The organism is Amycolatopsis decaplanina DSM 44594, assembly GCF_000342005.1.
GTDB classification, from domain to species: domain Bacteria; phylum Actinomycetota; class Actinomycetes; order Mycobacteriales; family Pseudonocardiaceae; genus Amycolatopsis; species Amycolatopsis decaplanina.
Genome location: NZ_AOHO01000080.1, coordinates 1 through 57,267, shown reverse-complemented (window position 1 = coordinate 57,267; position 57,267 = coordinate 1). Strand labels below are relative to the sequence as shown.

The window sequence follows — 57,267 nt, the reverse complement described above, 5'->3', positions numbered from 1 at the left end:
TCTCGCCGATCCGAGCCAACCTGGCCGATCTGCCCAAATGACATGCCTTCCGTACCCCAAGCGGCAACATCTCAGAACCCTCGACTTACCGCGCCAGGTTCGGTCGGATCGACACCTTGAACGGAGGTTTCAGAAAGCCGTGCTGCACCGGCTGCCCCAGTCGAGCCGTCACCTCTTCATAGCTTCGAGCGCACGCACGAAGGCATCTTAGGTAACGACAGGAACTCCTAGGGCCCCTGCGTCCTTTGCTTTGCCGGATAGCGAATCCGGGTCCGCGGCGGCAACGACTCGGGTCTCCTGCTCACTGACCTGATCACCTGAAGGCCTAGGGCTAGCGCTTCTGCTGTAGGGTCGCTGCGCTGACGACGCATGGCGCCTGTCAGAACGATCCGGTCACCGGGGCGCAGCACGAGCCCTCCGATACTGACCTCCGCGAACTGGTCTGAGGTCGCTCCGCATGCGTGGGATGCCATGCATCCATAGAACTCACTGATCATCGCAACCCTTGAGTCGAACTTCCTTCTCTCGCAGGAGCGAATCATCGACCAAGGGCCGCACTCATGATCAACTGAGATCGACACTCACCGACCCGTGGTTAAACGACAAGCTGAACTCGTAATCAAAGCGCGACCGCCCTACCAGTGAGGCTTCGCTTCGAACCGCCGATGTAGCCCCTGTTCCTTCATGCGGGTGTGCGGCACTCCACCGCAAAGGTGGTAGACAGATAGCGCTGGTAGCAGACGTTCGCCCGCGTGCGATACAACAGGGGTATGTCGAGATCACCCGTCGAGTCCGGGGTGGACTTCACACCGAACTGGCCTACCTGCCAAGAAGATGTCAATCCGAGTTGCGTCGGTGTTCAGGTCAGCGGCTTTGACCGTTGCCTGACGCACCTGCGCCACGATGATCTGGAACAAGTGCTGTCAGGCCTCGGGCCGGGCGCTGATCTGGACGCGCGCGGTACCACGTTCGATGCGGAACTACTCGGGAGGGTGCTCCAGGCTATCGGCACAGGCGATACCGGTTCCGTTCGCCCTCAGTTCGGGGAAGTCAGATTCGAGCATGCCCGTTTCGCCGCCGATGCGAGTTTCGCCCGCGTGCACTTTGCGCGAACCGCCAAGTTTGACAAAGCCCAGTTCAGCGAGAGCGCCGAGTTCAGAAGTGCCCGGTTCAGCGAGCAGGCCGGCTTCCTTGGTGCCCAGTTCAGCGGGAACGCATGGTTCACCAATGTCCAGTTCAGCGGCGCCGAGTTCCGCGACGCCCGGTTCACGAACGCCAAGTTCACCGATGCGCGGTTCAGCGGAAGCGCCAAGTTCACTGATGCGCGGTTCAGCGGGAACGCCGAGTTCGGCGGTGCCCGGTTCAGCGGGCACGCCCTGTTCACCAGTGCCCGGTTCAACGGGAATGCATGGTTCACCAATGCCAAGTTCAACCAGAACGCCGAGTTCCGCGAAGCCCGGTTCAGAGGGGAAGTCAGGTTCCGCAATGCCCAATTCAGTGCGCACGCATGGTTCCTGAGTGCCCATTTCACTGAAAACGCGGAATTCGATGGTGCCCGATTCAGCGCGCACGCCAGGTTCGCTGATGCACGGTTCAGCGCGAACGTTCGGTTCGACTTTGCCCAGTTCGAGGCTGCCACCGGCCTAGGGCCGCTGGTTGCGGCCGAACTATTTCTCGACGACGCGGTGTTCTCGCGGTCGGTCGTGATAGAAGCCGAGACTGGCTTGTTGTCTTGTCGCCGGACTCGGTTTGAGGAGGGAGTGGCGCTGCGTATGCGATACGCGAGTGTCAACCTCGAGAGGGCTTCCTTCGGCAGGCCGTCATCTTTGGAAGGCAGCCACCAGGCTTTTCGCATCAATACCACTCAACGCAACGTCGTGGCTTCTGTGGAACAGGTGCAGGGGTGGGATCAGCGCGCCGCACGGAGCCGTGATCATGCCGAAGTCGGGACGCGTGGCGGGCAGATCGAGACGTGGGTACCCGGTCTGACAAGCCTGGAGGGCACCGATGTCAGCGAGCTGCTCCTGACAGATGTGGACATGCGGTGGTGCAGGTTCGCCGGCGCCCACCATCTGGACATGCTGCGGATCGAGGGGCGCTGCCCTTTCCACGAGCCGCCTACGGGATGGAGCGCGGGGTGGGCGTGGCCGCCGCTGTGGCGGTGGACCCGCCGCCAGGTCCTGGCCGAGGAGCACGCGTGGCGTCGCAGAAGGCCAGGACGCAAGAGCGCGGACTGGCAGTCATATCCGCTGGGAGGTAATCCCGTCGAAGTTGAACCTGAGCGCCTGGCGGTACTGTACCGGTCCCTGCGCAAGGCATTGGAGGACGGCAAAGACGAAGCCGGCGCCGGCGACTTCTACTACGGCGAAATGGAAGCCCGCCGACACACCGGACCCCGGCGGGATCGGGTCGTGCTCACCGCCTACTGGCTCATCTCAGGGTACGGCCAACGGGCCCTACGTGCCCTTGCGGGCCTCGCTCTGCTCGTCGTCGCGATCACCGTCCTCCTAGTGGGCACCGGGCTGCCCTCCAGCAGCCCTGCACAACTGGTCGCCGGCACACTGCAGCCCGCACCCACCAGCGCCCCCCAGGTAGTCGCCCTGCAGATTAGCGACCCCCCGACCACCATGCCCCCGGTCGCGCAACGGTGGACCTGGAATCGGACGGGCAAAGCACTCCAGCTCGCGATGGGCTCAGTGGTCTTTCGCGACGGCGCCCAAAAGCTGACTCCCGCTGGGACGTGGACGGTTATGGCAGGCCGATTCCTCGGCCCCGTATTCCTCGCGCTGGCAGTTCTCGCCATCCGCGCCCGGGTCAAACGATGACAACGAGACGACATCCACGTTATCTACCTCGGTAGACACTGACCAACTGCGCACAGAAGCCAGCGCTGGCCAACGCCGAAGTTGGCCAACCACCGCCCACGAGGAACAAACACCGGCTTCGTCGGCCTGCCCACGCCTGCCGCAACGCCGCGACTACTGACCGTCGCCGGCTCGGCGGGAACGACGAACTTTTCCTGCGTTCAGGCGCCGAGGCGGCTGTAGAGGCGTGCCGCGAGGGTGGCGGCGAGCTGGTTGAGATGTCCGGTGGGGTTGTGGAGGGCGTACTGGCCCAGCAGTTCCGCCATGACATGGGCTTCGGTCTCCGACAGCAGCGCGACGCAGCGTTCCCGGCGGCCCTGCTCGGCCAATCGTTTGAGGGCGTCGACGTATTCCTGGTGGTCGCGCACCCCGGTCAGGCCGAACGGGTCCTGCTGTGCGGTCGAGTCGGTCATTCCGGCCCTTTCGAGTGATGTCGTCCCTCGCCGCCCCCGCATTGACCTGCGGATCTGCAGCGTCAGCGGTCTTCCACGCCGAGACAGGAGCAAATCTATGGCCACGAGGGTAGACATTCAACCTCGGGTGCATGTAGTGTCCTTCTCGTACCGAGAGAGACAACGTCAAGCAAGCGCGGGAGATGACGGAACTACCCGCGAAGTGAGACAAGACGGTCAGGCAGGACGAAGCCAATCGGTGAACAGGTTTCGGCTGGTGACCGGAGAAGTACCGGGATCAAGGAGTGAAGACGCAAGCAGCAAGGCCGATCCCGGCGAAGTAATGCAATATCAGTAAACGCAAGTTGCAAGAGTATTTGGCAGTGGCAAGTCAGTAGGTGCAGGACTGGTCAGGCGCCCGGAGCCGATCTTTGACGGGCTCCGGGCGGTGACCAGCGGCATGGCGCGTGCTGGGGCCGATCAGTGGAAGGGTTCCAGCCGGTCATGTCCTCGCAAATCGCAGCACAGGCAGTACCCAGTAAGAGAGAAAAACAAGAAAGAAGGGAAAGGGAGCATCATTGGATCGCCCGCGGCGGCTGGGCAAATGTGCCGCGCGGGTACCGCAGGCCCATCGGATTGGATGGTGGTTCTCGGTTACGAACAAGCGATCTCCGCATCGTCCGCCTGTCGGACGGACACCGCGGATGCACGGCACCGGCTTCACGGCCAGTAGACAATGGTGAAACCCAACCCCTGGGACCCCGGGCGCCACACGTGGCGCCCGGGGTCCCTTGTGATGTGGAGGTGGAATGATTCCTGACCAACGCGAGACCCCTGCTGCCCTTTCAGGTGGGGCCGATAAGTTCGACGATGACCATTACCCCGCGTACACGATGGGCCGCGCCGCGGACATGCTGGGTGCCACCCAGAACTTCCTGCGCAGCCTCGACGAAGCCGGCTTGATCACACCGCAGCGCTCGGCAGGCGGACACCGCCGCTACTCCCGGCAACAGCTGCGCATCGCCGCCCGCGTGCGGGAACTGGTCGACCAGGGCACGGCTGTCGAGGCCGCCTGCCGCATCGTCTCCCTCGAAGACCAGCTCCACGAAGCCCAGCTCCAGAACAACGAACTCCGCACCGCCGAATAAGCCATCAGGTCGGGGTTTGCCGCCATATCTCGCGGCACACCCTGATCCGTTCTCGACTTCCGTGGCCGCTTCCCTCGAGAGTGGCGGAGCTCATCACACAATCAGCGGCCAGCAGAACAGCGCACCGTGCCTGAGTTACTCCGCTTCACTGTTTCGTAGCCTACGTGCTGTGGTCGTCCAGTCGCAGGCGACGAGTGAGGACGTCGCGGGCAAGGTCGGTCACGGAGCGGTCGTCACGGAAGGCGTAGGCGCGCAGCCGGGCGAGCGCCTGATCGGGCGGGATGGCGAGGGTGACGGCGAGCAGGCCGGCGGCTTGCTGAACTTCCTCTCGGTAGCAGCCGAGGCCGTCGCCGCGACCGGAGTCGCTGGTGACCAAGCACGCCGCGCTCCGCAGCACCAAGGGCAGCAGCCCGTCCCGGACGCGATGGAAATCGCGTGATTGCGATGCGGTCAAGGCGCCAGGCGTGGCCCGGTAACCGGTAAGGGCTCCGAACGTGCCGCCGTGGACTCGCAGCGGGGTGGCGATGACGGCTCGGGCCGGCGACCGCATCGCGGCAGGCAGGAACAACGGCCAGCGGGCCTGATCGGTGGCGGCCAGATCGGGTTCGGACACCGTATAGCCCTGCCGGGCGGCTTCCAGGGTGGGACCGTCACCGAGGGTGTATTGCAGACTGTCCAGCTCGTGCCCTGGCCCGTCGACAGGGTCGCACCACACCAGTTCCAGGTTTCCGGCACCGGTGATCAGGTCGATGGTGAGGGCATCCAGGCCGAGAAGCACAGCGATGCGCAGGGAGGCGACAGTGCCGAGGTGCTGCCCCTCGGAGGCCGCGCGGCGCAGGCGAGCCAGAACGGTCTCGAGGTCATCGGGCGGTGTCACACCTCCACCTCAAGCATCGCCTCGGCGACAGCAAAGTAACGTTCAGAGTTGCGCAATCGAAGTCACCCGTCGAGTAGGTTCCCCAAGCCGCGGTGACGAAGATCCAGCCACCAGCGAGCCAAGGAACAGATACCCCGTGGAGGGGTACGTCATGCCCGCTGGCAGGTGCTCGGCTCGCCTCATTCTCGGTGGCCCGCCCAAGGCCACAATCCGACCGGTTCCACACAGTCTGAACGACCTCACGATACGTAGCTCATTGTAGCGCTGCCGCCGGAAGGAGTGAATGCGACCGGGAGCCTCGGACATCCAAGGCCTACGCAAGCCAGCCTCGCGATGTCGGGGTGGCAGATCGCGACAAGCGTGCCGATCATCCTCGGCATTCCGCTGGGGCCGGATACCTGGCCCGCCGCCTCGGCAACGAGCGAAGGGCCGCACGTGGTTCGCGCTACGGTTCCTGCCGAAGATCGGATCAGCCTGACACCCGAAACCGCTTCGCAGCAAAGCTGCGCAGGCGGGAACGAATGTGCATCCTGCGAGTGCCCCCGGCGCGACTCGAACAAGTACCCCACGCCAAAAAAGGCCTGTTGAGCTGCGGATCTCCGCGACGACCGTGATCGAGCGGCACCGCCGCAAGGCCCGGTGACCGCCGTGAGCCATCCGAACGGAGCAACGGCACGCGGAGCTTGGCGTGAGCCCGCGCTAGCCGTGCAGTGCGGCTGCACAGCCCCGTCGCCCTCGGCGCTGCCTACGCCTCCTACCGCCACAGGCGGGACTTCGCTCTACAGTTCGGCGCCGACCGCACCACGGCCGCCATCTGGCCACTCATCGTCGACGGTCTTCTCATGATCGCCACCGTCGAACTCTGGAAACCGACGGGCGGTGAACGAACCGGAGGGCGTTGGACCGCCTGGCTTGCCTTTATCTTCGACATTTCGCTGTCCCTCTGTGCCAACATCGGCTCAACTCCTGACCTCAGTGTCCTCGGAGTCACCGTCGCCGCTTGCCCCCGCTGGCTGTTGAATTACTCAACCGTGCTCTCAGGCGGCGCAGGTTCGCAGCGGTTGAGCAGATGAGCGAACCAGCGGCGGCTTGCTCCGCCGGCAGCGACGACGCAATCCAGGTTGACTCCGCAACGTGCCCGGAGCCCGCTGTTGAGCTGAACGCAGAAGTACTCATGTGGGCGCACTACCTGGCTGGGCAGGGCAAGGGGCGTACACCGACTGGTGCTGACCTCGACCGGATTGCCGGGACCCACAACTACGGCCGCCGCGTTCTGAGGAAATGGCGCAACGAAGGACTTCTCCGAAACACGGTTCAACCAGGTCTCGGCTCGGGTGAATCCGACGTAGACGGCCATCCTTTCCGAACTCCGTGTCGAGCCACACAGACAGATTTCGCACCTGCGTCGAGTGCTCGCTGACTGTCCGGCGCAGGCCTACTTCGCCATCTCCCAAGACGACCTGGTCCGTGCTGCAGGGCATTTCTCGCCCACCGCCGCGCGATCCGACCGGCCGAGGAATACCGTGAACCGACGATGAGGAATGGACCGAATTTCAGCAGCAGTTCCACGCACGCAAGCTGGAACCCGGGCTTCCGGGTGACCCTATGGCTCTGCCAAAGCCCACCTCGGTCCGGAGACGAAGGATGTGCTGCTGGCGTCCGTGTTCCGGCTCCGCCCACGGCCATTCCTGGCCGACGTTCGGATTCGCAGGCAGTATCTGGGTACCAGTCCCGGGTCCGGACAGGGTCATCGTCAAGTCCGAGAGAACAGCCATCCGCATGTCCAGGCGTTGGCGATACCGGCCGATCAGGCCGTCGATGCGGCTCTGCGTGCTGGCTGAGGCTAGCCCGAACAAGCTGGGCTGGAGCCATCCAGTCGCGGGTGGCGCGGTTAGTTGACGGGGCTGCGGCGTTCGAGGAAGACGGTGTCGTGCCAGATGCCGTCGCGTTCGGCGATGCGTTCGCGGATGCCGACGGTGCGGTAGCCGGCGCTGTGGTGCAGGGCGATGCTGGCGCGGTTGTCGGTGAAGATCGAGGTCTGGAGGGTCCAGATTCCGGCGGTGTCGGCTTCGGTGACCTGTTTGTGGATGAGGGCTTTGCCGACACCGCGGCCGCGGTGGCTTTCGGCGACGTAGATGGAGGTTTCGGCGACTCCTTGGTAACAGTCGCGCGCCGAGGTCGGTGTCGCAGCGGTCCAGCCGACGACGTCGCCGTCGATGTCGGCGATCCAGCGGTGGCCGGGTAGCCATTTCGCGTCGAGAGCCGCACGTGAGGGGACGTCGGTCTCAAAGGTGGCCAGGCCGGTGGCGATGCCTTCGGCGTAGATCCGGCGCACCGCTTTCCAGTCACCGTCGGCCATCGGCCGGAGAGAGACGTCCTCGGGCAGGTTGTCCGGGCAGCAGGGCCGCGGCGCGAGCACGCCCATGACGGCGTCGGCCGCGTGCGGGAGCCCGCTGCAGCAGGCCTGGTTGATCGTCACGACCGTGGCCGTGCCCTCTTTCCGCAGGTGAACGAACCCCACATCGGCCAGCTTCCGCACGTGATGGGAGCACGTGGACTGACTGGTCCCGAGGATCTCCGTCAACGCGCCCACGGTCAGGCCTCGGGGCGAGGTCGCGACCGCGTGCAGCAGTTTCACCCGCATCGGCTCGGCGAGGCAGGCGAACCAGCCGGCGTAGGTCGCGGCTTCGGTTTCGGGCAGGACGCCGGCGAGCGGAGCAGGTACCACGGTGGTCATACCGCACAGTATCGACCAGAATCGATGGTTGCGTCAATCGATGGCCGTCGATACAGTCCCCCGCATCGACTCAATCGAGATGGATCGATGAAAGGGTGCGTGGGGATGAACGAGCTGCCTGTCGTGGTGATCGGGTCCGGGCCGGTGGGGCTGGCGGCGGCCGCCGAGCTGGTGGAGCGCGGTTTCGAGCCGTTGGTGCTGGAGCGCGGTGCGCACGCGGGCGCCGATGTGGCGGCGTGGAATCACGTGCGGTTGTTTTCGTCGTGGTCCGAGCTCGTCGCTCCGGCGGCCGGGCGGCTGCTGGCGGCGACCGGCTGGACACGGCCTGACGGCGAGGCATATCCGACGGGTTCGGACTGGGCCGAGCTGTATCTGCGACCGCTGGCGGCGGCGCTCGGTGACCGGGTCCGCTTCGACGCCGAGGTGATCGGCGTCGCTCGCCGGGGACGGGACCGGGTCGTGGACAGCGGCCGCGACGACGAGCCGTTCACCGTGCACGTCCGCGCCGCCGACGGGGCGGAGGAACGGATCGCGGCGCGGGCGGTGATCGACGCGTCCGGGACGTGGTCGACGCCCAACCCGCTTGGTGGCGAAGGGCTTCCCGCCGTCGGTGAGCGTGCGGCGGTGAACCGGATCGCGTACCGGGTCCCGGATCTGGGCTCCCCGGAGGCGCGGGCGCGGTACGCGGGCAAGCATGTGGTGGTCGCGGGCAGCGGGCATTCGGCACTGACCGCACTGGTCGCGTTGTCCGGTCTGGCGAAGGATTCCGCGGACACCCGGATCAGCTGGGTGCTGCGCCGCGGGGTGGTCGGCAACACCTTCGGCGGCGGCGAGGCCGACCAGCTTCCCGCTCGGGGCGCTCTCGGGCTACGCGCCCAGGAAGCAGTGGCCGCCGGACTGATCACGGTGGTGACCGGGTTCCGCACCGAGACGGTCGAACGCAACACCGGCGGACGGCTAACCCTCATCTCCTCCAGCGGACAGCGGATCGAGCAGGTCGACGAGGTCGTGACCCTGTCCGGTTTCCGTCCCGACCTCAGCTGGCTGTCGGAGATCCGGCTCGAGCTGGACGCGACGCTGCAGGCACCGGTCGCGCTCGCGCCGCTGATCGACCCGAACGTGCACTCGTGCGGGACGGTGTATCCGCACGGCGCGAAGGAACTCGCGCATCCGGAGAAGAACTTCTTCCTGGCCGGGATGAAGAGCTACGGTCGGGCGCCGACGTTCCTGGCCATGACCGGTTACGAGCAGGTGCGCAGCATCGCCGCCCAGCTCGCCGGTGACCACGAAGCCGCCGCGCGGGTCGAGCTGCGGATGGCCGAGACCGGCGTCTGCGGCGGCGCCGGTGTGTTCGACGAACCGGATTCCGCGCCGGCTGCTGGCGGCTGCTGCGCGGCACCGGAGCCGGAAGTCCTGACACTGTCCGCGCCGTCGGCCGCGGCGAACTAGCCCCGATGCCGGCGGTTCTCTGCGTCACCGAGATCACCAGCTGGGGCATCCTGTTCTACGCCTTTCCTGTGCTGGCAACGGAAATCAGCAGCACGAAGGGCTCGCCGACCACGTGGGTGATCGCGGCGTTCTCGGCTGGTCAGGTCGTCGCCGCGCTGACGGGGATCCCGGTCGGGCGGTGGCTCGACGCCCGGGGTCGCCGCTCGGTGATGACGGCCGGATCGGTGCCGGCGGTGCCCGCGGTCGTGGCTGTCGCGCCGGCGCAGAACCTGTTGTGGTTCACCGTGGCGTGGCTGCTGGGCCGCCTTCGCCGCCCTGCCCCGCTGGTACGGCCAGCGGCGCGTGTTCGCCCTGACCGTGCTGCTCACCGTCCACCTGCACTGGCGGGACACCTAACTGATCCTCGCCGCCGTGCTGCCGCTCGTCACCATCCCGGCGCACCTGTGGGGCCTGCGCGGACCTTAGCCGCCCGCCGATCCGCCACTCAGCGCCCGTCCGGAGCACAGCGACCCCGGCTCGTCGTGGCGACCGTGCTTCGGCTGGCGATCCACTCACGCGGGTTAACCGCGTTGCCTCACAAGGACGAATTACAACGCGAGGGGTGAGATTCCCGTCGCCTGCCGGACCGGAACAGCCGAGTGACCAGCGGCGATCACGTTCCTAGCGTGGAGGAGGTGGCAGGCCACCGAAGACTTCCCCGCAACCAATACGCGTGCCCGTCGTGCGGGAAGGCACACGTGTACGGATCCCAGCGCGGCGAAGAATGCAGGCGATCAGCGCACAGTTCGTCGTCGTCCCGCTCTACCTCGAGACGGGCCCCGGTCCACCGGCCAAGCTGGACATCGCCGCCCTCGGCGGTCCGGCACACGCCACCGAGAACCCCGCCGCGGCCCGCACGAGCACCTCAGCCGCCACGAGTCGTCGCGCCGAAGCCCGCCCCGAAAGTCGAGCGCCGCCAGCGCGCCAGGGCGGAGCTGGGCCGTTTCCGGGCGCAGGTCGCTGATGACGTCGTGACCTACGTGTTCGATCAGGACGGTTTCTATGTCCGGGTCGCCGATCGCACGCTCGACAACCTCCCGTGGCTGTACAAGACCCGCCGCAAAGGCCACTTCCTCTGCCTCCGCCTCACCGAGCTGGCGACAGGTCTCGACCCGGGCACCTACGCCAAACTCACCCAGACCCCGATCCGTGACGGACTGCTCCGGCTGCGGTTTCCGAGATTCCTCGCCGACGTGCTGAGCTCAACGGCGGTGTTCGGGGTCAAGCAGATCCTCGGCGCCCTCCCGTATGGCCACCTGTCCACGACGCTGAAAGTGATGATTCCTTTGGTGTGCCCCGATCTGGCTGTCTGCCCGGCCCGCGCGGAGGTGCTCAAGACCTACGGCTCCCCCGCACTGGCCGACAAGCTGAAGACGATCGCCACAGGCACGGGTTGACAAGTCACCCGACGTCGGTGTCCAGCGCGGCCCGGATCTCGGCGACCGCGGCCCGGACGGTCATGCCGACGCCGATGAGCGTGGCCGACGCCGGTCCGGTCCAGTCGCCGTAGCCGGGTAGATGCAGCCGGGGCTCGGCCACGGCACGAGTGCCCTCGGTCGGAATTCGGCCGCGGGTGGTGCGCAGCCGCAACGGGGCGAGATGGCTCAGCGCGGGGCGGAAGCCAGTGCATCAGATGACCGCGTCGGCACGTTGCCTGGCGCCGTCTGTCCACACAGGACCATCAACGTCGAGTCGGGAGAACATCGGGCGCGGTCGTAGGAGCCCGGCGTCACGGGCCTCGCGGACCGGCGGGACGGCGACGATGTCACCCAGCCCGGTGACTCCGGCGGTGTCGGGCTGTCCGGTCTCCAGTGCGCGCCGGAGTTTCCACCACCGACCACCACGACATCCTGACCCGCGAACTCCTCCGGACCCCGGTAATCCACCGTGCGCAACTGACGACCGGTGAACCCGACGGGGACCAGTGGAAGAAATGGGCGCCACCAGGTCCCCGTCGCACTGACGACCGCCTCGGCGCTCCAGTCCCCGGTATCGGTGCTCACCTGGAAGCGCTCGCCGTCGCGGGACACGGCGGTCACCGCCTCTCCTCGGCGGATCGGGAGCTCGTAGCGTTTCTCGTACGCGACGAGGGTAGTCGACGACATGTTCGGCGGTCGGGTAGCCGGGTCCCGGATAAGGCGGCATCGGCCACCCCGGCAAGGAACTGTGCCGCGCCGAGGAGAACAGGCGCAGCGAGTCCCAGCCGTGGCCCCAGGCGCCGCCCGGCTGGGCCTGGGCGTCGAGGATGACGAAGTCGAGGCCGGCGCGGCGCAGGTAGTAGCCCGCGGCGAGACCGGCCTGGCCCCCGCCGATGACGGCGACCTGCGCGGCTCCGGTCATTCCGCGGGGGCTTTCGCGGTCCAGCGTTTACGCAGCCAGAGGCTGACGTAGACCAGCGCGACCAGAACGGGGACTTCGATCAGCGGCCCGACGACTCCGGCGAGCGCTTGCCCGGAGGTGACGCCGAAGACGCCGATGGCGACGGCGATCGCGAGCTCGAAGTTGTTGCCCGCGGCGGTGAACGCCAGCGTCGTGGTGCGCTCGTACGAGAGACCGGATGCCTTGCCCAGCAGGTAGCCGCCGATCCACATGACCGCGAAGTACACCAGCAGCGGCAACGCGATCCGCGCGACGTCGAGCGGGCGGGAGGTGATGGTGTCGCCCTGCAGGGCGAACAACACGACGATGGTGAACAGCAGTCCGTACAACGCGATCGGGCCGATCTTCGGCAGGAACGTGCCTTCGTACCAGTCGCGTCCCTTGCCGCGTTCCCCGATTCGGCGTGAGAGGTAGCCGGCGGCGAGCGGGATGCCGAGGAAGATGACGACGCTGAGCGCGATCTCCCACGGCGAGAAGTCGATGCTGGTGGTGTCGAGACCGAGCCATCCGGGCAGCAGGTCGAGGTAGAACCAGCCGAGCACCCCGAACATGATCACCTGGAAGACCGAGTTCAGCGCGACCAGCACAGCCGCGGCCTCGCGGTCGCCGCAGGCCAGGTCGTTCCAGATGATCACCATCGCGATACAGCGGGCGAGACCGACGATGATCAGCCCGGTCCGGTACTCGGGAAGCTCCGGCAGCATCAGCCAGGCCAGGGCGAACATCAGCGCAGGTCCGAGGATCCAGTTGAGCACCAGGGAAAGCACCATCGTGCGCTTGTCCTTGGTCACCGTGTCGAGCCGGTCGTAGCGGACCTTCGCCAGCACCGGGTACATCATCAGCAGCAGACCCAGCGCGATCGGCAGCGACACCTGCCCGATCTTCACCGCGTCCAGCATCCCCTGCAGACCGGGGATCACGCTGCCCAGCAGCAGCCCGGCACCCATCGCGACGATGATCCAGACGGGGAGGAACCGGTCCAGAAAGGACAGTTTGCGCAGGACGTCGGCCTCGGCCGGGCCACCGGCCTTGTCGGCGGTTCGGGTCACGGTGCTGATCTCCTGGGATCGAAAGCGGAAAGCCGGGATCACGTGTCGAGAAGTTCGGCGACCAGACCGCGGACGCGGCGGTCGATCTCGTCCCGGATCGGGCGCACGGCGTCCACGCCCTGACCGGCCGGATCCTCCAGTGGCCAATCGAGATACCGCTTGCCAGGGAACACGGGACAGGTGTCGCCGCAGCCCATGGTGATGACCACATCGGAGGCGGCGACGTCCTCAGTGGACAGTTTGCCCGGCACCTCGGCCGTGATGTCCAGCCCCCATTCCGCCAAGGCGGCCGCGGCGGCCGGATTCACCGTCTCCGCGGGCTCGGAACCCGCGGACCGCACAGCGATCCTGCCGAGCGAGTAGTGCTGCAGCAGCGCGGCGGCCATCTGGGAGCGGCCGGCGTTGTGCACACAGACGAACAACACCTCAGGCGTGCGGGTCATGCCTGGTTCCTTCCTTTGGGGTCAGTCGATGAGTTCGTCGAGCAGGTGCCGGACGCGGCGGCCGATATCGTCCCGGATCCCGCGGACCACGGTCAGGGGTTGGCCCATCGGATCGGGCACGTCCCAGTTCAGGTACCGCTTGCCCGGGTAGACCGGGCAGGCGTCTCCGCAGCCCATCGTGACCACGACGTCGGCAGCGCGGACGACCTCGTCGGTCAGCGGGATCGGGAAGGCACCCGCGAGCTGGATGTCCAACTCGCCCAGCGCCTCGGCGATCACTGGCGGGATCTCACCCTGGGGCTGCGATCCCGCGGAGCGGACCATCACATGCCCGAACGCGTGGTGATTGAGCAGCCCCGCGGCCAGCTGGGAACGACCGACGTTGTGCACGCACACGAACAGCACCTGCGGCGCGGTCACCATCGTGAGCCCGTCGACCTTGGCGAGGTCGACCAGCTCGTCGGTGATCCGGTCGAACTGGTCCAGCACCTTACGGCCAGGCAGCCCCTCGGCCGCAGGGGTCATGGCGTCTCCTCACGAGCCACTGGATCGACTTCTGTCAATGCAATTGAAGAGCTTGAATCGAGCTTTGTCAATCCAGTGGGTATGGTGGACTTCGACAGGGAATCCGGCGCGAAGGAGGGCATGTGGCGAGCGAGAACAGTCGCACCCGGAAGCCGGTCGCGGTCACTCTGCTCATGGCCGAACCTGCCGCGGTCGTCGACCCTGACGAAGCCGATATCGCCGCGAAGCTGTTCAAGGCGCTGTCAGACCCGGTTCGGATCCGTCTGTTGTCGCTGGTGCGGTACTCCCCCGGTGGCGAGGCATGCTTCTGCGACCTCGCCGAAGAGTTCGACATGCCCCAGCCCTCGCTCAGCCATCACCTGCGCGTGCTGGTCTCCGCCGGCATCCTCGAACGGGAACGACGCGGCACCTGGAGCTGGTACACCGTCGTCCCCGAACCACTCGCAACACTAGGAACCCTGCTCCGCTCCGGCGGCCCGCTCGCTGACCGACCCGCCCGCCTCACCGACCCGGAACGCGACGCCAGGTGCTGACCCCGCGCCGGACAGCCATCCGATTGATCCGTCCGACCCGAGCAACTTCGTAGTTCCGACCTGCATCGCACGGCCTTCGAGTTCCGTTTGTTGCGCCTTCCTCCGAAGAGCACCAGGAACGGGAGCGTGCGCAGCAAGGAGCCGAGCACCGCGACAGGCCCCGTTGCAGCCACCAGGTCAGACCGGGGAACCGGCCTTCGGAAACGCCGTCTCCGAAGACGAAGTAGACGCAGGCCTTGGCCAGCGCCATCCCGGTTGCGTGGAATTAGGAACAGCGGCAGCGCGTAGTGGTCGAGCAGACCGATGAACCGGCGCCGGCGTGGCCTCGCGAGTCGTCGTTCGAAGTACGGCCGGGTCACCTCGGCGAATCCGACCTGGAACGTCAGCAGCGCGACGATCACGAACGTCGGCGACCCCCTGTTCGAGGAACCACAACGGGCTGATGATCAACAAGCACCGCACCGCAAATCCAGATCCATGAGTGCCCGGCCAGCCTGGGCCAGCGGGTACGGCGCCGTGCTCACCTCGAGGTGATGGGCGCCCGCGAACGCCAGGAACTCCCGCGCCTCGCCACGTGTGTTCGCCGTGACGCTGCGCACCTGACCTTCCTGGAAGAGGTGCCGCTGATAGTTCAGGGACGGGATGTCGGAGAGATGGATTCCGGCGAGCGGCAGAGTCCCGCCTCGGTCGAGAGCATCGAGGGCGGGCGGAACCAGTCTCCGGCGGGCGCGAACAAGATCGCCGAGTCCAGGGGCTCCGGCGGCGGCTCGGCGGCCGATGATGCCGAGCCCGCTCCGAGAGACAATGCCGGCTTCCTTGCTTCTTCGCTGCGCGTCAGTAGGTGCACGACGGCGCCGCAGCCAATCGCCACCCGGGCAGCGCCGACCGCGAGCGTCGTCACCGCCGTTGTGTGGTCACACGCTCCACGGCCAGGCGCGGGCTGCGAGATTTCGGGTCGCCAAGCCGAGTTTGGTCTTCGGCACGAGCATGGCCGCGGTGAACTTGGCGGCACGCCGCGCGGGCATGACCCGGGCGCGGTGCTCGGCCTCGTACCGGCCGAAACCGGCTGACGGTGCCGCCGCCAGCGCGGTGGCGAGCGTGTGCGCGCCGGCGATCGCGAGGCTGGAGCCTTCACCGAGCAGGGAAACACAGGAGGCCGCGTCACCCACCAAGGCGATCCGGCCGCGTGACCACGACGGGAGGTCGACCACACTGACCGCGTCGAAGAAGACGTCCTCCGCATCTCGCAGGCGTTCGAGTAGCGCGGGGACCCGCCATCCGACATCGCCGTACGCCGCGGTGACGATCCGCTTGTGCCGTGCCGTGTCGCGGTAGTCCACATTCGCGACCCGGGCACGGAAGATGAACGCGACCCCGCCCTCGTCCCGGGAGGGATGAATGGCGACCAGTCTGCCCGGCGTGTTGTGGAGGAGCACCTCCTCGGGGTGGTCGACCGGGCCTCCGAACGACGTCGTGGCGACATAGATTCCAGTGGGGCGGACGAAAGAACGCTCGGGCCCGAAGGTGAGCCGCCGGACGGCGGAGTGCAGGCCGTCCGCGCCGATCACGAGATCGAAGTGCCGCGGTGCCGCCCGGTCGAAGGTGACGTCGACGCCGTGCTCGTCCTGGCGCAACCCGGCGATCGTGTCGTCGAACAGGAACTCGGCCTCGCCGCGAGCCGCCTCGTACAGCACGGTGACGAGATCGGATCGAGGGACCTCGAGCTCCTCGCCCTTGACCGCGGGCAGGCCGACGGTGGCGATCCGACGACCGTCGCCGCCGAGCAGACGCACTCTTTTCGTTCTCGTCGCGACGTCCCGCAGGCGGCGTACGACACCCATGGCCTCGACGACCGGCAGAGCGGGCCCGCGGACGTCGACCGGATTACCGCTGGAGCGCATGCCCTGGGCCCGCTCCACGACAGTGACCTTGAAGCCGTTACGAGCCAGCCAATAGGCGAGAGTCGACCCGGCGACCCCAGCGCCACAGATCAGCACGTTCTCCATGTCGAGGACGATATCAGCAGTGAGTGCAAGTCGGCAATGACTGCCAGTTTGCACTCGCTGCCGTCACGCGTATGCTGCCTCGCATGTCCCTCCGTGATCGAAAGCGAGCACGCACGCGTCAAGCACTGATCGACGCGGCGACGGAACTCTTCGAACGCAAGGGCTACGACGAAACGACGATCGCCGACATCACGGCGGCCGCGGAAATCGGCGCGCGGACATTCTTCAGCTACTTCGCCAGCAAGGAAGAGCTGCTGTTCCCGGACGCCGGTGAGCGCGTACAGGCCGCCGTCGACGCCATCGCCACTCGCGAACCGGCCGAAGGCCCGGCCGAGGTACTGCTACGAGCCCTGAGCGAGGTCACCGCCACCGGTGACGAGCTGGTCAGTCCCCTGGCGGCACTGCGGCTCCGAATGATCCAGACCGTGCCCGCCGTCCGCGGACGTGCGCTCCAGGAACAACTCGGCGCGCAACGCGTGATCGCGAAACATCTGGCAGATGCCTTCCCCGACCAGCTCGATCCGGTGGGCGCGGCGGCACTGACCGGAGCGTTCGTCGGCGCGGTCACCGGCGCACTCCAGGCCCTGCTCGACGACACCGACGGAACGGACCCCGCCACACTGCAGGGCGCGATGAGGACCGCGACCGAAGTCGCCCTCGCACCCTGGCGACGATCACCATGACACCACCGCCCGAGCGAAGTTGCCGTCGCCAGGCAGCTCGTTTCGACGGCCGGTTTCGCGCCACGGGCGGATTCTGTTCCAGGTATCCAAGTCCCACTTCGAGCACTTCGGTGATCTGCTTTCGGAAACGACCAAGTTCGGCCCCCTCATCACCCCGAACGGCTGTCACATCCCAGCTTCGACGACTGGGCCGTCGCGATCATCGCCATCGTGCTGATCCGGCCGGCCGCGATGATGTTCTCCCTGATCCGCACTCCACTGCCCGCCCGGGAACGATCAGTCGCTGCCTGGTTCGGGCCGAAGGGTTTCGCGTCCGTCGTCTACGGCCTGCTCGCACTCCAAGCCGGGATTCCCGCCGGGGAGCACGTCTTCGACCTCGTCGCCATCACGATCGCCTTGTCGATCGTCCTGCACTCCTCCACTGACGTCCCTGTCGCCAAGGCACTCAGAATCGAACCACCCGACAACCTGCCCACCGGGCGCCCGGAAACCTTGCCGCAGAAGGACAGTTCCTGATGGGCGGCGTCACTCCCGCCCTGGTGTTCGCGATACTGTTCATGGTCCTGCTCGGCGGCCATTCCACGGCGTTACTGGTACCTGCGGCTTCCTGCGTTGCTCGGCTGGGTTCTCGTCTGGATCGACACGCTGGGCGTGGCGATCACCGCGTTCAGCCTGTTATGGCTGGCTTTGACCGCTAAACGAGCGGTTTCCCGCGGCGATACGGACAAGTGACGCGGTGATCACCGCTTCTCGGCGTGGACGGTTCGTTCCAGTTCCGAGACGTCCGTGATCCGGCCGGTCGGCCGCACGTACCGGGACGTGAGTTGCTCGGCACCCATCTGTTCGAGTTCGCGCCAGCCGTACTCGTCGAGGAACCCGCTGACATCTTCGGGGTTCAACCCGAACCGCCAAATCCGCTTCTTCTCGACGAACTGCCGATGCAGTGCATCTGCGCCGTACATCGCTTCACCGTCGAGAAAGTCCCTACGCACGTAGGTGAACAGCAGCCGGCTTCCGTGGCCGGCCTTCGCCAGGACGTCGAACGTCTTGCGGACACCGTCCTCGGTGAGGTACTGGGTCACTCCCTCCCATACGAACAGGGTGGCACCGGCCGGCCGGTATCCGTGCTCGACGAGGACGGTCTCCAGATCGTCGGTCTCGAAGTCGATCGGCACCAGTGTCACCGTGTCCGGCACGCGGATCCGTGCGCGCTTGTCCTCGATGTTGCCGGGGAGATCCACTTCGAACACCCTGATCCCCACGGGCACGGCCAAGCGGTAGGCACGGGTGTCCAGGCCCGCGCCCAGCACGACCACGGAGTCGACGCCTTCGCGCAGGTCCACGGCGAACATGTCGTCCAGATACCTTTTGCGGCAGGCGATCCCGCCCCAGATACCGGGTGCCTTCTTCTCCGAAGCAGACACCAGCAAGTCCCGGATCACCCGCCACCTGGCCAGACCGGCCAGGAATCTCACGGCGGGCGGGAGGAAGCGGATGGCCATTTCATCCTGTACCAGACGGCGTCTTGCCGGATGGTGTTGTTCCACCGCGGCGATCACCATCGGCCCGACCGCAGTCCCGGCTACCTTGTCCACCATCGTCGGCTCCTTCCGTTCTCCGTCCGGTCAGGTCGGCGACCTGCTCCACCTCGGCCGTCCGCCCGGCCACGATCAGCACGTCACCCCGATTGTCCATCGTCTCGGCAGTGGCATATCCGCAACGCCACCCACGAAATCACCACCGGCCGACTGATCGCCATCGACGGAACCACGGGAACGGTGCGGATAGTGGACGAAAACTGACACTCGCCTGTCACCGATTCAGCAGGAGGAGCGATCGCCTCGGACATCGGTCGCCTGTTCCTCGGCCAGTTGCCAGAGCCAGCCGAACCTGTCGATACGCCACAGCTGAGCCATGATGACGACGGTCGCTCCGAAGAGGGTCGGCCAGAGGTCGAGCGCCATCAGGCCCCGCGTGATCAGGCCGAACCCGGTGAGGCCGAGTACGACCAGGACACGCAGTACCTGGCGGTGGTCCGGCGGGACCGACGATTTGTCGTGCGTCCAGATACGTTCGCCGTAGATCCCGCGGGCGGCCCAGCTGCGCGGCTCGACCGGCGGGAACGCCGACGGATTGAGGAACAGCCACACGACCACAGCCGCGATCGGCGCCAGGCACCACCAGCCGATCCAGGTCCGGCTCCAGATCGCGAGCAGCATCAGCGGAATAGCGGCGAAGCGGGTCCACACACTCCAGGGGTTCGCGTGACGGCGCCAGGCTTCATCGTCCATACGAAAGGTCTTCGCGACCGCATCGGTGATTTCCATCGTGATTCCTTGTCAGGTCAGGGCTTCAAGAAAGTCGGCAGCGATGGAGACACCGTTCTCCGCCCGGATTTTCCGGCCGAGCAGGTCGGCACGTTCGCGCATTCCGGCGTCACCGGTGGCCTGTCGCAGTGCCGCGGCGAGCCGGTCGGCGGTCAGGCGCTGCTGGCGGATCGGGGCCGGTGCGACGCCGACGCTGTGCATGCGGTTCGCCCAATAAGGCTGGTCTGCGACGAACGGACACACCACTTGCGGTATGCCCGCCGCCAGCGCGGCACCTGTCGTGCCGCCGCCACCGTGATGCACGATCGCACTCATCCGCGGGAACAGCCAGTCGTGCGGCGCGTGGTCGATCACGAACAGATCGTCGGTTCCAGCGTCCGCGGAGATGCCGCCCCAGCCGGTGGCGAGCACCGCGCGGACACCGGTCTGGCGGACCGCTTCTTCGACCACCGCGCGGGTACGGCGTGAATCCCGGCCTGCCATGCTGCCGAATCCGATGTAGACCGGAGCAGGACCGGCGTCGAGGAAATCACGCAATTCCGCAACCGGTTCCCAGCCTGTCACGGCTGGGAGGTACCAGAAGCCTGTGGTGTGCACCGAATCCGGCCAGTCGGCGGCGGAAAGGGTGACCTGACGGCTGAACGCTTGCAGGACCGGACGGTCCGCGCCGTCCGCGTCGTGCAAAATGTCGTGGCTTCCCCGGCGACGTGGCAGCCCGAGTTCGGTGGTGCGCCACGTGGAGGTGATACCGGCGTACATCCGCAGCACGGCGCCCACCGCGAGATACGTGGCACGGTTCAGGACCCTCGGCAGGCGGGGTAAGGGCATCATCGGGCAGGGAAAGTCGCCGGTGGGGATCCAGCCGGGTTGCAGCGCGACGACCACCGCGGGCACGCCGAGCATCTCGGCCGCGTGGTGAGCGGGTACCCCCGTCGTGTGCACGACGACGTCCGCGCGGGACGTTTTCGCGACCACACCGACGTTGTGCAAGACTTCCGCCATCAGCGGCTTGATCCGCTGAGCCGTCCGCACGGCGGTGATCTTGCCCCGCACGCCGCGGTAGCCGCCCTCGATGGCCTCTTGCACCACCGGGTCGTTCATGAGCCGGTTCGGTCCCTCACCCAGCGAGGCGAACTCGATGTCGTACTCCCCCGCGGCTTCGGCGAACGAGTCCGGCGCGGCCAGCACCGCCTCATGTCCGCGAGCGCGCAGGGCGACCGCGAGAGCGAGCATCGGTTGCACGTCACCTCGTGTGCCGTTAGTGACCAGCAACGCTCTCACTTCGATCGCTCCTCGTCATTGATGGCGGTGTAGGCGGACAGCCAACGGTCATCGGCGAAGAGACCGTTGGTCAGAATCTCCAGCCCCGCCTTGGCTCCCCGGACCGCGGTCGCGGTTTCCGCCGGATCCCCGCCGAGCAGCCGTCCGACGTGATCACCCAGCACGAGGGGCGCCAGCAGCCAGGACACGTACACGACAGCGCGCGCCCGAGAGTCATCCGAGGACCGCACCCAGCCCTCCCGCTCACCGTCGATCAGCCAGGCCTCGGTGCGGTCCACGATCTCGGTGAACAGGGCGGACGCTCCGCTCGACCCGTCCAGGAACGCCCGGGCCAGATACCGTCGCACCGGCGTGGCGGCCTGCAGCACCTCTGCCAGCGCGTCGGCTCCCTCCTCGCCGCCAGAGCGGATCGAGTCGAGCACGTGGTCATCGCACGCCTGCCGCAACCCGTCCTTGGAGCCGAAGTGGTGCAACACCAGCCCCGGCGACACGCCGGCATCCGCGGCCACCGCCCGCACGGAGGTCCCGGCAATGCCGTCGGCGCCGAATCTGGCCAACGCGGCGTCGCGGATCCGAGCCCGTGCGGTCAGATCAGAAACTGAACTCATGTTCAAAGTATTGAACACTTGTTCAGTGTCGTCAAGGTGATGCCGGTTCTGACTGGTTCGAGTCAGCCGCCCGGCGGCGGTTCCTCCGCGTGGTCGTCGGCCCAGCCGAGCGCCTCGGTGATCGCCTTCTCCGCGATGGCCGACATCGTCGACATGTAGGTACCGCTGACGTGGTTGTCGTCGAGGTAGACGAGCACGTTGCCGATCACCGGCGGGCAGACCTCGGCCGTGCAGAAGTAGTCGCTGAAATCGAGAAACCGCACGTTCGGCGGCAGATCCGGCAGCCCCTCGTACGGCGGCCGCTCCGCGTAGAGCTCCGACCGTGGGGTAGCGCATTCGGGCGCCGTGGGTTTCGGCGGAGGGGGCTTGACCGAAGCGCGGGCTGTCCCGCACCGCCAGCACCGGGATGCCCGCCTGGTCGTCCTGGACGACAGCCTGCAAGAACTCCAAGTCGAACTCGTTCGGCGCGGTAGACACCGGCTCGCCAGCTTCTCCTCATGCGGAGCGCTGATCGGCTGCGACCGAAATCGCAGCATACCCCTGAGCATGGGCGTACACGCCACCCCTTTCAGCACTGTGCTGGCCGCCCTGGAACTCCAGGCCCGCCTCCTCCCAACACGCGACATCGCGCGCTGCCTGCTCTTCGGAAAGTGCGACAGCAAGGACACTCCCTGCCGGCCCTGCCCGCTCCCCCGGGAAGCGTCGGACGAACCCGCCACGCCGCACGCAGTTCCCCAGCACGGCCACAAGGTGGATCACCCAGGGCACACACCGCGGCGATCTGCACGGTCACCTGCCTCGGCGAAAGTTACAACTATGTCCAGTAGACCATCACAATACTATTTTTTGCGGATCGACACGCTTCGGATCCCATACGACACCGTTACCATCAACTACCCACATAGGAGTCTCAGCGTTCCGCGCCACGGCCCCGAGTAAGCGAACAACCAAATCGGTCCATCTGCACTCAAATGAACATGCGAAAACTTTAGTCATGTCAGGTATGCGAACACCGTCGGCGGCCTCAAAATAGCCTTCAGTCACCTCCCATTCCGTGCCAGCAGGAACACCTTCAAACACCGCAAAGAGACGTCCGCTCTCGTCGGCCAACTGAACCACGGATTCACCTGGTCCATCAGACGCGGTCGCCGCACCCATCTCGACGAGCACACTTTCCACATGTCAAGAAAAGTCACCGTCCAGAGAGACGACAGAACCACCCTTCATCCGAACTCCTTCACATATGCAATCAAATCGTCCGCCGTTCTAAAAACGGGCATTCCTTGCAGCGCAGCATTTTTCCAGGCCGCATCGGACATTTCCGGCGCGAGGCCAACCGTCATTCTACCCGCGTTTTGCTGCGTCTTGGCGATCCGCCCAGTCAGCCCGTCGGCTGCACCACCTTTGACTTGCACATAGATTTTTCCGAGATCTATGTCGATCTCGCGCGTCAAGCCATTCGACATAACCCGATGCATGTTAACGTCAACCACCCTGCCGGGCATCGCCGCCTCGACCGCGTTCGCCACGTCTGCCACATGATCGTCAGGTGAACCGAAGGTCCTCGGAGTTCCTCGCGGTCCAGCACCTGCACCACCAGACAGACCAGCGCACACCATTCCGACCAGCGCCGCGGGTGCCTCGGCTCCGATTTGCCGAACTCCCGCAGCCAGATTACACTCGGCATAGTTTTCACTGCAGTAAGTAGCCGCAATCACCCGTGCACCCTCAAGGTAATTCTCCGTCTCGGGCGCTTGAAGGTATTTCCAGGCTTTGTCGCAGACCAAAGCGCGCACTGACACCCGGTTCAAACTCGACAATCATATGATTGCGATTTTTCCGACTTGGCGAGCGCTCACTGACCCACTTATTCCGAGCCTCCTCTCGATCCTTCCGCCTGGACTTGCCGCCACCTCTCCTTACATCTTTTGATCTATCTATTCGGGGGCGTAGTGGCCGTGAGGTCGTTCCCGACTCGGGGGTCGATGCCGCAGTCGCCGCGCCAGCCGACGCAGTAGCCGGGCGGCGACATCCGCGACTTGATCGCCACAGCCATCTACGGAAAAACGAACTCTCTGGACGAAACCCGGCGAACGGAGTCCAGCCCGCGGCGACCTCGGAATTCCACTCGGGCGCTTTCAGCGGTTTTCCGAACGCCTTTGCGGCCAGGCCGTTCCGGGCTCGAGCCTGATCACGATTTCACCTCGCTTCGGCCGGCCGCGAGCCCGGCCAGCGTTCGGTGGCAGACCTTGCCCGAGCGGCTCACCGGCAGTTCGGACAGGAGCATCAAAGACTCCGGCAGCTTGGCGACGGCGAGGCCCTTTTCACGGAGAAACGCTACAAGGCCGGGCAGCGTCAGCGAATGTCCGTTCCGGACGGTCAGGCAAGCGCAAAGGCGTTCGCCCAGTTCGGCGTCCGGTACCGGGACGCAAACGACCTCCCGGACCGCGGGATGGTCGCCGATCGCGAGTTCGACCTCGGCGGGGCTGATCGTGTACCCGCCGCGGATCACCACCCGTTTACGCCTGCCGGTCACGTGCAACCGGCCACCGTCACCGAACCGGCCGTTGTCTCCCGTCCGCACCCAGCCGCCGTCGAAGCGATATGCCGCGTCCAGCTCCGGCGCGCCCACGTAACACAGTGGCGTCATCGGTCCTCGTGCGCAGATCTCGTCATCGACGAGACGGATCTCGCACACCGCCGGGTCCGGGACGCCCGCACCGTGCTCCGGCGTCGTCGTATGGCAGTTGACCCCGTCGGAGGATCCGTAGACATCGATCATCTCGACGCCGAACCGCTCGCGGCAAGCCGCGCGCGTCGACGGCGGCAGCGTATCGCCGCTCGACACGATGGCCGAAAGCCCCGCGGTGTCCACCTGACCGGGGCGCTCGACCACGCGCCGCCACATCGTCGGCACGGCGAACACGTGGGTCGGCCGGTGCCCGGCGATCAACCGAAGGGCGGTGCTCGCCTCGAACCGGCGCGTCAGGATCAGCGTCCCGCCGGCGCGGCACAGCGTCACCGGCACTCCGAACGAGCCGAAGCCCGAGGTCAGGGAGACCAGCACGAGATCGCGAGGCACCTCGGTGCCACCGTGGACGGCACGGAGATAGTTGGCCCGTCCACCGGCGAACGCGTTGTGCGAATAGGCGACCATCTTCGGCTCCGACTCGGAACCGGACGAGACCAGGATCCGTGCCGGAGCGTCCGGGTGCGGCCGGGTGGCGTGGCCGGCGCGGCGCCGCCTCGACGCACCCGCGATCCGCCCGTCGCCGACGCTGAACCACACGCCCGCGCGTTCGAGGAGGTTGTCCGCGCCCGGAGGTACCGGCAGTGCCACGGCGCCGATCGCGTATACGGCCAGTTCGGCGATCACCGCGTCACGCCCGTTGTGTTCCCGCACGCCGACGATGTCGGACGACCCGCATCCGGCGGTCTCCAGCCGGGCGGCCAGCTCTCGCACCGCGGTGTCCAGCTCGGCGTAGCGGAGTGAGCCCTCGTCGTCGATCACCGCGGTGCGACGAGGATGTTCACGCACGTGATCACGGAACAACGAGTACAGATCCCGGTCAGGGCAGTGACCTCGCCGGACCCAGTCACGGCGCAGGGCGGCGGGCACGAGGTCACGCAGGCTCACTCCGGCGGAAGAGACCCAGTTCATGAGACGAACCGCCACGGCGAAGCGACGAGGACACAGTCGTCGTGGACGAGCGCGCGGGAAAAGCGGGGATCGGCGGCGAGGGCCGTGAGGTCGTCGCACACCGGCACGGTCAGGGGCAGGTCACTTCGGCGCCGGGCACCCGCGTTGAGCCGGCAAGCCGCGGACAACAGGGACGAGTCGACCCGCGTGGCACCGCGGGCCAGTGCCGTCACGATCCCGCGGGCCGACACGATCCCGCCGAACACATCGACGATCGTCATCAACGACCGCGGTACGCCCGCGTAGGCCTGGACGATGAAATCCGTTCCCACCGGCGGTTCGGGCCCCAGCTCGGTACCCCAGCCCGAGGCGTGGGCGTACACGATGCCCGGCCGGGCTCGAGCCAGATCGTGCCCGGTCAACGACCACCGCTCCGCCTTGCCCGGTGCCCAGTTGTGCAGAAAGACGTCGGCCCCGGCCGCGAGTTCGATCAGCTGCCGCCTCCCCTCCGGCCTGGTCAAATCGATCTCGACGACTTCCTTGCCCTCGTTGAGCGCTTGGAACCTGGCCGAGGTTTCCCCGGCCATCGGCGGCACCCAGCGCAGCGGGTCACCACCCGGAGGCTCGATCCGCAGCACCGACGCGCCGAGCAGCCGCAGCAGATGACCGGCCATGGGGCCCTGCACCCGGCGGCAGGATTCGAGCACCACCAAGCCGGACAGCGGGAGCGACTCCACCGGCCGCACCGGCCGGTGCCCACGCCCTTCCCCGCTCACGACGAACGCGGGCATCCCGTCGAGTGCCCGGTCCGCCACCCGCACCAAAGTCATCCCGGTCAGGGCGGCCGCCCGCTCGGACCGGGCGATCGGGCAGGCGGCGAGGAGCTCCGGCAGCCGCGGTGGCAGCGGGCAGGTCGCGGTCGCGAACCTCTGCATGAACGGCCGCCAGCCACTCGAGATCGCCGCGTGATCGGCTCCGAGTTCACTCCAGAACCGTTGCCATATCGCCGGATCGAGCGTCTCGATCTCGAACGCGACACCGTCGGACGAGCGAAAGGGCGGACCGCCGGGGAGGAGCTCCTCCCGGTATTCGTCCCGGGTGGTCGCCGCCGCGAGATACTGGGAGATCGCCAGTAAAGCGGCCTGCGCCAACGAGGTGGACACACCGCGCAACGGAATTCCCCGGTCTCTGGCCAGCCTCGCCGCCACTGCGCCCATCTCGGCGAGTTCGGCCGCGAGCAGGGACGCGTAGTCGAGTCCGAGCGGGGCGGGTTCACCGGATCGCCTGCCGTGCACATGCATGATCCCGCAGGCTGCCTGCACGTCGAGCTCCCCGGCCAACGGGAGATCGACCGGGCCCGCCACGGTCACGGTGCCCAGCGCGCTGGTCATTCCGGGCACCTCCCGTGCACGGAGTAGACGACACACGACGTCGCCCGGAAGCCGGGATCCCCCATGACCGCGCGCACCCCGGCCAGCTCACCGTCGGTCATGCCCGCGGCGACCAGCCGGTCACGCAGATGCCAGGTGTGGTGGATCAGCAGACGTACACCCGGTGCCCCCGCGCGCCAGGGGAAGATCATCGGCACCGGGTCGACGTCCACCAGACCCGCGGCGGCCATGGACGCGGCCACGCGGCGGCCCCAGGTACCGTCCCCGCCCGCGGACTCGAACGTCTTCTCCTTGGCGGCCAGAAATTTCTCGTAAAGGCTCGCCGCCCGCTCGTCGGGCGCGAGCAGGATCGGGCCATAGGAGATGTCGAACTCGTCGATCTGCAGCCAGCCGCCTGGGTTCAGTGCCCGCGCGAGCTTACGGAGAACGGCCTCCCTTTCCGGGAGATGCTGAAGGACCAGACGGGCGTGGATGAGGTCGAATCCGCCGCGCGGCAACGGCTCGCGGACGACGTCGTGCCGTAGGACGGTCAACCCCGGCGCGGGTGCGACATGGCCCGGTTTGATGTCGGTCGCGAGCACCGACCCGGTCGGTGCCACCTTCCCGGCGAGCCAGTGCGCGACACCGCTGCCGCCGGCCCCGACTTCGAGGCAGGACCAGCCGGCTCCGACCCCGGTTTCCTCCAGCCGCGCGAAGGTGCTCGGGTCGTAGGCCTCGGAGAGACAGCGATGCTGTTCATCGGCGTGCCTGCTGTGGTTGTCGAAAACGTAGGCCGTGGTCACGTCCACCTCCCCGATCCGTTCGTGTCGGGCGTTCCGGTCAGCCGCGTCAGCAACTCGCGCCGGCGCACCTTCCCGGTCCCGGTGCGCGGCACCTGGTCCCAGGACAGCACCACCGGCTCCCCCATCGCCGGAAGGTCGTCCACCGCCGCCCGCCACCGCGCCGGGTCCAGCGCGGTGTCCGTCACGACGACCGGGATCGGTTCCCGCCCGGCCGCGGAAAGCACCACACATTCGTCCACGGACGGAAGACGGTCCTCGATGAGGTCCTCCGTTTCGAGGCAGCTCAGCCCGGGAACGGTGTCGACCTCGCGATCGAGCAGGGTCACCGCACCCGTCCGGCTCACCCTGCCGACATCGCCGGTGTTCCACCACGGGCCATGTGCCTTGGCCTCCCAGCGGTCCTGCTCACCGACGTAACCGACACACCGCGCGCGGGTGCGGGCCAGCAGCAGGCCGGCGCCGCCGCGGGCCACCGGTTCGGCGGTCTCCGGGTCGACGACCCGCAGTTTCGCAAGACCGGGCAGAGGCCTGCCGAGGTTGCGTGTGGTGCCGACGGTGCGTCTGGTGAAGAACCGGAAAGACAGCGGTCCCGTCTCGGATTGCCCCCACCCTTGCATCCACAATGGACGCTTGTGGCGGGTGGCGCGCAGCATCGTCCTGATCACCGGCGGGTGCACCGCGTCGTAGGTGCTGACGAACCTCCGCACCCGGTCGAACGGGTTCTCCGGCGCGTTCGCGAGCGGACGCCACCGCACATACGCCGACGGGAGGGCTTCGACGACGGTGGGCCGGTGCCGCCCGAACACCCGGGCCGCCGACGACGGCTCACTCAGGATCACGATCTCGCTCGGCGCGAGACACAGTGCCGAAGCGGTCCAGCAGAACGTGCGGCCGTGCGCGAACGCGCTGGCGTTGCCCACCACATCGTCGCGCCGGACACCGATGACGGGCCAGCGCACCGATTCCGGCCTGGCCAGCCGGTCGATGATCGTCCGTGTCGTGTGCACCACCAGCTTCGGGGTGCCGGTCGTCCCCGACGTGTGGCAGATCAGCAGCGGTTCGTCGTCGTCTCTGTGGTGTGGCGCGGGCGCCGGTCCCGCGGCGAAGTCCTCGACGCGCAGTACTCGATGTGCGCGCAAGGACGGGCGGTCGGTGACCACCACCTCGGCGTCGAGGCGCTTCAGCAGGATGTCCAGCGTGTCCTCGGGCAGCTGACCGGACAACTTCGCCGGGACCGCGCCGATCCGCACCGCCGCGCACGCCAGCAGGTCGTAGTCCCAGTGGTTCCGTTTGACGATGGCGACCCGGTCTCCGGCCCGGACGCCGGCTTCGTGCAGCCATCCCGCCGCGTCCCGGACCAGTTCGGCGAGCTGAGCGACCGTATGGCTGAGCCCGCGTCCGGGCGCGATGTCGAACGGCCGGTCGAGGCGCACGATCGTCCGCGTGTGCGCGCACTGGTCGAGCAGTTTTCCCATGTCGTGTGGTTTCATCCGGGCCTTCCGGGTCGGGATGGGTGGTCTTCGGTGGAGATTCGGCCGTGGTGTCGCGAAAGCCACTTTCGCGACGTGTGATGTCCCGAAAGTGGCTTTCGCGACACGAGCACCGGACCGCGGTGCCGGCGGAACCCGGACCGCACCGGGGTGAGGGGGACTTTCCCGCATCCGATGCAGGGAAAGTCCCCATCATCTCACCCAGACGTGTCACCTTTGCCTTGTCTCTCAAGAGAATCGCCTGCACCACTCACGACCGGGCCAGGCGTCGCGCGGCCTGCAAACCGGACCGGACCGCCGCCTCACTGCACGGACTCAGGAACACCCAGTCGCCCGCGTAGTCCACGGCACCTCGGCCGAGGCTCTCCTCGAAGCTCGCGCGCAAAGCGAGTGCGCGCGGAGTCGCCTCGGGCAACGCCTCCGGCACACGCCGTACGATCGCCCGCCGGGTCGCCGACCGCAGTCCGGGGACGAGCCGTTCGGCGGCGTCGGTCAAGCGGACCGCGACGTCGTCATCGGGCATCGTCAGCAGTTCCGTCGCCACGGCCGGGTGGGCCATGAGCGTGACCAGGCCGCGGCCCGCCGGCGCGCGTCCGGGGTTCTTGAGGTGGTCGAAGATGACCGTGGCCACGGTTCCGTCCTCCGAGGTCGGCACGACCAGCGCGTAGCCGGGACCGCCGAGCGGGCGCTCGAGCAGCAGATGCGCCTTGACCACCGGTGTGAACGAGCACACGCCGAGGAAGGCGGATCCGTGGTACGGGTGCAGCCCGGCCGCGACCGGGGCCGGCACGGCCAGCAGGACCGCTCTGGCGGAGATCTCGCGCGTCCCGCTGATGATCCGTGCCGAGGAGCCGTCATCGACGACTTGATCGACCCGGAACCCGGTGGTGACGTCGGCCCCAGCGGCGAGGGCACGCGCGAAGGTGTCCATGCCCTCGTCGTAGGTCCGCCAGGTTCGTGGCGAACCCACCGAAGTGAGCAAGGCGAGCAGCGGCGCGGCCGCCGAACGTGCCGGATGCCAGCCGAAGAAACCCGAGACGACCGGTTGCAGCAGGTAGTTCAGCAGGTCCGGGTGGTAGGGCGCGGCGAACTCGGCGACGGTGCGATCGCCCAGACGGGATGTCTCCGGACGTTCGATGTCGAAGGCGCCCCGCATCGCCCTGACCCCGTCGAGGCGCGCGCGCACCGGCAACCCGGCCCCGGTGATCAGTCCTCGCGGTTGCGCGACGCCGCCGCGGGCCCTGCCGCGCCACATCTCGATGCCGCGGCCGATCCTGGGCGCCGCCGCGCGATCGATGCCCAGTTCCGCGAGCAGTTTCCACGTCTCGCGATAGCCACGCTCGGCGATCTGCTCGGCACAGGTGTCGATCACGAAGCCGTCTTCGCGGAGTGTCGTCATCCGGCCACCGACCACGTCGGCCGCCTCGAACACCCGCACCTCGCGCCCTGATCCGGCCAGCCGGTACGCGGCGGCGAGGCCCGCGACCCCCGCGCCCACGACGGCGACGTCGACATCGGTCATCCGATCACCACCAGGTTCACCACGAGGAGTGACGCCACGGTGATGCGGTGGATCCGGATGCCGAGCATCCGCGCCCGGAGGATGTCGCCCAGCGCGAAGCCGAGCCATACCTGCCGCACCCGCGCCACTATCGTCGGCAGGAGAGCCAGCGGGAACCACCAGGGACCACCGAGCGCGGGCACGGCGAGGATCAGCACGAGCTCGGCGGCCGACACGGCGATCACGAAGAACATGTTGCCCCGCGGAGAGGTCAGGACCGCGACAGTCGGTCTGCCGACGCGCCGATCGCCGTCGACGTCGTTGGTGTTGGAATAGACGCCGAAGAGCAGTGGTCCCAGCCCGAAGAGCAGTGCCTGGGCGAGGGCGAACCCGGTGAGCTCGCCGGTCGCGAGGCCATACGGCGCCAGCACCAGCGCCCAGCCGAGCGCCGCGATGAAGAACTCCTGGAAGCCGTGATAACTCAGCTTCATCCCCCAGGAGTACTGCAACGAAAAAAAGTAGGTGACGGAGATCAAGGCGATAGTCCATAAAGGACCATGCAGTGCGAGCACGACGGCCGTCAGCCAGAGCGCCGCCCCGATGGCCCCGGTCACCCACGCGAACCGGAGCACCTGGTCCTCGGTGAGCACCCCCGCCACCAAGGGTTTGCGATACCGTTTGCGTTTCGGGTCGTCCGGCGAGTAGTTCGTGATGTCGCTGCCGTCGCGATAGCCCGTGAGGTCGTCGAGCGCGACCATCGCCGCGATCACGAACACCTCGCCCAGCAGGAACACACCGATGGTGGTCAGGACCTCCGGATCGAACCTCGCCGTTGGCGCGAGCAGCGTCCACACCACGGCCACACCGAGGTAGTAGTCGACGATGTCGAGCTTCGCGAGCCTGAAGTACGCTTTTCCGCGCGCGGCCGCCAAAGTCGTCACCGCGCACCGTCCAAGGCGATCAACGCGGCGAAAGAGCGATCGCCGCCGTAGTGCAGCTCACGCCGTTCGAGTAGCCGGGCACCGGGCAACAAGGCCAGGTATTCCTCCACGGTCCGCAACCTCGAGAACCTTCCGACCGGGATGTCCGCCTCCTCGTATTCGATCAGGACGAGATGCCGGGACGCCGCGGCGATGGCCCGGCACGCTTCGGCGACCTCGTTCTCGTCCAGTACGTGCATCAGTACCCACACACAGACGGCCACGTCGAAACGCTTGTCCTTCCAGGGGAGCCGCTGAACCTTCAGCTGTTCGAACTCCACATTGGACAGTTGTGCGCAGTTCCTTTCGGCCAGCGCCAGCATGCGCGGGGTCATGTCCACCGCGGTCACCGCGCGTGCCCGCTCGGCGATCGAGGGGGTGATCCTGCCCATCCCGCAGCCGATTTCCAGTGCGGTGCCGACCCGGCCGAGCGAGCGCAGGAAATCCGTGACAAGACGGCGAGTACGGGCGGTCGTCTCGGCCGCGAGTTCGATCGGCTGCGACGCGCGCATGACCCGGGCCAATCCGGCGCGTTCGGCGCGGCGGCGCCATTCTTCGGCGATCGCCCCCGGCGCGGGTGTCTGGGTGACCTGCTGCATCACGGCTCCTTCGCGAATCCGCACACCGCGTCCGCGATGTGCTCCACTTGCTGATCCGTCAAATGTGGGTAGATCGGGATGGCGAGTGCCCGCTGTGCGGCGAGCTCCGCCGACGGCCAGGTATCCCCTGGCCGGGCGAAGGACTCGAAAGCGGGCTGCCTCGGCAGCGGGCTCCGGTAGTAGACGTGGGAGCCGATCCCCCGCGCCGCCAGATGCTCGCGCAGTTGGTCCCGGCGCTCGCAGAGCAGCGAATAGACGTAGTAACACCGGCCGTCCCGATCCGGCGGCGGTGCCAGGACACCGCAGCCCGCCAGATCACCGAACCGTCCGGTGTAGTATTCGCCGATCCGCGCACGGCGTTCGAGCCGCCGCGGGAACGCGGGGAGCCGGTGCAGCTGGAAGGCGGCCATGACCTCGTCGAAGCGGCTGTTGTAGCCGACGTGGTGGTACAGGAACCGCGTCTTCCCGTCTTGACCGTGGTTGCGCAGCATCCGCACGGCCGCACCGAGTCCGGGGTCGCCGGTGACGACCATCCCACCTTCACCAGGCATGCCGAACGTCTTGACCTGGACGAACGAGTACACCCCGGCGTCACCCCACATCCCGGCGGGTGTTCCGGCGAGCGTTCCGCCCTGCGCGACCGCCGAGTCCTCCAGCAACCGCACGCCCGCGCTCGTGGCGATCCGGCGCAGGGCCGGCATGTCCGCCATGACCGAGAACATGTGCGCCGGCATGATCACCTTGGTCCGCGGGGTGATCGCCCGGGCGACCGCGTCGGGATCGACGACCATGGTCCACGGGTCGATGTCGGCGAACACCGGGGTCGCACCGAGCAGGGCCGGCGCCGCCGCGAGCGGAGCGCACCCGAAGGCGGGCACGATCACCTCGTCGCCGTCCCTGACACCCATCGCGCGCAACACCAGCAGAAGCGCCGATGTGCCGCTGCCACAAGCGATCGCGTCGGCCGCCCCGACCGAGTCGCGGATCGCCGCCTCGAACGTGGACACGTACTCGCCGAGGATGAACTTCTGCTCCGGCGCGCGCCCGATCCGCTCCACGACGTCCAGCAGCACCTCGCGGTCGTCGTCGAAGAGATCCTCCGGAAAGAACGGCAGGTTCATGCTCGGCGTCCCTGGTAGAAAGCGCGGATCAAGCCGCAGACCTGCTCGACGTCGTCCGTGGACATATCCGGATACAACGGCAGCGCGAGCGTGTGACGGCAGGCGTTCTCCGCGTTCGGGAAATCCCCCTCGCGATGGCCGAGTTCGGCGAAGCAGGGTTGCAGGTGGAGCGGCGCCGGATAGTAGATCTCGGTCTGCACACCGTTCGCCGACAAGTGCGCCGCCAGGTCGTCCCGCGAGTCGACCTCGACGACATAGACGTAGAAAACGCTGTCCCGCCGGGGAAGGGGCACCTTGCGTACCCCGGTCACGCCCTCGAGCGATTCCGTGTACCGCGTGGCCAAACTCGCGCGGCGTGCGATGTCACCGTCCAGCCGGTCGAGCTTCGCGAGAAGCACGGCGGCCTGGACATCGTCCATCTTGCTGTTGACTCCTGGCAGGCCCGTCGTCGTGGCGATCGCGGGGAAGTCACCGATGGTGGCCCCGAACCGGCCATGGTGACGAAGCGCGTCGGCGGTTTCGGCGATCCGAGGATCGCCGGTGAGGACGGCGCCCGCGTCACCGATCGCGCCCAGGGTCTTCGTCGGAAAGAAGGACAGCACGCCACCCGTTCCGAACAGCCCGGCGTGCGTGCCGCCACGGCGCATGCCGATGGCCTCCGCGCTGTCTTCGATCACGATCAACCCGCACCGTCGCGCCACGCGGAGCACACCGTCGATGTCGGCGAGCTGTGAGAAAAGATGCGTCGGCATGACGAAACGGGTGCGCTCGCCGGCGGCCGCCTCCACCGCCGCCGGGTCGATGCCGTACCCGACCGGTTCGATATCGGCGAAGACCGGCCGTCCCCCCGCGAGCACGACCGAGGTCGCCGACGCCCCGAAGGAGAAGGCGGGGACGACCACCTCGTCCCCGGGTCGCAGACCCGCCGCCCGAAGCAGCAGGACGAGCGCGTCGGTACCGCTGTTCACCCCGATCACGAATCTCGCGCCGGTATAGGCGGCGAGCGCGGCTTCGAACTCCGCCACCTTGCGGCCGTGTGAATACTTGCCATTCTCGATCACCTCGATAATGTGCCGCCTGATGACTGGCCACACTTGCTCGAATGTGTTCGATTGCGTGAAGAAAGATAAAGATACCGCCAGCGCACTCACCTCCGGGGGCATGGGGGAACCGGTTCCCGAGCGTAGGACAGGGTTTCCACCTACTCGGCGGTTTCGCACTTCCTGGTCAACTCAAGGGAAAAGTATTGACAGCGACACTTTCCGCTGCCAGTTTTGCCATGGATTTCGAATACGTGACCCGAGGAGCAGACTCACCGTGCGTTCACTCGTCGTGGGACTCGGCCGGGCCGGAGCCGGTCTGCATCTTCCGGTCTTGGCAAAACTCAGGACCGGTAATCCGCATCTCTTCGGCGACGGACCCGTCGTCGCCTGCGAACCGCGGCAGAATCTCCCCACGAGGGCGGGCCTCGTGGTCATGAAGACGTTCGGTGAAGCGGCCGCGGGACTCGACCCCGACGACACGGTCGTGCATGTCTGCACACCGCCGTCCGAGCGGCATTCGATCATCGCCGAAGTGGCCGCTTCGGGTTTCCGCAAAGTGATCGTGGAGAAGCCGCTCGCCGGTGACATCGACGATCTCGCCCGTATCATCCGCCTGCGGCGCAAGCACAAGCTGCACATCGAGGTCGTCGAACCCTGGCTCACCAGCACGCTCACCTGGCGGCTGGTCGAACTGATCCGCGGTGGCCGGTTCGGCGCGCCGAAGACGATCGACATCGTGCAGAACAAGCCGCGGTTCCGTCGTTCGCTCACGGTTCCCGGTCACCCGACCGCCTTCGACGTCGAACTGCCACACGGTGTCGCGCTCGCGCTGCGGCTGGCGGGCAACGCCCGGGTCACCCACGCGACCGGGACCGATCTCGAAGTGGAGGGGAACCTCAAGCCGAGAATGGGCGGGGCGACCATCGGACTCCGTCACAACACCGGAGTCCACACGGAGATCCGTTCGGATCTCACCTCGCCGGTCCGCGAGCGGCGGGTCACCGTCGACTTCGAGAACGGCCGCGCGATCGGCCACTTCGCCGTGAGTGGCGATGATCACCACTCGCAGCTGACCTTGCGCTTGAACGGGCAGTCGGAGCATGTCGTGCTACGGGACGACGCGATGACCGAGTGGATGCTCCAGGCCTATCGCAAGTTCCGGCTACAGGGGGAGCAGACACTGGGGTTCACCTTCGCCACCGAGGTGGTGCAATTGCTCTCGGTGGCGAAGAACATCTGCGCGGAACCGCTCGCGCGCCCCGAACGCGAACCGGTGACACCCCATGCCGAGTGACCCGGTACTGGCCGGGATCACCGACGAGGCGGCGTACGACATCGGCGGGCAGCTCTCGGCGCTCCGCGCATTGGGCTGGCGAGCGATGGAACTGCGCAGTGTCGATCAGATCGCCATCGCCGATCTCACGGACGAAGGATTTGCCACCATGGCGGCCGCATTGTCGGACAGCGGCGTGCGCGTGGTCTGCCTGGCCTCCCGGATCGGCGGCTGGGCCCGGCCGGTCAGCACGGACTTCCGTGACGACCTCCGCGAACTCGACGTGCTCGCCGCGAGGGCACGCTCGCTGGGCACCCGCTACCTCCGGATCATGTCGTATCCCAACGCCGGGCTGAGCGATTCCGGCTGGCGCGCCGAGGTGATCGCGAGGATCACCGTCCTCGCCGAACGCGCGGAGAGGCACGGAGTGACGCTGCTGCACGAGAACTGTTCCGGCTGGGCGGGCACGAGCGCCGAACGGATGCTCGACCTGCTGGACGAGGTCGCGAGCCCGGCGCTGAAGCTGCTGTTCGACACCGGGAACGGCGTCGCCCACGGCTACGACGGCTTCGACCTGCTCACCGACATCGCCCGTCACGTCGAACACGTGCACATCAAGGACGCGGACGAGCATGGCTTCACCATCCCCGGCGAAGGCACCGCGCGCGTCGTGGATTGCGTGAAACTTCTCCGGGCCAACGGATACGGCGGCGCGTGGTCCTTGGAGCCACATCTTTCGATCAAACCGCACGAGCCGGGTGCCCTGGCGCCTGACGCGGTCTCCCGGTTCGTTTCCGCGGGCCGGGCCATGGCCAGGCTGGTCCGGTGATCGACGAGGATCGTGACCTGCTGGTGCGGCTGCTCAGGCTGCCGACCGCGGGCCCACTCGAAACGACGGACGACGTCCTTCTGTGGGACGCGATGCGCCTCTACGCCGACGCGGCGGCCGAGCTCGGCCTCGATACCCGGTACCTCGCCTCCCCGGACCCCTCGGTGCTGGACCTCCCGGGTGTTCCCGCCGCAATCCGCGACTTCGGGCCGGAGTTCCTTTCCTGCCAGCCGAGTCTGGTCCTCGGGATCGGCCCGGCCTCCCCCGCCGTGATGTTCAACGTGCACCTCGACACGGTCGCGCCGTTCGAATCGGCCGCTTTCGACGGAAGCAGGTTCACCGGCCGCGGCGCGATCGACGCCAAAGGACCCGCGGTGGCCCTGCTGGCGGGTGTCCGCGCCGCCATCGCGGCGGATCCGGCCGTCGGCCGGGACGCCGGTGTGCTCATCCAGGCGGTGTCCGGGGAGGAGGGCGGCGCGATGGGCACGTTCGGGACCCGGCCGCTCGTCGAGGCCGGCTTCCATGGTGAGCTCAACATCTTCTGCGAGCCGACCGGGCTGCGCTACCTGCCGCGATGCTCCGCGTCGATGACCGCGTGCGTGCGGGTAGACGGTGACGACGCGATCGACGACGAACCACACCAGGGACACAACGCGACCGTTCTGCTGGGGTTCCTCGCCCAGCACCTCGCGCGGGAGCTGGCACCACACGGCCGGATCTGCGTGGCGGGACTGCACACCGGACACATGCACAACAGGGTGTACGGCCAGGGCGAACTCCTGCTCAACCTCCCCTACGACCGCGAGGAGTCTGCGACCGAGATGGCCGCGGCGCTGGAAGACGGCCTGCGAACCGGTATCGCCGGGTTCAGCTCGCTGTTCCGGGATTCGCCGCCCTTCCGCCGAACCTCAGCCGACGCGGCCACGATAACCGGCCTGCACTGGCGGAAACGTGGTCTGCCCGCCCTGCCACCGCAGTACATCCCCCTGCTGAAAGAACTCGTTCCACGCTGGCCGGACCACGAAACCGGTTTCACCTGCGACGCCATCTGGCTGGCCGGTGTTCCCGGCACCCGGACGGCCGTTCTCGGCCCCGGTTCCCTGGGCGCCAACAACGCCCACTCGCGTGGAGAGTACGCCGACGCCGAAGAGCTCGACCGCTTCAGTGACCTCGTGCGCGACATCGTCGTGCGCTTCAGCCGAACCGGAGGAAAATGACCGTGCTGGTGCCCTATGAGACCCTGCTGTCCCTGGTCACCGGGATCTTCCGGGACCGCGGTGTCCCCGGGGAGCGGGCGGCGACCGCCGCCGCGGCACTGTGTCACGGCGATCTGACCGGCGTGACCTCGCACGGCACGGTCAACCTGACCCGGCTGTACCTCCCGTTGCTCGACCGGGGGCGGATGGATCCGGAAGCAGACATGCACGTCCAGACGGATCTCGGTGCGTGCGTCCTCGCCGACGCCCGCCGGACGCTCGGATTGTGGTCGGCCTCGCAGGCGATGGAACTGGCTTGTGCCAGGGCCTCCCGGTATGGGATCGGCATGGTGTCCTTGCGTGGGGCGACGCACATCGGGTGCGCCGGGCACCACGCGGCGCGGGCCGTCGCGCACGGGATGATCGGCCTGATCGCCTCGAACTGCGGCGGGCAGCGGATCGCACCGCCACCGGGCGGCACCGCCGCCATGCTCGGCACGAACCCACTCGCGCTGGCCTGCCCCGCCGGCGACGCCCATCCGTTCGTCCTGGACATGAGCACCACCGTCGTACCCACCGGCCGGGTACGTGCCGCGGCACGCGAGGGCAGGACGATCCCGGTGGGCTGGCTGGCCGCCGAGGACGGGTCGCCGGTGACGGACGCCGCGGCGTTCGACCGTGGCGAAGCCCGGCTGCTCTGGCTGGGCGGAGATCCTGAAACGGGTGCTTACAAGGGTTTCGGGCTCGGCCTGCTGGTCGAGATACTCGCGGCCCTGGTGCCCGGTGCAGCGCTCGGAGCCGTGTCCGCCGATGGGGAGCGTGACGATGACATCGGGGTCCTGGCGCTGGCGATCGCCCCGGACCTCTTACGCACCGGCTTCGCCGACGACGCCGCCACACTCTTCGACGCGGTACGCGGCTGGCCGGCCCAAGACCCCGGCGCACCCGTCGTCTACCCCGGCTGGCACGAAGGTGAGCGTGCGGCGCGATTCCGTGAGCACGGTGTACCTATCCCCACCGCGGTCTACGAGGAACTGTGCGTGGCCTCGGCGAGGATGGCCGGATGATCCGGGTCGGTGTCGTGGGTCTCGGTGTCATCTCACGGTTCTACCTCGCGGCGGTGGAGCGATCCCCGGACTTCGAACTCGCCGCCGTCTGCGATCTCGATCCGGCCGCGCTGCGCGGCACGCCTGTACCGGGGCACGGCGACCATCGTGCGATGCTCGCCGCCGGAGGACTCGACGCGGTGATCGTGACCGCGCCCAACGACGTTCATGCCGCCGTGTGCCGGGACGTTCTGGACGCCGGCCTGCCGGTGTGCGTGGAAAAACCACTCGCCACCGAGCTCGCGGACGGGGTGGACCTCGCGGCCAGAGCCGCTGCACAGAACGTGGCGCTGTTCACCGCGTTTCATCGGAGGTACAACAGGAACGTCCTCGCTTTGCGCGAAAAACTCGTGGGCGCGGCACCGATCGAATCGCTGAAGGTCCGCTACCTGGAGCGGATCGAAGAACACGTCGGCGACGATCGCTGGTATCTCGACGCGGTGCGTTGCGGCGGCGGCTGCGTCGCGGACAACGGCCCGAACGCGCTCGATCTCGTCCGCTTGTTCCTCGGCCCGGTGTCACTGCGCCACGTCCGGATAACCCGGGACGCGGAGGGGGTCGACCGCCAGGCGACCCTCGAGCTCGACGGCGCCGTCGTGGAGCTCGACTGGTCGTTTCCCGGAGAGGTCAAGGACATCGAGGTGCGGCTGACGGACGGAACCCGGCTGTTCGCCGACATGCTGAGCGGCTTCCCGGAGTTCAAGGAATCGCTGTGGCACGAATACGCCGAGCTGCTGCGTGATTTCGCTGGGGCCGTCCGCCGGAAAGGGGCCTGGCAGGACAGTGGCCTCGCCGGTTTGTCCATGGTGGACGAGTGCTATCGAAGGGAACGTGATGCGGGAGAACGGACCGAAGCGGGAGGTCACCGGCACGGTGGTGAAGGTGCTGGTACATCGCCGTGACGACCGGGGAATGAGCCTGGAACCGTTCGCGAGCCGATGCGTCCACACCGGCGAGATACACGAACTCGTCACCACGACCCACGCCGACCCCGCACCCGGGGCGCCGATCGACCACGTCGGCTTCCTCGGATTCGCCGAGATCGGCCGCGCCGGCGTGATCGACCGAGGCGACGAGGTGTGGATCGGCACGAAACTCATGGGCACCGTACTCGGCTTCGACGCCTGCCACTTCCCCAACCACTACAACATCCTCATCCACAACACCCGGACGATCACTGGCGAAGACGCCGACCTCCGGCCCGAACAGGAGGTGTGTTTCCGCGGCAGGTGGTGAGTGACCCCGGGGCAGGCCACTCACCACCGTGCTGTACCGCCCTCGCGCTAGCCGGGCATCATCCGCCCAGCAGCGGGACGTCGCTTCTGCCGAGGTGGTAGTCGCGGACCGCGTGCACGAGCTCGTCGACGGTCAGCTTCCCGTTGTTGTTCACGTCGATGGCCTTGAACGCGGGGGCCACGGCCGAGGGCTCGACACCGATGGCGTCCAGCCACTTGGCGAACTCCTTCTGGCTGACCTCTCCATCGCCGTCGGTGTCGCACAGGCCGACGATCGCCGCGATGGTGGGCCGGACCACCCGGTCGAATCCCGAGTCGCCTTCCTGGAAGATCTGCGCCTCGATGACCTCGGTGAACTGCTTCTCACTCAGTGAGCCGTTCGGCCCGGCGCCCGCTTTGCTCGCCAGGTACTCGTACATCGCCACGAAGGCGTCCCTGACCGCGCGAGCCTGCGGCGAAGCCGGGTCCTCACCGAACGCGCTGATGATCCGGCCGGCCTCAGCCTCGAAGTCGGTCTTCTCGATCTTGCCGTTGCCATTGACGTCCCACTTTTCGAAACGCTTCTTGAGCCTGTCGTTCTTGATCGCGGTTGTCATTCGCACTCACTCCGTTCGCGGAATTTCGTCGGCATTGCGGTACCTGCACGCCGGCTCTGGCGCCGGCGGGTCGATCAGAGGCGGACGACCTCCTCTCCGGGAACCTGTCCCGTCGTGTCGAAGAACAGCCTGGCTGTCGAGGCCAGCCGGCCGAGGTGGTAGGCACGGTGCGGTACCAGCAGAACGGTGACGTCCGCGGTGCGCAGTGCCGTGTCGAGATCGTCGGCGGGCGGCCCCAGCTCGGGCATCGCGACCGCCACCGGATCGTGGTAGGACACGTCGGCGCCGAGCGCGTGCAACCGGACGGCGACGCGGATGGCGGAGGATTCCCGCGTGTCCGGCACATCGGGCTTGTACGCGACACCGAGCAGCAGCACTTTCGCTTCCCGCAGGGGTTTCCCGTTCTCGGCGAGTAACCGTGTCACTCGTTCGACCACGTGATCCGGCATCCGGTCGTCCACCGAGCGGGCCGCGCGCACGATACCGAGCTTCGCCCCCTCGCGCTCGGCTTTGTCCAGCAGGTATTTGGGGTCGACCGGGATGCAGTGCCCGCCGACTCCTGGGCCGGGGGTGAAGGGCATGAAGCCGAACGGCTTGGTCGCCGCGCAGTGCAGCACGTCCCAGATGTCGACGTCGAGCTGGTCGCAAAAGATCGCGATCTCGTTGACCAGCGCGATGTTCACGTATCGGTAGGTGTTCTCCAGGAGCTTGGCCATTTCGGCTTCCCTGGTACCGCGAGCAACCACCACCGTGTCGACGAACCGCCCATAGAAGTCCGTGCACCTCTGGGCGCACGACGGGGTATGGCCGCTGACCACCTTCGGGGTGTTACGGATGCCGAACCGGGGATTCCCGGGGTCGACTCGTTCGGGCGAATAGGCGAGCGAGAAGTCCACCCCGGCGGCCAAACCGTGTTTTTCCAGGATCGGCCGCACGATTTCGTCGGTGGTGCCGGGGAAACTCGTCGACTCGAGCACCACCAATGTGCCGGGTCGCAGATGTTCGGCGACCGTCTCCGCCGCGGCGCGCACCGCGGCGAGATCCGGTCCTCCGTCGGAGTTCAATCCTGTCGGCACGCACAGCACGATCGTTTCCGCCCGCCCGAGCACCCCGGGGTCGGTCGTCACCGTGAATCCCCTTGCCCGCATGGCCCGCAATCGGCTCGCGGACACATCGGGCACATGGGACCGGCCGGCGGCCACCTCGGCCGCGACGAATGGCGAAATGTCGTATCCGAGGACGGACAGGCCCGCCGCGCCGGCCGCTTCCGCCAATGGCAATCCGACGTAGCCGATTCCTACGACGACAAGGTCGACAGACACTTGAGCCCTTCTCGATTCCGTGGTCACCCGGCCGGTCAGCGGCTGATCGAGAACGAGCCGCTCATCGGTGGTACGTGGGAGCCGTACCCCGCCTCGACCCGCACGCCGGGTGTCAGGCACAGCGGATCCCCGTGGACGACCACGCCGGAAGAGCTCTGATTGACCAGAACGTGTGCGGCGACGGGAAGGATGTTGCATCCTTCGGGATTCTTGTAACTGTCCAGGCGCTGGAGTTCGTGTGAGAAGACCACAACCTCGCCCGCCACAGCCTGGGCCGGCGGGCTGGACGCGAGCAGCAGCATACTCGCTGACGCCGCGCTGAGCACTGCGGTGACAAAACGGTTCATCGAATGCCTCCCATCCATTGACCATGGCTTCTCTCCGCACGCTAACAGTCACACCCAGCGAGAAAACGGGGGCAGCGAGACTTTCACGCGCGCAGGTTGCGGTCTCTTCGCGGGGATCATCCGGATGGCGGCTTCAAGCGTCCTCCGCGTGATCTTCTGGACCACACTCTTCACGTGAACGGGTGGCTCCACGCGGCCATCGGTGCTCGATCATGGAGCGAGCCGTGAGCGAATTCACCTTCTGCCGGAATTTCTAATTCGGCTGCCCTATTTTACTTTTCGCCTTCATCACATTGCCAAAAGGCGTAACAGCATAGGCGAGTACACCCCGGCAGCCCGGAGGAGCGACCGAGCAAGGGAGCAGACGGCCACGCCCCCTGGACTTGAGTCGACGCACTTTCTCGTTGCGCACGAGGAAATCGGCTCGGAGCATTGGCCGAACAGATCTGGCGCCGAGACCTGCGTGGCCGTGTTGAACGTTCGCCCCCGCGGGAGCTATTCAAGGCGACCCACGATCCTCGACACGCCTCACTCGTTGAGCGGAACCGTGCGTTTGATCACAAACGCATAATTGCACGTCGGTGTTGATCACGAATTAGTGAGTTCAATCGGCCGAGGGGTACATAAGAGGATGATGTTGAAGCCCGCAGTGCACGTGCTGAAGGATCTCGCGCAATGCTCGAACGTCTCCCTCCACTCGGATTCCGGCTTGGTTGGCGCCGTGGCCGCCGCGGCAACCGATGACGACAAGAGGCGCGCAAAGAAGCAAGCTGACGACAACAGCGTTAAGGACGAGGTCCTGCGGCGAAAGCCCGAACTGCATCCGATAGGCGCATGGGGAGACAAATCCTCTCAGCTGACGTCGTGGGACGTGCTGCACGTTCTCAGCCGGGCCATCGCCCTGTCGTGACGAGGCGCCGCGCGCGGACTCGCCGAGCACTGGGGTGCGCTGAAGTACAGCCAGGCGCTGACCGGCGACATATCGAGGGGTAAGTCAAACGTGGCGTGATCGAACCCCTGCCGCACAGGCCATCCTCGCCGACTCACGATGTGATGGCCGCCCCGGACAGCAGGGTTCCGGACTGGCTCGCGGGGATGACCTCGGCACGATGTGTCCACAAGGGACACTTCGCGCGGATTGTGCGCCCGATTGATGTCCTGATGTCCAGTTCTCGCGCGGGTCGTGAGTGGTAAAGAGGGCTAGAACGATCATTGCCACTCACGACCCCCGCGAAAACCGCTCAAATCGGACACGCGGAGGAGTTTAGCGTCCCTTGTGGACGGTAAGATCGCGATCAGCCGGCCTCCGGCACGCAACACGCCACCTTTGCCTTACCCCTCAATAGGTTCCTTCCTGAAGCTGTCCGCTGAGGGCAAGGAGACGGCGGACTACTTCAAGGCCGACCAGTCGAGCGAGCTCGGCGTCGGCTTCGCCCTGACGTCGTCTCCATCGTGCCCGCGGACACGGCGCTGCGCGCAGGCTGGGCCTTGACCAGCCGAGACAAGGGAGCACGACAGTCCTACCGTTACCGCCCGCAGTTCTTCGCCGAGCTGTGGAAGCCGGGAGCGCCTTCGCTGGTGCTCCCGATCGCCTGTAAGGGCAACCACAGCAACGCCGCACACTCCCACGTCCAACTGGCGTCTGCATCGGCTCACGTGGAGGCGGTGCACATCGGACCATGGAACGAACCCCCTGCCTGATCTTCAGCACGGAGCTGCCCCTGGACGGCCACGTCACCGTGCACGCCCTCTGCGCCAAGGGAAGCGGCGGCTGGCTAGGGAGTCCCAACGCTGAGAGTGGCGGTCTGGATGCCGAGCTCAGCGACATCAACCACTTCCCCCAAATCCACCTGCCCTCCAGCGGTGACGAGGCCCGTATCTCGATCCCTGGCTTCCACGTCACACCGGAGCGATACGAGTGGTTCGGGCACGTGCTCGCACGAACAGCCGCCGCCGGACTGACCCCAGTGTCGCGTAGGAGCAACCGCGCCGCCCTTGTGTGCACTTTGTGCGCGCAATCTACATCGCCTACATGACCTTCCCCCTAGGCCTGTTCGCTTATTTGCGCTGGTCACTCACACTGCTCCGGTGCGAGTGACCAGAATTCGGCGCGGCGCCGCTATTGGCAAAGCTGCGTAAACCCCATCTGGCAGACGTTGGACGCCATCACTGTCGCGCTCGCGCGGCCACGTCGTCGACGGGACGCCCTCCTGACCGGCGATGTGCCCGACAACGGTCAGCTGGGAGACATCATGGAGACACTCCCCGAGATCATCACCGCGCTGGGCGTCGCCGAGGACCTGGCGAGAACGATCGCCTGGCGCGCTGACCGCCGACGGTCACCGCACTGACATCAGTTCCGCGGCGGTGTCAGCTTGGCCCGGACGGCCTCGGCGTCCGGGTGCCCAAGGTCGCTGAGCAGCGCTTCTGCCCGTTGCCAGGCCTGCCGAGCCGCGTCGGCATCTCCTGCGTGATGCCGGGCGTCGCCCAATTGGTCGGCGGTGGCCGCCTCGCTGTACGTGTCGCCCAGGGCGTGGAAGAGATCGCCCGCCAGCGCGTGATAGTCGGCGGCGAGGACGTACTCGCCGCGGCGGTGATGCACGTAGCCGAGGGTGCGCAGGACGTGGGCTTCGCAGTCGCGGTCGCCGACGTCGCGAAGCAGCTGCAGTGCCTCCGAGCTGTAGGCGATCGCGGGCTCGTCCTGCCCGAGCCGGGCGCTGTACCAGCCGAGCGCGCTGACGCTGAAGGCCTCCCACGGACGATCCTCCGTGGCACGGAACAACTCCAGCGCCCGGTACGCGTGGTTCAGCGCGGTCTCGTGGTCTTCGCGACCCCCGCTGGCGAGACCGAGGGAAAAGTGGGTCGTGGCTTCCCCTGTGAGATCACCGATCTCCTGATACAGCGTCAGCGCACCGGTCAAGTCCGCCAAGGCCTGCGCATGATCGCCGGCCATGCTGCGCACCCGGCCGAGCAGGTGCAGGGCGGCGGCTTGCGCGGCGCGATCACCGAGGCGCTTCGCCGCGTCCAGAGCGATCTGCTGGGTCGCGGCCCGCTGATCCCACCGGCCGCTGCGGGTGAGGAACGTCGAGATCGTCCACGGTATCTGCCACGCGTGCGTGTCGAAGTCCCCGGAAGCAACGGCGAGTTCGGTCGCCGCGAGTATCGCGGCGTGCTCGGCGGTGAACCACGCGATCGCCTCGTCGTAGGTCGCGATAGCGCGGGGCGCCGCTCCCGCGCGCGGTTCGGCCAGGGCGATCGGCGGCCAGTGCGGGGACAATCTCCGTTCCGCGGCGAATCCGGTGTGGAGGTAGTGATCCAGCACCCGCCCGAGCGCCTCGTGCGCTTCGTCCTCGGACGCCTGCTCCCGGGCGAAGGCGCGGAGCAGGTCGTGGGAACGGAACCGTCCGGGCTCGTGCTCGTCGACCATGTGCGTCCGGTTCAGCTCCGCGAGCAGTGGCCGCACCTGGACGGCGGTCACGCCTGCCAGCGCGGACGCCGCGGCCAGGCCGATGTCCGGTCCGGAGTGGACACCGAGGAGCCGGAACAGCCGAGCCGCGTCCGCGGAAAGCCCGTGGTACGACCAGGAAGTCACCGCGCGCACACTGGAGGCCGGATCGCCCGCGTCCAGCGCGTCGAGGCGGCCCTGTTCATCCCGCAGTTCCGCGACCAGCGCCCCCAACGGGATCTCAGGATGCGCGATCGCCCTCGCGGCCACCACGGCCAGCGCCAGCGGCAGCCCCCCGGTGAACCGGACCAGTTCCTCGACGGCGGCCTCGTCGGCGAGCCCCCGCCGGTCGATCCGGTGGGTCAGCAACGCCGCGGCCTCGGACACTTCCAGCATCGGCATCCGGAGGGGGCGGGCCTGTTCGGCGGCGACGAGCCCGGTCAGCCGGCTGCGGCTGGTGACCACCACCAGGCACTCGCTTCCGCCGGGCAGCAACGGCCGGACCTGACCCTCGTCCCGCGCGTTGTCCAGCACCACCAGCAAACGCCGTCGCGCCACCAAACCCCGGAACAGCGTGCTGCGCGCGTCGACGTCGTCCGGAATCCGCTCCGGCGGAACCTGGAGCGCGTCCAGGAAACCCCGCAACGCCACAACAGGTTCGAGAGGCGCCGCGGTGGGATCGAAACCCCGGAGGTTGAGGTACAGCTGGCCGTCGGGGAACCGGTCGAGCCGGTCATAGGCCCAGCGCAGCACGAACGACGTCTTGCCGACCCCGCCGGGACCGCCGATCACCACCACCCCGGACGACCTGCCGTCCAACGCCTCCAGTTCGCTCGCGCGTCCGACGAACACCGGCGGCCGGGCGGGCAGCTGACACGGCACGGTCCGCTCCACGGGCGCGGCTATCGCCGCATCGGCGGAAACGACCTGCAGATGCAGACGTTGCAGAGGCGGGCTCGGATCCACGCCCTGTTCCTCGGCGAGACGACGCCGCAGCCGGTCGTACAAGGACAACGACTCAGCTTGGCGGCCGTCCCGGTACAGCGCGAGCATCAGCTGGCCCGCCAGCCGTTCGTCCCGCGGGCTTTCGGCCGTCGCGGCCAGCAGATCGGGAATGAGCTCCGCGTGCCCGCCGCGGCGCAGCACGATGTCGTTGCGGTGCAACCACGCGGCGAACCGTTCCTTGACGAGCCGGCCGCGCAAGGCCGCGAACCACGGGGTGTCCAGCGAACCGAACGGCTCGCCGCGCCAGAGACCCAACGCCTCGTCGAGCAGAACGACGGCCTCGGCATCCGCCAGGCCGTACGCCTCGTCGAGCAGCGCCCGGAACCGGTGCAGGTCGACGGCGTCGGGAACGACATCGAGCACATAACCGCCTTGGCGGCGAACGATGTCGACGCCTTCGATGCGCCGCAGCCGCGAAATGTAGGTGTAGAGGTTGTCCACGGCGCGATGCGGGAGGCGGTCGTTCCACACCCGCTCGAGGATCTGATCGGCCGACACCACCCGGCCGGCGTCGACCAGCAAGGCGGCCAGCACACCTTGCTGCACCGCGTGGCCCAGGTCCACCGGCCGCTCGTCCGCGTAGGCCTCGATAACCCCGAGAACAGCGAAACGCATGATCACTCTCCCCCGTCGGGCACATCCTAGGACGGGTGCGCGGACGGCGCTTTCCGGTCTTGCCGAAACCTTGAATCCCCAGCTCAGCGGCACGAGACCGGATCACGGAGAGTAAATAGACTAAGTCCACTTGCCACGAAGGGGGCCAATTCCGTGAATCGCACGACGCTGGAAAAACACATTCTGGCGCGCACGCCGTACAACCAAATAGCGGCGGCTCTCTCGCTCGCCTTGTTCATCGTGGTGCTGCTGTACGCGGGGTGGACCGCACTGCTCATCGTCTTCGTCCTGTGGCTGGCGGCCCTGACGTACGGCGGGTTCGCGTCCAGCCGGCGGGAGTTCGCCAAAGTGGTGCGAGCCCGCGAGGAGGACCGGCACGTCCACGACGAACTGATCGCACGCCGCGGAAGGCTGGTCCAGTTCGCGGACACGACCTTCGAGGAGCGTTCGACCATGCTGGCCGCCCGCTTCGGGCGCGTCGACCAGAACGTCGACGACGTGGTGGACCCGAGGAAGGCGGTCCGGGCCCGGCACGCCGCCGAACTCGTCGCCCAGGGCGTGACCAGCACGCGGTTCTGCGGCTTCCCGGTCACCGTCTTCGACCTCGACGTGATCAACGAGGCCGATTTCGACAGCCTCGTCAAGATGGGCAAGGCGGAACGGGCGCTCGAGGCCGCTACGGTGCACCTGACCGTGTGCGCCGTGACGCTGCCCTATCCCCTGCCCTACCTGTCTTCGCTGGCCGCCTGGGAGCCCGGCATGCTCGCGGAACTCGAGGAATCGGTGGACGGCGATGTTCCCGCCGAACTGCGGCATACCGACGACCCGGACTTCGCAAGCCTGCTCCTGTCCGTCCCGAAAGTCCTGCGGGCGGCGCACGACCTGGACCTGCTCTGGACGATCAGCGGAGATCAGCTGGTCGCGGCGGCGATGAGCACCACCGGGATCACCCCGGAGAGCGCGCTGCGGCGCGCAACCGACCTGGCCGCGGTGGCCGCCGCCCTCCCGTGGGACCGGCTGGAACCGTTCCGGCGGGACACCGCCGACGTTCCGGCGCCGTGGCCGCTGCACCGCAGCCGGTTCGTCACCCACCAGTGGTGGGTGGGGAACGACGAGTCCGGCCCCACCGTGCGGCGCTGGGCGCATCACCCGATCGGCAAGACCGGTACGTACGCCTTCGTAGGCGTCGGGTCGGACCTCGGCGAGCCGCGCGGCGCGTTCAAGGTGTCATGATCCGGTGGAGCGCCGGAACTTGGCCGGCCACTGGTCATATCCACGCGAGGACTTCGAACGCAAGCTGCACCACGCCTGTACAGGGGCCGGAGAGCGAGGTGCTGGACAACGCCGTCGCCAAAGACTTCCTCGCGGTGCTGGACGCCAGAAATCGGGAGATCGTGGTACTGCTCAACAGCGGCACGACCAGCACGACCGAGATCGCGGCCATACTCGGATACGCCAACCACAGCGCCGTCTCAAGCGCCTGGTATGGATCCGCCGAGCCGCGTTCCGTGCAGCGGAAGCCTTGTGCGCGCAGCCGGCGCGTCAGGTGCACGACGCGTTCGGCGCGGGCGCGGGCGGCGAGCGGCGCGACCTTCGCCACGAGGTCCTGTCCCGTGGCGGGCAAGCGGTAGACGGCGGTGGCGCGTCGCCGGAGCGCAGCGATCCGGACACGGCTGTGTTCCTCATACAGCATGAACGTCCTTTCTGCGCTTGATAGTCCACTTCAGACACTCGGCGGCGTTGTGTTCGGTATCTGTCGTGGCGCACCACGACTCCGGTCAGGACCGAGGTCGAGTCCTGACTCCCGCGTCCTGCCGGCCGTGCTCACTGAACCACCGCACGTTCCGGGATGCTGCGGCCGCGACCGATCGCGAAGTCGACCGGCAAGTGACTACCGGTGCACGGTGGAGGCGGCGCAACGCCTGGCCCATTCGAAACCGATAATCACTCGCCCGGTCACTTCTCCTGGTCGCGGTCGAGCGCTCGTTCGAGGGGCAGGAGACGATCCGGCCAGGAGTGGACTGTAGCGAGCGTTTCCGCCGGGAGCGCCCAGGATTCGCCCGAGCCCTCTAGTCCAGCTTTCGGAGTACGTCCGTGTTCGCGCGGATGTCGTGTCCGAGCGTCGCGGTGAGTTTCGGCAGCGCGTTGAGCGCGGCGAACACGGCGGCGCGGGCGTGGTCGGGTTCGGGGGTGCGGAGGCCGAAGACGTTGGGGTAGCGGTCTTCCTCCTGTCCGGAGAACGTGTCGTCCGCACCGACCATGCGGCCTCCTCCGCCGAGGTCGGGGTTGCTCGTGGCGTTGACCGAGGGGAACAGGGCGACGTCGACGATGCCGCTGGTGGCGAGCGGGATACCGAGCAGGCTGGTGAGCTGGTCCGGGTAGAGCTGCGGCTTCAGCTCCCGGCTTCCTTGATGGATCGGGGTCCGGTCCCGTGTCGCCAGCGCGTCGAGCACCGCGCTAATCGTGGAGGGGTGGAGCTCGTCGCGGGCGGTAGCTACGGCGTCGTACCAGCCTGCGGCGTCGAGCAGGCCGAACCCGATCGCGGCGGCGGCCGGCCACGGCAGCACTGTCACCGTCCCGGTGTCGTCGGCGCGGGCGAACACCCGGTCGTTGGCCAGCAACGCGCCACCGGTCGCGGTCGCCAACTGGAGCGCGACCGCGGTCTTCCCGGAGCCTTTGGTGCCGAACGCCACCGCCGCCCGGCCATCCCGGACCACGGCGGAGGCGTGCAGCAGCACCCACCCGGCGGCCACGAGCCGTCCGCGCAGCGCTTCGCGAGTAAGCCGGCACGCGGCCGAGGCGACCGTGACCGGGTCCGTGCCGACGATCTCGATCCCGGTGCCGGACACCATGTAGGTGACGTGATCCTCGCCGTAGGCCAGGGTCGTGGTGCCGGTGCGGGTGAGGCGCATGTCCTTGCGCGCGTAGAGCACCGTGTCATGCGCCGACGTGTCCACCTGTGCCGTGATCTCGTCGACCCGGGCCGGGTCGACGCGCGCGGTGACATCCACGTCGCCGGTGATCGTGTCGGCGGGCGCTTGTTCCGCGCGCTACCACGGGCCGAAATACCGGCGCACCCACTGCTCCACGTCATCGTCGTTGGTGCGGACGTGTGCGGACAGGCCCGCGACACCGATCCGGACCGTGGATTTCGTTGCAGGCACAGCCTGGTCTCCTCACTATTGGTGGTGATCAAGTGATAAATGTTGATCAGCTTGGCATTGGCCGCGGCGAGCTCGCCGCGGCCACCCGGAACAAACCGACCCGAACAAGGGCACACCGAAGGTCATCCCCGGCAAATGGGCAGACCTGACCAAACTCGGACTGAACCGCGTGGCCTACCAGGGCACGGACTGGAAGAAGAACGAGGCCGCGAAGGACATCGCCTGCGCGACGATCCCGAAACCGACCCCGAAAGACCAGTGCGACGAATACCCGTTCGCGACCACGCTCCAGCGCGCGGGCAAAGGCGACGGGAACTTCTCGGTCAAGTACGTCGACGGATCCCAGAACGGCTCAGCAGGCGGCATTCTGAGATGGTGATACGACCGCGATCGTGTCCTGCACGGTGCGCTGGATGAGTTCTACGTCTGGGCGCGCTGACTGGCCACCTGAAGGGCCACCGGCGCCGACCGCGTTCGTGGAAGGTCATACCGGCGTCGACCACGGCCGGCTCGTGATCGAGGTGCGGGGAGCCGAGCCATCCCCGCACCTCCCACCGGCCGACTCCGGCTGGGCCGCCGCAAGCCCGAACACCATCAACCTCCACCCGTCCAGCGAATGGACCATCACCGCCGCCGTGCGACTTGAGGCCTGGCCCGCAGAACCTGCCCGCGGCGGCCCACCGGACAGCGACACCTCCACGATCGACGCCTCCTTCGAGCACCCTGAAATCGGCGCCAGAGGATTCTCCGCCCCCGGCAGCGAAACCGACTTCCTCCACCTGGGCAACCCAGGGCACTACCAGGTCCGCGTCCACCGCTGGGGCGGCGATCAGGTCGACACGATCTTCAACGCCAACCCCCACGACACCATCCACCGCACCGAGAACTTCCTCCTGCAGTTCTGGCCCTCCCCCGCAGACCACCAGGAGGTCGGATCCACCGTCGAGACCGCCACCATTCCGCGCGACGACGTCCACGCCGCGATACGCAACTGGGCGCGAGAGCTCTGACACAGGGCTAGAACGTCGGCGGCCTTCCGCTTGGCGTCGTCGGCGGGTTGTCCAGCGATTCGATGACGATCAGGCGGTCGTCGGGGACGGGCAGCGGCACGGTGTCCGGCACACCCAGGGCGCGCGCGAGGTCGCGCACGGTCTGCGGCATCGGGCGGGCTTGTACTCGTGGCTTTCGCCAGCGCTTCATCAGGATCCCTTTCCTCGGGCCGGCCGGCAGCGGTCTTCGCTACCTCTGCCGGCCGGGCCGTGGAGATCAGTTGAAGATCACGTCCGAGCAGGAGTAGAAGGCCTCGCCGGAGTCGGGCCAGTGGCGTTGCCAGATCGAGTAGATCAGGTGCCTGCCGGTGCGCCCGCCGGGCAGGTTCGCCTGGAGCTGGTAGGCGTTGCCGACGATCCGCGGGTTGTCCTGCTTGTAGAACGGGGTGTCTTCCAGGTCGGACCACTTGAGCGGTTTCGTCGGGTCGTAGCCCGGCTTGGTGACGTACAGCTCGAAGGTGCCCTCGTGCGCGGCGGTCAGCTGATACTTGAAGGTGTACGGGCCGCTGCCCGGCATCGTGGTCGCCGGCCAGTCGTTGCGGGCCAGGTCGAGCCCCTTGTACTTGCCCCGGCCGGCGCTGCACAGCTTGCCGTCCGGGATGATCTCGCGGCTGCGGCCGCTGGCGTCACCGATGTTGACCTCGTCCCAGTCGTAGATCGGCCAGCTGTCGCCCACCGCGATGGCGGCCTTGCACGCGGCGGACCGCGGGGTCTCCGGACCCTCCTGGAAACAGCGCATGATCCGGCTGATCGGGTTGCCCATCGAGCCGTGCGCGAGGGCGGGGACGGCGGTGAACACCGAGACCGTGCCGAGCACGGCGGTCAGTATCGCGACTTTGACGGCGGAGCGGGAAAACTTCATCGCACGATTCCTCTCATAAGAGGTCTAGACCACACCACAGTAGGTGTGGCGGCGCACCGGCGTGTAGGCCCGAAAGTCGGGCGCGAGAGATTTCGCGCGCGCTCCGCCCACCTCGGGGCCCCGGGAGACGGGGTGCGGAACGGCGCGGTCAGGTCGTCCAACGGTGTAGGGCTTGCCGTTCTTCGGCACCATGCGGACGTCGATGAGCGCACGAGCAAAGGTGACGATCGACGACAACTGGCGCCTACCGGCGCTTGTTGGCACGACGGTGTCGAAGGCGCCGGGCGTGTCGTTATGCGGCAAGGTGACGTTGGAGGTCACGATGGCGGAACTGGACGGCAGTGCCGGTCAGACGCAGGATGCCTGCGGCATAGGCCCAGTCCAGGAACCGTCCGAATCGCCAGGGCAGCAGCTTCCGGCGCCGGTAAGTGATCAGGCCGGCGATATGACGTGGCCACGGCGAGGTGGCCACGATCGCGCACAACGCGATCATCACGGCGGTGGGGATCGCGTCGTCGCCCGAAAGACCAGCCACGCAACCAACGATCAGGACCGCGACCACATAGATGTCGCGGTGCAGTGCATCCCGCATCAGGGCGCTGGGGCGCGCCACCATGTCTTGAGTTCCGCCAAGACTCATCAACAGCCAGACGGCCAGCGCCGCCATCAGACTGCGGGCGGCGCGTTCGTCGAACGCATCGGCGAAGGCAGGTAGAAGCCCGCAGAATCCGTACCTGATGACGCCCTCGACCGCGACGACAGTCGCGTACATCACCGCTGCAATCGCGCACAGGACGACGCCCTGCTTGATTTGGCCGGAGAATCGGCGGGAGTGCCTGCGGAGGCTGATCCGTTTCGGCGAATCACCGGCGTAGACGGTGCTCCACCAGGCGACGAACACCACGACCGAGGCTGCAATCAGCAGGTCGAGCCAGTCCGCCCAGGTCGGCGGCATGTGCATCACCTGCGACGACAAGTAGTAGACGGCGGTAAGGATGCTGACCCCGACGCTGAGCAGGGTGGCTGTGAGGCGGACGTGTATCCCGGTGAGGTCCGTCGCGGAGCGCCACAATTCGTGCACGTAGAAGTCGGTGCCGGAACGTCCTTGCGCCGCCGTGGACGCCAGGTGCCGCGTCAAGGTGTGCAACCAGCGGTGAACGTCGTCGGGATCGTAGTGGCCCCTACCCGGCTTGGTGTGGTGCACGGCTACCGAGGGAACGAGTCGGCTCATCAGGTGGGCGTCGAGCTCGTCGGCGTCGAGGTGGTTGAGCTCCCCTGGCGTGCTTGCACGGTCGCGGTAGACGGTGACGGCAAGATAGAGGCGCAACGGGTTGCCCAGGCACCGTGCCAGCCGGCCCCCTGGATGGCGACGTAGGCGTTGCACGACAGGTCGCCATCGGCGTTCGACCCCGTCCGGTTGCGTCTTGTCAGGGAACCGGTGGCGCAACCAGGCGACGACTTCCTTGACGCCCAGCGGCTGCAGCACGACGACGGTCGTGTCCTCCAGCGGTTCGTCCGCGGCCAAGGCGTGGTATCGCGGCGTTCGGCACGTGATGATCACCGCATCCGGCGTCGGTCCCACTGGCATGTTGAGCGCGGCAAGCACGTGCTGAGCTCTGGTGGGCGGTCCGTCGTCGGGATCCATCTCGTCCAAGCCGTCCAGGATGGGCAAGATCCACCGATCCGCTATCAACGCCTTGGCCGTACGCGACGGCACCCCGTAGGTATCGGCCAGATGCCGCGCCATCCAATCTAAGAGCCGACGACGCACCACCTCCGGATCGTTGTCATCCGAGCGTGTGAACCCGGACAGATTCATCCGGACCGGAACTCGGACGCGGACGGCGGGATCCCGGTCGAGCGCCGACCTCGCGGCAGTGGCCAGGTCGAGGAGCAAGGTCAGCGCGAGCACTGTCTTGCCGGCCCCCGCCTCGCCGAGCACGGCCAACCGCCCCCGCGTGAGCCCTTGGTAGTAGGTGGAAATCGTGGCCGCCGAACCACTCTGTCCGCCACCATCGCCACGCCACCGTACGAGCTCCGCGTCCACCTGCTCGAACCCCGCGTTCGCCGCCTTCAACGCGCCGGTGTCACCCAACAAGCGCGCCAGCAACCGAGCCTCGTCCTCGCTGACGGCACCGAGCAACCTCCGGGCACTCGCAGCCGAAGCGTGACCGCCTTCAACGCCACGGCGCAATGCCACTATCCCCGCCACCGCACCCAGCACCCCGGGAGCCAAGGCCAAAACATTCGCGATACCGGCCCCGTCGTCGACACCCGTCTTATCCAACAACCACCACGTCAACCACGCGAGCCCGAGCACCAACGCCACCACCCCGAGCACGATCGGCACCCGCAGTCGCACCCGCCCCACCACGCCTCCCACGCACAAAGAGCACACAGGCATAGTGCGCCACGACTGATGATCGCTGGGTACCGCCACCTACGTTCCCGTTCGGCGTAGTGACCACTCAGTCGGCCTAGTCTCGGCAAAGGCCAGCGGTTGTTGGCACGACGGCGGCCGAGGTCACTGTCTCTTCCCACTTTGCGTGCTTCGGTTGGGGCTTGCTTTTCTATCGGGTCGATGTCGGCGTGGCGGCGCGGCTAACGTGATCGAATCGATCACCCAAGCTTCCCGAAGGGCCGCCCCGCCGAACATGAGCACGCCGTACGTCCACCGGATCACCAAGTTCGACCCAGCCGATCGCGACAATCGGGGCGCGTACTGCGGGTCCGAGGATGTGTCGAGCGACCGCGGTCCGGTGGAGGCCGCCTACCTTGCCGCCGTGACGGCGTTCGCCGAGGACACCGGCGTGACCCTGCTGACCGTCCGCGACCCCGCGGTCAGCGGATTCGTCCACTTCGGAGCAGCGCCGCCTGTCGACGGCCATGGACTGCACGGGCTGTTCCCACCCGACCTCGCCGGCTACCACGACGGCGCACAGATCACCCTGGACGTCGGGCGCGAACTGGTGCGCGTCATGCTGCGTGATAACGGCGCGTGGTGCCGGCTCGAGGCCGGAGACCGGTTTTTCGTCCACGTCGGCCACGACCAGTACATGTACATCGGAAGCGACCAACCGTGCGGACATGCGGTCGCGCTGACCACCGCGAGCGGTTTGTTCGTCGAACCGCTGGACGGCTCGCCCTACGCCCCGGATGGCGACGGGCCGTACGAATCGCGTCCGGCGGACATGGCGTTCTGGGCTGAGGTGGCGGCACTCGTGGCACGACGCGGCAGGATCCTGTTGGAGGAGCAGATCGTCGGCAACCACTCTCGCTGGCATCGGCTCACCGCCGGCACTGTGCCCGACCTCGGTCCGCGCGCCCTGCTGAACGTGTGGCCGGACCTGTCCACCGATGTTCCAGCAGTGCTGCGCACGATGTCGCCGGACTTCGCCGGCTGGGCCATCCTGGAGCACGCGGACGGCCACATCCAGAGCTTCCACGCCGACGGCGATGACCGGGCGGCCCTGGCCGAAGCGTTCGCCGGTGCCCGCGCGGCCATCCTCCTGCCGCACACCACCGACGACCACAACCCACTGCTCGTGGCCGTGCGACCGGACGACGACGGAATCGTCCGCGCCCGCTGGCCCATCTGAACCGCGGTGGACGAACCAGCGGTGCGCCCAGCTCGCCGCGACCCCTGCGGACAACAACACACGGACGTCCTAACGTCGGCATGAGGGGACGTCAGAGGCAGATTGCTCGACAGCAGTCCAAGGTGGTGAGCACACTGCCACGGTGATCCGTTTTCACTTCCGTCTGAGGCCGCTGGCCGAGGTGGAGCCCTGGGGCGATCGCCGTCTGCACTGGTTCGCTTTGACGGACGGCTGGTACTGGATCGAAGTGGACGGACACAAGCTGTTTCACCACCCGTCGAACGCCGGCGCGGGGCAGCCCACTCCAGTCGACTACTACGTCGTCCGGCTGTGGGAGGACCTTCAGGAAGTGCTGCCGTCTCTGCTGGAACCGGTGCCCGCGGACCTCGTCGACCGCATGACCAGCGATCAGGATGCCTGGTGCGGGGCAGGTGCCGAGGACGCGGAGGCAGCTCTGGACTGGTACAGCAGCCACTTCATGTACACCAGTTACCTCGTCGCCTCGCCACGCATCGTGTGGTGGCGGTCGGTCACCGACCGGGACACGGTCACCGTCGACTGGCGGCACACAGCCGAGCACGAACTTGACTGCACTGCGCCGAGGCACGGACGGGCAAGCGTCTCCACCGAGTTGTTGCTGCGAGCCGTGGAGAAGTTCGACCGAGAACTGATCGATGCGATGGACCGGCGCATCACCGAGATCGAGGCCCGCGGGCTCGATCCAGACATCCGACTCGACCTCGAGCAGCTCCGCCACGAACACCAGCAGCGTTCAGGATCCCTGGCCGCCACACTGCGGCGCGTACCTGCGACGGACTGGACAGCCGTTCGCGAGGGCGTCGCGCGCATCTGCTCGGCGCGAACTCAGAAGCCGCCGTCCGTTGCCACAGACCTGGGTCACCAACTGCAATGTCGTAGCCGCTCATCGGCATGACATACCATCTGGGTGATGGCGTACGCGGGCTCCCGGACCATGAATGTCGGAACCTGGTTGCTGCCCGAGGATGAAGGCGCGTTCGACCTGGCATTGCGCGACACGTTCCCTGGCGCCGGGTGGCGGTGCTCGCAGCCAGGACCGCTGGGACTTCACCCCGTCCACCTCCACGGCTCGCTGGCAAACGCGATGACCTGCGGCGGCCGTGGAGTTCAGGCGTTCCTGCACCTACCGATCGGCGCAAGCCTGCCATCAACCGTCACGCTCGCCGATGGCGTCCCGCTGCCGGACGGGCCACCAGTCGCTGCCATCATGCAACTCCTGCGCTCGACGCGCCGACATGATCCCGGCGGTACGTACTGCGATCACGACGCCCGGTACCAGCACCCGGAAGGCGGTGCGTACTTTGATGCCGGCAGGCTGGCCGTACGCTGGTTCGCGGACGAAGTCGGTGCCTCCGCACACCAGGTCCTCCTGCGGCAAACACGGGCGGTTCGGTCGGCGCTGATAGCCACCACTCGTCCGGCTCGCATCAAAGATGAGAATGGCCGACGGCTGACTGGCTACCGCATCGGTCCGGCCGCTCAGACGATGGTCGAAACGATGGGCATCCTTCTCGGCCGCGCCGGACTACAGCGGTTCCAGATCGGCTGAACTGACCGGCGACAGGTGACTGTGCGCGATTCGGAGAACTTCGCCTCGACACGCTGACCGACGTGGGCGGCCGATGCTTAGAGCGTGTCTTTGAACCTGACTGGGTGGTCCTGGCGCGCTTAGTGGCGGGTCAGGCGCCTGGTCATCAT

The 57,267-nt window shown here is 67.3% G+C and carries 57 protein-coding genes and 2 pseudogenes; 22 read left to right on the top strand and 37 right to left on the bottom strand.

Annotated elements, in window-relative coordinates; all coding sequences use genetic code 11:
• The first annotated feature begins 797 nt into the window (after positions 1–797).
• On the top strand, positions 798–2,825 hold the full coding sequence (locus H074_RS37055) for a pentapeptide repeat-containing protein (RefSeq protein ID WP_161630730.1): 2,028 nt from the start codon (positions 798–800) through the stop codon (positions 2,823–2,825).
• A gap of 200 nt (positions 2,826–3,025) precedes the next feature.
• On the opposite strand, the gene H074_RS37050 is transcribed toward H074_RS37055, so the two are convergent.
• Entirely contained in the window at positions 3,026–3,277 is a 252-nt protein-coding gene (locus H074_RS37050) for a hypothetical protein (RefSeq protein ID WP_007035232.1), read from the bottom strand.
• A gap of 788 nt (positions 3,278–4,065) precedes the next feature.
• Between H074_RS37050 and H074_RS37045 the strand changes: the two genes are divergently transcribed.
• Positions 4,066–4,404, top strand: a complete 339-nt coding sequence (locus H074_RS37045) for a MerR family transcriptional regulator (RefSeq protein ID WP_039924415.1) — start codon at positions 4,066–4,068, stop codon at positions 4,402–4,404.
• Positions 4,405–4,564: 160 nt separating this feature from the next.
• Here the strand turns inward: H074_RS37045 and H074_RS37040 are convergent, their stop codons facing one another.
• Positions 4,565–5,281, bottom strand: a complete 717-nt coding sequence (locus H074_RS37040) for an ANTAR domain-containing protein (RefSeq protein ID WP_007035230.1) — start codon at positions 5,279–5,281, stop codon at positions 4,565–4,567.
• Between the two features lie 710 nt (positions 5,282–5,991).
• Here H074_RS37040 and H074_RS41905 point away from each other — a divergent pair.
• Entirely contained in the window at positions 5,992–6,354 is a 363-nt protein-coding gene (locus tag H074_RS41905; RefSeq protein WP_007035229.1) for a DUF2637 domain-containing protein, read from the top strand.
• Between the two features lie 818 nt (positions 6,355–7,172).
• Here the strand turns inward: H074_RS41905 and H074_RS37030 are convergent.
• On the bottom strand, positions 7,173–8,018 hold the full coding sequence (locus tag H074_RS37030) for a helix-turn-helix domain-containing GNAT family N-acetyltransferase (RefSeq protein ID WP_007035228.1): 846 nt from the start codon (positions 8,016–8,018) through the stop codon (positions 7,173–7,175).
• Between the two features lie 105 nt (positions 8,019–8,123).
• On the opposite strand from H074_RS37030, the gene H074_RS37025 reads away from it, so the two are divergent.
• Positions 8,124–9,467 (top strand): NAD(P)-binding domain-containing protein, encoded by a 1,344-nt coding sequence (locus H074_RS37025; protein WP_007035227.1) that lies wholly within the window; start codon positions 8,124–8,126, stop codon positions 9,465–9,467.
• Between the two features lie 139 nt (positions 9,468–9,606).
• Here the strand turns inward: H074_RS37025 and H074_RS42445 are convergent, their stop codons facing one another.
• On the bottom strand, positions 9,607–9,750 hold the full coding sequence (locus H074_RS42445; RefSeq protein ID WP_161630729.1) for a hypothetical protein: 144 nt from the start codon (positions 9,748–9,750) through the stop codon (positions 9,607–9,609).
• Between the two features lie 727 nt (positions 9,751–10,477).
• Here H074_RS42445 and H074_RS37020 point away from each other — a divergent pair.
• Complete coding sequence (locus H074_RS37020) at positions 10,478–10,903, top strand: hypothetical protein (protein ID WP_007035226.1); 426 nt, start codon at positions 10,478–10,480, stop codon at positions 10,901–10,903.
• Positions 10,904–10,907: 4 nt separating this feature from the next.
• On the opposite strand, the gene H074_RS41895 is transcribed toward H074_RS37020, so the two are convergent.
• From H074_RS41895 to H074_RS37000, 6 genes and pseudogenes are all read right to left on the bottom strand, one after another.
• Positions 10,908–11,045 (bottom strand): hypothetical protein, encoded by a 138-nt coding sequence (locus H074_RS41895; protein ID WP_007035225.1) that lies wholly within the window; start codon positions 11,043–11,045, stop codon positions 10,908–10,910.
• Between the two features lie 65 nt (positions 11,046–11,110).
• Positions 11,111–11,545, bottom strand: a complete 435-nt coding sequence (locus tag H074_RS41890) for an NAD(P)-binding domain-containing protein (RefSeq protein ID WP_235096974.1) — start codon at positions 11,543–11,545, stop codon at positions 11,111–11,113.
• A gap of 169 nt (positions 11,546–11,714) precedes the next feature.
• Positions 11,715–11,846, bottom strand: a pseudogene (locus H074_RS42165) (FAD-dependent oxidoreductase); the annotation flags it as partial.
• Positions 11,843–12,934, bottom strand: coding sequence for an ACR3 family arsenite efflux transporter (gene arsB / locus H074_RS37010; RefSeq protein ID WP_007035223.1), 1,092 nt, complete (start codon positions 12,932–12,934; stop codon positions 11,843–11,845). The gene arsB and the pseudogene H074_RS42165, both read right to left, overlap by 4 nt.
• A gap of 38 nt (positions 12,935–12,972) precedes the next feature.
• Positions 12,973–13,377 carry an arsenate reductase ArsC gene (locus H074_RS37005; RefSeq protein WP_007035222.1) on the bottom strand — a complete coding sequence of 135 codons (405 nt, stop codon included), beginning with the start codon at positions 13,375–13,377 and terminating at the stop codon, positions 12,973–12,975.
• Between the two features lie 21 nt (positions 13,378–13,398).
• Positions 13,399–13,902, bottom strand: a complete 504-nt coding sequence (locus tag H074_RS37000; RefSeq protein WP_007035221.1) for an arsenate-mycothiol transferase ArsC — start codon at positions 13,900–13,902, stop codon at positions 13,399–13,401.
• A gap of 122 nt (positions 13,903–14,024) precedes the next feature.
• Here H074_RS37000 and H074_RS36995 point away from each other — a divergent pair, with 122 nt between their 5' ends.
• Positions 14,025–14,435, top strand: a complete 411-nt coding sequence (locus tag H074_RS36995) for an ArsR/SmtB family transcription factor (protein ID WP_007035220.1) — start codon at positions 14,025–14,027, stop codon at positions 14,433–14,435.
• A gap of 914 nt (positions 14,436–15,349) precedes the next feature.
• On the opposite strand, the gene H074_RS36985 is transcribed toward H074_RS36995, so the two are convergent.
• The gene (locus H074_RS36985; RefSeq protein WP_007035218.1) at positions 15,350–16,441 is read right to left on the bottom strand and encodes an FAD-dependent oxidoreductase; all 1,092 of its coding nucleotides are present in this window, start codon (positions 16,439–16,441) and stop codon (positions 15,350–15,352) included.
• An 83-nt stretch (positions 16,442–16,524) separates the two neighbouring features.
• On the opposite strand from H074_RS36985, the gene H074_RS36980 reads away from it, so the two are divergent.
• The gene (locus H074_RS36980) at positions 16,525–17,124 is read left to right on the top strand and encodes a TetR/AcrR family transcriptional regulator (RefSeq protein WP_007035217.1); all 600 of its coding nucleotides are present in this window, start codon (positions 16,525–16,527) and stop codon (positions 17,122–17,124) included.
• A 210-nt stretch (positions 17,125–17,334) separates the two neighbouring features.
• On the top strand, positions 17,335–17,640 hold the full coding sequence (locus H074_RS41875; protein ID WP_007035216.1) for a hypothetical protein: 306 nt from the start codon (positions 17,335–17,337) through the stop codon (positions 17,638–17,640).
• 224 nt (positions 17,641–17,864) lie between these two features.
• On the opposite strand, the gene H074_RS36970 is transcribed toward H074_RS41875, so the two are convergent.
• The 16 genes and pseudogenes from H074_RS36970 to H074_RS36900 all read right to left on the bottom strand — a co-directional run bounded on the left by H074_RS36970 (position 17,865) and on the right by H074_RS36900 (position 34,007).
• Positions 17,865–18,722: an SAM-dependent methyltransferase gene (locus tag H074_RS36970; RefSeq protein WP_039924412.1), complete on the bottom strand. Its 858-nt coding sequence runs from the start codon at positions 18,720–18,722 to the stop codon at positions 17,865–17,867.
• A gap of 222 nt (positions 18,723–18,944) precedes the next feature.
• The gene (locus tag H074_RS36965; RefSeq protein ID WP_007035214.1) at positions 18,945–19,451 is read right to left on the bottom strand and encodes a DUF6653 family protein; all 507 of its coding nucleotides are present in this window, start codon (positions 19,449–19,451) and stop codon (positions 18,945–18,947) included.
• A gap of 12 nt (positions 19,452–19,463) precedes the next feature.
• Positions 19,464–20,732, bottom strand: coding sequence for a glycosyltransferase (locus H074_RS36960; RefSeq protein WP_083920568.1), 1,269 nt, complete (start codon positions 20,730–20,732; stop codon positions 19,464–19,466).
• Positions 20,729–21,340, bottom strand: a complete 612-nt coding sequence (locus H074_RS36955) for a TetR/AcrR family transcriptional regulator (RefSeq protein ID WP_007035212.1) — start codon at positions 21,338–21,340, stop codon at positions 20,729–20,731. The genes H074_RS36960 and H074_RS36955 overlap by 4 nt, the downstream gene beginning before the upstream one ends.
• A 62-nt stretch (positions 21,341–21,402) precedes the next feature.
• Positions 21,403–21,760: pseudogene (locus H074_RS39835) on the bottom strand (SGNH hydrolase domain-containing protein); the annotation flags it as partial.
• A 411-nt stretch (positions 21,761–22,171) separates the two neighbouring features.
• Positions 22,172–22,519, bottom strand: a complete 348-nt coding sequence (locus tag H074_RS40560; RefSeq protein WP_152521576.1) for a hypothetical protein — start codon at positions 22,517–22,519, stop codon at positions 22,172–22,174.
• 44 nt (positions 22,520–22,563) lie between these two features.
• Positions 22,564–23,142 carry a hypothetical protein gene (locus H074_RS40555; protein ID WP_152521575.1) on the bottom strand — a complete coding sequence of 193 codons (579 nt, stop codon included), beginning with the start codon at positions 23,140–23,142 and terminating at the stop codon, positions 22,564–22,566.
• 389 nt (positions 23,143–23,531) lie between these two features.
• Entirely contained in the window at positions 23,532–25,001 is a 1,470-nt protein-coding gene (locus H074_RS36940; protein ID WP_007035209.1) for a class I adenylate-forming enzyme family protein, read from the bottom strand.
• Positions 24,998–26,371: a CoA transferase gene (locus tag H074_RS36935; protein ID WP_007035208.1), complete on the bottom strand. Its 1,374-nt coding sequence runs from the start codon at positions 26,369–26,371 to the stop codon at positions 24,998–25,000. The genes H074_RS36940 and H074_RS36935 overlap by 4 nt, the downstream gene beginning before the upstream one ends.
• The gene (locus tag H074_RS36930; RefSeq protein ID WP_007035207.1) at positions 26,368–27,159 is read right to left on the bottom strand and encodes a class I SAM-dependent methyltransferase; all 792 of its coding nucleotides are present in this window, start codon (positions 27,157–27,159) and stop codon (positions 26,368–26,370) included. Before H074_RS36930 ends, H074_RS36935 begins: the two co-directional genes overlap by 4 nt.
• Entirely contained in the window at positions 27,150–28,643 is a 1,494-nt protein-coding gene (locus H074_RS36925) for a class I adenylate-forming enzyme family protein (protein WP_200865854.1), read from the bottom strand. Before H074_RS36925 ends, H074_RS36930 begins: the two co-directional genes overlap by 10 nt.
• 250 nt (positions 28,644–28,893) lie before the next feature.
• The gene (locus H074_RS36920) at positions 28,894–30,165 is read right to left on the bottom strand and encodes a protoporphyrinogen/coproporphyrinogen oxidase (RefSeq protein WP_007035205.1); all 1,272 of its coding nucleotides are present in this window, start codon (positions 30,163–30,165) and stop codon (positions 28,894–28,896) included.
• Positions 30,162–31,085: a UbiA family prenyltransferase gene (locus H074_RS36915; protein WP_007035204.1), complete on the bottom strand. Its 924-nt coding sequence runs from the start codon at positions 31,083–31,085 to the stop codon at positions 30,162–30,164. Before H074_RS36915 ends, H074_RS36920 begins: the two co-directional genes overlap by 4 nt.
• Positions 31,082–31,723, bottom strand: coding sequence for a class I SAM-dependent methyltransferase (locus tag H074_RS36910; protein ID WP_007035203.1), 642 nt, complete (start codon positions 31,721–31,723; stop codon positions 31,082–31,084). The genes H074_RS36915 and H074_RS36910 overlap by 4 nt, the downstream gene beginning before the upstream one ends.
• Positions 31,723–32,844, bottom strand: a complete 1,122-nt coding sequence (locus tag H074_RS36905; RefSeq protein ID WP_007035202.1) for a DegT/DnrJ/EryC1/StrS family aminotransferase — start codon at positions 32,842–32,844, stop codon at positions 31,723–31,725. Before H074_RS36905 ends, H074_RS36910 begins: the two co-directional genes overlap by 1 nt.
• A complete protein-coding gene (locus H074_RS36900; RefSeq protein WP_039924400.1) occupies positions 32,841–34,007 on the bottom strand; it encodes a DegT/DnrJ/EryC1/StrS family aminotransferase in 1,167 nt (388 codons plus the stop codon). Before H074_RS36900 ends, H074_RS36905 begins: the two co-directional genes overlap by 4 nt.
• A gap of 154 nt (positions 34,008–34,161) precedes the next feature.
• Here H074_RS36900 and H074_RS36895 point away from each other — a divergent pair, with 154 nt between their 5' ends.
• Genes H074_RS36895 through H074_RS36870 form a run of 6 tightly spaced genes read left to right on the top strand, consistent with a single transcriptional unit; the run spans position 34,162 to position 39,527 of the window.
• Positions 34,162–35,181 (top strand): Gfo/Idh/MocA family protein, encoded by a 1,020-nt coding sequence (locus H074_RS36895; RefSeq protein ID WP_007035200.1) that lies wholly within the window; start codon positions 34,162–34,164, stop codon positions 35,179–35,181.
• A complete protein-coding gene (locus H074_RS36890) occupies positions 35,171–35,989 on the top strand; it encodes a sugar phosphate isomerase/epimerase family protein (RefSeq protein ID WP_007035199.1) in 819 nt (272 codons plus the stop codon). Before H074_RS36895 ends, H074_RS36890 begins: the two co-directional genes overlap by 11 nt.
• Positions 35,986–37,206, top strand: coding sequence for a M20/M25/M40 family metallo-hydrolase (locus H074_RS36885; RefSeq protein ID WP_007035198.1), 1,221 nt, complete (start codon positions 35,986–35,988; stop codon positions 37,204–37,206). The genes H074_RS36890 and H074_RS36885 overlap by 4 nt, the downstream gene beginning before the upstream one ends.
• Entirely contained in the window at positions 37,203–38,252 is a 1,050-nt protein-coding gene (locus H074_RS36880) for an Ldh family oxidoreductase (protein WP_007035197.1), read from the top strand. The genes H074_RS36885 and H074_RS36880 overlap by 4 nt, the downstream gene beginning before the upstream one ends.
• On the top strand, positions 38,249–39,193 hold the full coding sequence (locus H074_RS36875; protein WP_039924425.1) for a Gfo/Idh/MocA family protein: 945 nt from the start codon (positions 38,249–38,251) through the stop codon (positions 39,191–39,193). Before H074_RS36880 ends, H074_RS36875 begins: the two co-directional genes overlap by 4 nt.
• The gene (locus H074_RS36870) at positions 39,126–39,527 is read left to right on the top strand and encodes a DUF6917 domain-containing protein (protein WP_007035195.1); all 402 of its coding nucleotides are present in this window, start codon (positions 39,126–39,128) and stop codon (positions 39,525–39,527) included. The genes H074_RS36875 and H074_RS36870 overlap by 68 nt, the downstream gene beginning before the upstream one ends.
• 58 nt (positions 39,528–39,585) lie before the next feature.
• On the opposite strand, the gene H074_RS36865 is transcribed toward H074_RS36870, so the two are convergent.
• From H074_RS36865 to H074_RS36855, 3 genes are all read right to left on the bottom strand, one after another.
• Positions 39,586–40,122 (bottom strand): EF-hand domain-containing protein, encoded by a 537-nt coding sequence (locus H074_RS36865; RefSeq protein ID WP_007035194.1) that lies wholly within the window; start codon positions 40,120–40,122, stop codon positions 39,586–39,588.
• Positions 40,123–40,196: 74 nt separating this feature from the next.
• On the bottom strand, positions 40,197–41,444 hold the full coding sequence (locus tag H074_RS36860; RefSeq protein ID WP_039924398.1) for a nucleotide sugar dehydrogenase: 1,248 nt from the start codon (positions 41,442–41,444) through the stop codon (positions 40,197–40,199).
• Between the two features lie 35 nt (positions 41,445–41,479).
• Entirely contained in the window at positions 41,480–41,791 is a 312-nt protein-coding gene (locus H074_RS36855; RefSeq protein WP_007035192.1) for a hypothetical protein, read from the bottom strand.
• 631 nt (positions 41,792–42,422) lie between these two features.
• On the opposite strand from H074_RS36855, the gene H074_RS41230 reads away from it, so the two are divergent.
• Positions 42,423–42,701 carry a hypothetical protein gene (locus H074_RS41230; RefSeq protein WP_007035191.1) on the top strand — a complete coding sequence of 93 codons (279 nt, stop codon included), beginning with the start codon at positions 42,423–42,425 and terminating at the stop codon, positions 42,699–42,701.
• A 1,246-nt stretch (positions 42,702–43,947) separates the two neighbouring features.
• Positions 43,948–44,142: a hypothetical protein gene (locus H074_RS40885; RefSeq protein ID WP_007035190.1), complete on the top strand. Its 195-nt coding sequence runs from the start codon at positions 43,948–43,950 to the stop codon at positions 44,140–44,142.
• A gap of 2 nt (positions 44,143–44,144) precedes the next feature.
• On the opposite strand, the gene H074_RS40550 is transcribed toward H074_RS40885, so the two are convergent.
• Positions 44,145–46,856, bottom strand: coding sequence for an AfsR/SARP family transcriptional regulator (locus tag H074_RS40550; protein WP_152521574.1), 2,712 nt, complete (start codon positions 46,854–46,856; stop codon positions 44,145–44,147).
• A gap of 153 nt (positions 46,857–47,009) precedes the next feature.
• On the opposite strand from H074_RS40550, the gene H074_RS36830 reads away from it, so the two are divergent.
• Positions 47,010–48,089, top strand: a complete 1,080-nt coding sequence (locus tag H074_RS36830) for a hypothetical protein (RefSeq protein WP_007035188.1) — start codon at positions 47,010–47,012, stop codon at positions 48,087–48,089.
• 34 nt (positions 48,090–48,123) lie between these two features.
• Here the strand turns inward: H074_RS36830 and H074_RS40880 are convergent, their stop codons facing one another.
• A complete protein-coding gene (locus H074_RS40880; protein ID WP_007035187.1) occupies positions 48,124–48,549 on the bottom strand; it encodes a hypothetical protein in 426 nt (141 codons plus the stop codon).
• A 376-nt stretch (positions 48,550–48,925) separates the two neighbouring features.
• Positions 48,926–49,867 (bottom strand): phosphoenolpyruvate carboxykinase (ATP), encoded by a 942-nt coding sequence (locus tag H074_RS36820; RefSeq protein WP_007035186.1) that lies wholly within the window; start codon positions 49,865–49,867, stop codon positions 48,926–48,928.
• Positions 49,868–50,189: 322 nt separating this feature from the next.
• On the opposite strand from H074_RS36820, the gene H074_RS42440 reads away from it, so the two are divergent.
• On the top strand, positions 50,190–50,399 hold the full coding sequence (locus tag H074_RS42440) for a NucA/NucB deoxyribonuclease domain-containing protein (RefSeq protein ID WP_007035185.1): 210 nt from the start codon (positions 50,190–50,192) through the stop codon (positions 50,397–50,399).
• A 133-nt stretch (positions 50,400–50,532) separates the two neighbouring features.
• Positions 50,533–51,030: a hypothetical protein gene (locus H074_RS36810; protein WP_152521573.1), complete on the top strand. Its 498-nt coding sequence runs from the start codon at positions 50,533–50,535 to the stop codon at positions 51,028–51,030.
• A 7-nt stretch (positions 51,031–51,037) separates the two neighbouring features.
• Here the strand turns inward: H074_RS36810 and H074_RS40545 are convergent, their stop codons facing one another.
• The 4 genes from H074_RS40545 to H074_RS36800 form a co-directional block, all read right to left on the bottom strand.
• A complete protein-coding gene (locus H074_RS40545) occupies positions 51,038–51,220 on the bottom strand; it encodes a hypothetical protein (RefSeq protein WP_152521572.1) in 183 nt (60 codons plus the stop codon).
• A gap of 66 nt (positions 51,221–51,286) precedes the next feature.
• Positions 51,287–51,931, bottom strand: coding sequence for a lytic polysaccharide monooxygenase auxiliary activity family 9 protein (locus H074_RS36805; protein ID WP_007035183.1), 645 nt, complete (start codon positions 51,929–51,931; stop codon positions 51,287–51,289).
• A 24-nt stretch (positions 51,932–51,955) separates the two neighbouring features.
• Positions 51,956–52,252, bottom strand: a complete 297-nt coding sequence (locus H074_RS40540; protein WP_152521571.1) for a hypothetical protein — start codon at positions 52,250–52,252, stop codon at positions 51,956–51,958.
• Positions 52,224–54,293, bottom strand: coding sequence for an NACHT domain-containing protein (locus tag H074_RS36800; RefSeq protein WP_161630728.1), 2,070 nt, complete (start codon positions 54,291–54,293; stop codon positions 52,224–52,226). The genes H074_RS40540 and H074_RS36800 overlap by 29 nt, the downstream gene beginning before the upstream one ends.
• A 292-nt stretch (positions 54,294–54,585) precedes the next feature.
• Between H074_RS36800 and H074_RS36795 the strand changes: the two genes are divergently transcribed.
• The 3 genes from H074_RS36795 (at position 54,586) to H074_RS36785 (ending at position 57,118) form a co-directional block, all read left to right on the top strand.
• Positions 54,586–55,530: a hypothetical protein gene (locus tag H074_RS36795; protein WP_039924385.1), complete on the top strand. Its 945-nt coding sequence runs from the start codon at positions 54,586–54,588 to the stop codon at positions 55,528–55,530.
• A 142-nt stretch (positions 55,531–55,672) separates the two neighbouring features.
• Positions 55,673–56,464, top strand: coding sequence for a DUF5984 family protein (locus tag H074_RS36790; protein ID WP_007035180.1), 792 nt, complete (start codon positions 55,673–55,675; stop codon positions 56,462–56,464).
• Positions 56,465–56,479: 15 nt separating this feature from the next.
• Entirely contained in the window at positions 56,480–57,118 is a 639-nt protein-coding gene (locus tag H074_RS36785) for a hypothetical protein (protein WP_039924418.1), read from the top strand.
• Positions 57,119–57,267: the final 149 nt, after the last annotated feature.

Bases quoted from the DNA above. Each gene is read 5' to 3' on its own strand.
- H074_RS37050 (WP_007035232.1), bottom strand. From the start codon at position 3,277: ATGACCGACTCGACCGCACAGCAGGACCCGTTCGGCCTGACCGGGGTG.
- H074_RS37045 (WP_039924415.1), top strand. From the start codon at position 4,066: ATGATTCCTGACCAACGCGAGACCCCTGCTGCCCTTTCAGGTGGGGCC.
- H074_RS37030 (WP_007035228.1), bottom strand. From the start codon at position 8,018: ATGACCACCGTGGTACCTGCTCCGCTCGCCGGCGTCCTGCCCGAAACC.
- H074_RS37025 (WP_007035227.1), top strand. From the start codon at position 8,124: ATGAACGAGCTGCCTGTCGTGGTGATCGGGTCCGGGCCGGTGGGGCTG.
- H074_RS37005 (WP_007035222.1), bottom strand. From the start codon at position 13,377: ATGACCCGCACGCCTGAGGTGTTGTTCGTCTGTGTGCACAACGCCGGC.
- H074_RS37000 (WP_007035221.1), bottom strand. From the start codon at position 13,902: ATGACCCCTGCGGCCGAGGGGCTGCCTGGCCGTAAGGTGCTGGACCAG.
- H074_RS36985 (WP_007035218.1), bottom strand. From the start codon at position 16,441: ATGGAGAACGTGCTGATCTGTGGCGCTGGGGTCGCCGGGTCGACTCTC.
- H074_RS36980 (WP_007035217.1), top strand. From the start codon at position 16,525: ATGTCCCTCCGTGATCGAAAGCGAGCACGCACGCGTCAAGCACTGATC.
- H074_RS36970 (WP_039924412.1), bottom strand. From the start codon at position 18,722: ATGGTGGACAAGGTAGCCGGGACTGCGGTCGGGCCGATGGTGATCGCC.
- H074_RS36965 (WP_007035214.1), bottom strand. From the start codon at position 19,451: ATGGAAATCACCGATGCGGTCGCGAAGACCTTTCGTATGGACGATGAA.
- H074_RS36955 (WP_007035212.1), bottom strand. From the start codon at position 21,340: ATGAGTTCAGTTTCTGATCTGACCGCACGGGCTCGGATCCGCGACGCC.
- H074_RS36940 (WP_007035209.1), bottom strand. From the start codon at position 25,001: ATGAACTGGGTCTCTTCCGCCGGAGTGAGCCTGCGTGACCTCGTGCCC.
- H074_RS36935 (WP_007035208.1), bottom strand. From the start codon at position 26,371: ATGACCAGCGCGCTGGGCACCGTGACCGTGGCGGGCCCGGTCGATCTC.
- H074_RS36925 (WP_200865854.1), bottom strand. From the start codon at position 28,643: ATGAAACCACACGACATGGGAAAACTGCTCGACCAGTGCGCGCACACG.
- H074_RS36920 (WP_007035205.1), bottom strand. From the start codon at position 30,165: ATGACCGATGTCGACGTCGCCGTCGTGGGCGCGGGGGTCGCGGGCCTC.
- H074_RS36910 (WP_007035203.1), bottom strand. From the start codon at position 31,723: ATGCAGCAGGTCACCCAGACACCCGCGCCGGGGGCGATCGCCGAAGAA.
- H074_RS36905 (WP_007035202.1), bottom strand. From the start codon at position 32,844: ATGAACCTGCCGTTCTTTCCGGAGGATCTCTTCGACGACGACCGCGAG.
- H074_RS36900 (WP_039924400.1), bottom strand. From the start codon at position 34,007: ATGCCCCCGGAGGTGAGTGCGCTGGCGGTATCTTTATCTTTCTTCACG.
- H074_RS36890 (WP_007035199.1), top strand. From the start codon at position 35,171: ATGCCGAGTGACCCGGTACTGGCCGGGATCACCGACGAGGCGGCGTAC.
- H074_RS36880 (WP_007035197.1), top strand. From the start codon at position 37,203: ATGACCGTGCTGGTGCCCTATGAGACCCTGCTGTCCCTGGTCACCGGG.
- H074_RS36875 (WP_039924425.1), top strand. From the start codon at position 38,249: ATGATCCGGGTCGGTGTCGTGGGTCTCGGTGTCATCTCACGGTTCTAC.
- H074_RS36870 (WP_007035195.1), top strand. From the start codon at position 39,126: ATGCGGGAGAACGGACCGAAGCGGGAGGTCACCGGCACGGTGGTGAAG.
- H074_RS36865 (WP_007035194.1), bottom strand. From the start codon at position 40,122: ATGACAACCGCGATCAAGAACGACAGGCTCAAGAAGCGTTTCGAAAAG.
- H074_RS36855 (WP_007035192.1), bottom strand. From the start codon at position 41,791: ATGAACCGTTTTGTCACCGCAGTGCTCAGCGCGGCGTCAGCGAGTATG.
- H074_RS41230 (WP_007035191.1), top strand. From the start codon at position 42,423: ATGATGTTGAAGCCCGCAGTGCACGTGCTGAAGGATCTCGCGCAATGC.
- H074_RS40550 (WP_152521574.1), bottom strand. From the start codon at position 46,856: ATGCGTTTCGCTGTTCTCGGGGTTATCGAGGCCTACGCGGACGAGCGG.
- H074_RS40880 (WP_007035187.1), bottom strand. From the start codon at position 48,549: ATGCTGTATGAGGAACACAGCCGTGTCCGGATCGCTGCGCTCCGGCGA.
- H074_RS40545 (WP_152521572.1), bottom strand. From the start codon at position 51,220: ATGAAGCGCTGGCGAAAGCCACGAGTACAAGCCCGCCCGATGCCGCAG.
- H074_RS36805 (WP_007035183.1), bottom strand. From the start codon at position 51,931: ATGAAGTTTTCCCGCTCCGCCGTCAAAGTCGCGATACTGACCGCCGTG.
- H074_RS36795 (WP_039924385.1), top strand. From the start codon at position 54,586: ATGAGCACGCCGTACGTCCACCGGATCACCAAGTTCGACCCAGCCGAT.
- H074_RS36785 (WP_039924418.1), top strand. From the start codon at position 56,480: ATGGCGTACGCGGGCTCCCGGACCATGAATGTCGGAACCTGGTTGCTG.